The sequence below is a fragment of the Paractinoplanes durhamensis genome (assembly GCF_016862175.1).
In the GTDB taxonomy this organism is placed as follows: Bacteria; Actinomycetota; Actinomycetes; order Mycobacteriales; family Micromonosporaceae; genus Actinoplanes; species Actinoplanes durhamensis.
Genome location: NZ_BOML01000035.1, coordinates 56307 through 111204, shown reverse-complemented (window position 1 = coordinate 111204; position 54898 = coordinate 56307). Strand labels below are relative to the sequence as shown.

General features: G+C 71.2%; 58 protein-coding genes (2 of these 58 only partly in view). 30 read left to right on the top strand and 28 right to left on the bottom strand.

The annotated features are described in order from the left end of the window. The 5 genes in view from Adu01nite_RS21875 to Adu01nite_RS21855 are tightly spaced (at most 60 nt apart) and all read left to right on the top strand, a layout consistent with a single transcriptional unit that may run on beyond the window. Nucleotides 1–855, top strand: partial view of an MSMEG_0567/sll0787 family protein gene (locus tag Adu01nite_RS21875; RefSeq protein WP_203728781.1) — the 3' portion only. It extends 546 nt beyond the left edge of the window; only the last 855 of its 1401 coding nucleotides appear in the window; the start codon falls outside the window, past its left edge; it ends in the stop codon at nucleotides 853–855. Further along, nucleotides 852–1685: a carbon-nitrogen hydrolase family protein gene (locus tag Adu01nite_RS21870; protein WP_239132607.1), complete on the top strand. Its 834-nt coding sequence runs from the start codon at nucleotides 852–854 to the stop codon at nucleotides 1683–1685. The genes Adu01nite_RS21875 and Adu01nite_RS21870 overlap by 4 nt, the downstream gene beginning before the upstream one ends. Further along, complete coding sequence (locus Adu01nite_RS21865; protein WP_239132606.1) at nucleotides 1682–2506, top strand: carbon-nitrogen hydrolase family protein; 825 nt, start codon at nucleotides 1682–1684, stop codon at nucleotides 2504–2506. The genes Adu01nite_RS21870 and Adu01nite_RS21865 overlap by 4 nt, the downstream gene beginning before the upstream one ends. Continuing rightward, nucleotides 2503–3543: an MSMEG_0565 family glycosyltransferase gene (locus Adu01nite_RS21860; RefSeq protein ID WP_203728780.1), complete on the top strand. Its 1041-nt coding sequence runs from the start codon at nucleotides 2503–2505 to the stop codon at nucleotides 3541–3543. Before Adu01nite_RS21865 ends, Adu01nite_RS21860 begins: the two co-directional genes overlap by 4 nt. A gap of 60 nt (nucleotides 3544–3603) precedes the next feature. Then, complete coding sequence (locus Adu01nite_RS21855) at nucleotides 3604–5169, top strand: methyl-accepting chemotaxis protein (protein ID WP_203728779.1); 1566 nt, start codon at nucleotides 3604–3606, stop codon at nucleotides 5167–5169. A gap of 186 nt (nucleotides 5170–5355) precedes the next feature. Here Adu01nite_RS21855 and Adu01nite_RS21850 read toward each other — a convergent pair whose 3' ends face one another. From Adu01nite_RS21850 to Adu01nite_RS21835, 4 genes are all read right to left on the bottom strand, one after another. After that, a complete protein-coding gene (locus Adu01nite_RS21850) occupies nucleotides 5356–5655 on the bottom strand; it encodes a helix-turn-helix domain-containing protein (RefSeq protein ID WP_203728778.1) in 300 nt (99 codons plus the stop codon). A 108-nt stretch (nucleotides 5656–5763) separates the two neighbouring features. Continuing rightward, complete coding sequence (locus Adu01nite_RS21845) at nucleotides 5764–6990, bottom strand: acyltransferase family protein (RefSeq protein ID WP_203728777.1); 1227 nt, start codon at nucleotides 6988–6990, stop codon at nucleotides 5764–5766. Nucleotides 6991–7091: 101 nt separating this feature from the next. Further along, the gene (locus Adu01nite_RS21840; protein ID WP_203728776.1) at nucleotides 7092–7877 is read right to left on the bottom strand and encodes an SDR family NAD(P)-dependent oxidoreductase; all 786 of its coding nucleotides are present in this window, start codon (nucleotides 7875–7877) and stop codon (nucleotides 7092–7094) included. Further along, the gene (locus Adu01nite_RS21835; RefSeq protein ID WP_203728775.1) at nucleotides 7874–8776 is read right to left on the bottom strand and encodes an aldo/keto reductase; all 903 of its coding nucleotides are present in this window, start codon (nucleotides 8774–8776) and stop codon (nucleotides 7874–7876) included. Before Adu01nite_RS21835 ends, Adu01nite_RS21840 begins: the two co-directional genes overlap by 4 nt. Before the next feature lie 72 nt (nucleotides 8777–8848). On the opposite strand from Adu01nite_RS21835, the gene Adu01nite_RS21830 reads away from it, so the two are divergent. Next, nucleotides 8849–9697: a hypothetical protein gene (locus Adu01nite_RS21830; protein ID WP_203728774.1), complete on the top strand. Its 849-nt coding sequence runs from the start codon at nucleotides 8849–8851 to the stop codon at nucleotides 9695–9697. Here the strand turns inward: Adu01nite_RS21830 and Adu01nite_RS21825 are convergent. Continuing rightward, on the bottom strand, nucleotides 9694–9996 hold the full coding sequence (locus Adu01nite_RS21825; RefSeq protein WP_203728773.1) for a hypothetical protein: 303 nt from the start codon (nucleotides 9994–9996) through the stop codon (nucleotides 9694–9696). The two genes, Adu01nite_RS21830 and Adu01nite_RS21825, sit on opposite strands and share 4 nt — an antisense overlap. Nucleotides 9997–10151: 155 nt before the next feature. Here Adu01nite_RS21825 and Adu01nite_RS21820 point away from each other — a divergent pair, with 155 nt between their 5' ends. Beyond that, nucleotides 10152–10664, top strand: coding sequence for a GNAT family N-acetyltransferase (locus Adu01nite_RS21820; protein WP_203728772.1), 513 nt, complete (start codon nucleotides 10152–10154; stop codon nucleotides 10662–10664). Nucleotides 10665–10800: 136 nt separating this feature from the next. Here Adu01nite_RS21820 and Adu01nite_RS21815 read toward each other — a convergent pair whose 3' ends face one another. The 4 genes from Adu01nite_RS21815 to Adu01nite_RS21800 all read right to left on the bottom strand — a co-directional run bounded on the left by Adu01nite_RS21815 (nucleotide 10801) and on the right by Adu01nite_RS21800 (nucleotide 14776). Continuing rightward, nucleotides 10801–11445: a response regulator gene (locus Adu01nite_RS21815; protein WP_203728771.1), complete on the bottom strand. Its 645-nt coding sequence runs from the start codon at nucleotides 11443–11445 to the stop codon at nucleotides 10801–10803. Between the two features lies 1 nt (nucleotide 11446). After that, the gene (locus Adu01nite_RS21810; RefSeq protein WP_203728770.1) at nucleotides 11447–12664 is read right to left on the bottom strand and encodes a sensor histidine kinase; all 1218 of its coding nucleotides are present in this window, start codon (nucleotides 12662–12664) and stop codon (nucleotides 11447–11449) included. Then, entirely contained in the window at nucleotides 12664–13989 is a 1326-nt protein-coding gene (locus tag Adu01nite_RS21805; RefSeq protein WP_203728769.1) for an FtsX-like permease family protein, read from the bottom strand. Before Adu01nite_RS21805 ends, Adu01nite_RS21810 begins: the two co-directional genes overlap by 1 nt. A gap of 67 nt (nucleotides 13990–14056) precedes the next feature. After that, entirely contained in the window at nucleotides 14057–14776 is a 720-nt protein-coding gene (locus Adu01nite_RS21800; RefSeq protein WP_203728768.1) for an ABC transporter ATP-binding protein, read from the bottom strand. Nucleotides 14777–14866: 90 nt separating this feature from the next. On the opposite strand from Adu01nite_RS21800, the gene Adu01nite_RS21795 reads away from it, so the two are divergent. Further along, entirely contained in the window at nucleotides 14867–15790 is a 924-nt protein-coding gene (locus tag Adu01nite_RS21795) for a hypothetical protein (RefSeq protein WP_203728767.1), read from the top strand. Between the two features lie 106 nt (nucleotides 15791–15896). Beyond that, complete coding sequence (locus Adu01nite_RS21790; RefSeq protein WP_203728766.1) at nucleotides 15897–16661, top strand: copper homeostasis protein CutC; 765 nt, start codon at nucleotides 15897–15899, stop codon at nucleotides 16659–16661. Here Adu01nite_RS21790 and Adu01nite_RS21785 read toward each other — a convergent pair. Next, nucleotides 16614–18191 carry a DHA2 family efflux MFS transporter permease subunit gene (locus Adu01nite_RS21785; protein ID WP_203728765.1) on the bottom strand — a complete coding sequence of 526 codons (1578 nt, stop codon included), beginning with the start codon at nucleotides 18189–18191 and terminating at the stop codon, nucleotides 16614–16616. The two genes, Adu01nite_RS21790 and Adu01nite_RS21785, sit on opposite strands and share 48 nt — an antisense overlap. A 168-nt stretch (nucleotides 18192–18359) precedes the next feature. On the opposite strand from Adu01nite_RS21785, the gene Adu01nite_RS21780 reads away from it, so the two are divergent. After that, nucleotides 18360–19979 carry a fatty acyl-AMP ligase gene (locus Adu01nite_RS21780; RefSeq protein WP_203728764.1) on the top strand — a complete coding sequence of 540 codons (1620 nt, stop codon included), beginning with the start codon at nucleotides 18360–18362 and terminating at the stop codon, nucleotides 19977–19979. Here the strand turns inward: Adu01nite_RS21780 and Adu01nite_RS21775 are convergent. Together Adu01nite_RS21775 and Adu01nite_RS21770 are read right to left on the bottom strand one after the other, a co-directional pair. Then, complete coding sequence (locus Adu01nite_RS21775; RefSeq protein WP_203728763.1) at nucleotides 19976–21340, bottom strand: TrpB-like pyridoxal phosphate-dependent enzyme; 1365 nt, start codon at nucleotides 21338–21340, stop codon at nucleotides 19976–19978. The genes Adu01nite_RS21780 and Adu01nite_RS21775 overlap by 4 nt on opposite strands. 40 nt (nucleotides 21341–21380) lie before the next feature. Continuing rightward, entirely contained in the window at nucleotides 21381–22499 is a 1119-nt protein-coding gene (locus Adu01nite_RS21770; protein WP_203728762.1) for an acyl-CoA dehydrogenase family protein, read from the bottom strand. A gap of 74 nt (nucleotides 22500–22573) precedes the next feature. Here Adu01nite_RS21770 and Adu01nite_RS21765 point away from each other — a divergent pair, with 74 nt between their 5' ends. Continuing rightward, nucleotides 22574–24004, top strand: a complete 1431-nt coding sequence (locus Adu01nite_RS21765) for an aldehyde dehydrogenase family protein (RefSeq protein ID WP_203728761.1) — start codon at nucleotides 22574–22576, stop codon at nucleotides 24002–24004. Here the strand turns inward: Adu01nite_RS21765 and Adu01nite_RS21760 are convergent. Beyond that, nucleotides 23955–24608 carry a GntR family transcriptional regulator gene (locus Adu01nite_RS21760; protein ID WP_203728760.1) on the bottom strand — a complete coding sequence of 218 codons (654 nt, stop codon included), beginning with the start codon at nucleotides 24606–24608 and terminating at the stop codon, nucleotides 23955–23957. The two genes, Adu01nite_RS21765 and Adu01nite_RS21760, sit on opposite strands and share 50 nt — an antisense overlap. A 47-nt stretch (nucleotides 24609–24655) precedes the next feature. On the opposite strand from Adu01nite_RS21760, the gene Adu01nite_RS21755 reads away from it, so the two are divergent. From Adu01nite_RS21755 to lepB, 3 genes are read left to right on the top strand one after another with little or no spacing between them, the layout of a single operon-like run. Next, nucleotides 24656–25660: an LLM class F420-dependent oxidoreductase gene (locus Adu01nite_RS21755; protein ID WP_203728759.1), complete on the top strand. Its 1005-nt coding sequence runs from the start codon at nucleotides 24656–24658 to the stop codon at nucleotides 25658–25660. Continuing rightward, a complete protein-coding gene (locus Adu01nite_RS21750) occupies nucleotides 25657–26550 on the top strand; it encodes an oxygenase MpaB family protein (RefSeq protein ID WP_203728758.1) in 894 nt (297 codons plus the stop codon). The genes Adu01nite_RS21755 and Adu01nite_RS21750 overlap by 4 nt, the downstream gene beginning before the upstream one ends. A gap of 31 nt (nucleotides 26551–26581) precedes the next feature. Next, nucleotides 26582–27166 carry a signal peptidase I gene (gene lepB, locus Adu01nite_RS21745; RefSeq protein WP_203728757.1) on the top strand — a complete coding sequence of 195 codons (585 nt, stop codon included), beginning with the start codon at nucleotides 26582–26584 and terminating at the stop codon, nucleotides 27164–27166. A 17-nt stretch (nucleotides 27167–27183) separates the two neighbouring features. Here the strand turns inward: lepB and Adu01nite_RS21740 are convergent, their stop codons facing one another. After that, nucleotides 27184–27417, bottom strand: coding sequence for a hypothetical protein (locus Adu01nite_RS21740; protein ID WP_203728756.1), 234 nt, complete (start codon nucleotides 27415–27417; stop codon nucleotides 27184–27186). Nucleotides 27418–27698: 281 nt separating this feature from the next. Between Adu01nite_RS21740 and Adu01nite_RS21735 the strand changes: the two genes are divergently transcribed. The 6 genes from Adu01nite_RS21735 to Adu01nite_RS21710 all read left to right on the top strand — a co-directional run bounded on the left by Adu01nite_RS21735 (nucleotide 27699) and on the right by Adu01nite_RS21710 (nucleotide 31831). Then, entirely contained in the window at nucleotides 27699–28502 is an 804-nt protein-coding gene (locus Adu01nite_RS21735; protein WP_239132605.1) for a DUF6928 family protein, read from the top strand. Between the two features lie 240 nt (nucleotides 28503–28742). Beyond that, entirely contained in the window at nucleotides 28743–29225 is a 483-nt protein-coding gene (locus tag Adu01nite_RS21730; protein WP_203728755.1) for a hypothetical protein, read from the top strand. 86 nt (nucleotides 29226–29311) lie between these two features. Beyond that, nucleotides 29312–30076: a DsbA family protein gene (locus Adu01nite_RS21725; RefSeq protein WP_203728754.1), complete on the top strand. Its 765-nt coding sequence runs from the start codon at nucleotides 29312–29314 to the stop codon at nucleotides 30074–30076. Next, complete coding sequence (locus Adu01nite_RS21720) at nucleotides 30076–30699, top strand: vitamin K epoxide reductase family protein (RefSeq protein WP_203728753.1); 624 nt, start codon at nucleotides 30076–30078, stop codon at nucleotides 30697–30699. Before Adu01nite_RS21725 ends, Adu01nite_RS21720 begins: the two co-directional genes overlap by 1 nt. A gap of 176 nt (nucleotides 30700–30875) precedes the next feature. Then, the gene (locus tag Adu01nite_RS21715; RefSeq protein WP_203728752.1) at nucleotides 30876–31370 is read left to right on the top strand and encodes a DUF1801 domain-containing protein; all 495 of its coding nucleotides are present in this window, start codon (nucleotides 30876–30878) and stop codon (nucleotides 31368–31370) included. A gap of 98 nt (nucleotides 31371–31468) precedes the next feature. After that, nucleotides 31469–31831, top strand: a complete 363-nt coding sequence (locus Adu01nite_RS21710) for a nuclear transport factor 2 family protein (RefSeq protein ID WP_203728751.1) — start codon at nucleotides 31469–31471, stop codon at nucleotides 31829–31831. 19 nt (nucleotides 31832–31850) lie between these two features. Here Adu01nite_RS21710 and Adu01nite_RS21705 read toward each other — a convergent pair whose 3' ends face one another. From Adu01nite_RS21705 to Adu01nite_RS21680, 6 genes are all read right to left on the bottom strand, one after another. Then, nucleotides 31851–32660 (bottom strand): hypothetical protein, encoded by an 810-nt coding sequence (locus Adu01nite_RS21705; protein WP_203728750.1) that lies wholly within the window; start codon nucleotides 32658–32660, stop codon nucleotides 31851–31853. 80 nt (nucleotides 32661–32740) lie between these two features. After that, the gene (locus Adu01nite_RS21700) at nucleotides 32741–34297 is read right to left on the bottom strand and encodes a DUF6114 domain-containing protein (RefSeq protein ID WP_203728749.1); all 1557 of its coding nucleotides are present in this window, start codon (nucleotides 34295–34297) and stop codon (nucleotides 32741–32743) included. After that, on the bottom strand, nucleotides 34288–34896 hold the full coding sequence (locus tag Adu01nite_RS21695) for a DUF6230 family protein (RefSeq protein WP_203728748.1): 609 nt from the start codon (nucleotides 34894–34896) through the stop codon (nucleotides 34288–34290). The genes Adu01nite_RS21700 and Adu01nite_RS21695 overlap by 10 nt, the downstream gene beginning before the upstream one ends. A gap of 9 nt (nucleotides 34897–34905) precedes the next feature. Next, complete coding sequence (locus Adu01nite_RS21690; RefSeq protein ID WP_203728747.1) at nucleotides 34906–36702, bottom strand: AMP-dependent synthetase/ligase; 1797 nt, start codon at nucleotides 36700–36702, stop codon at nucleotides 34906–34908. Nucleotides 36703–36715: 13 nt separating this feature from the next. Further along, nucleotides 36716–37528, bottom strand: a complete 813-nt coding sequence (locus Adu01nite_RS21685) for an oxygenase MpaB family protein (RefSeq protein WP_203728746.1) — start codon at nucleotides 37526–37528, stop codon at nucleotides 36716–36718. A 97-nt stretch (nucleotides 37529–37625) separates the two neighbouring features. Then, on the bottom strand, nucleotides 37626–38822 hold the full coding sequence (locus tag Adu01nite_RS21680; protein WP_203728745.1) for a TetR/AcrR family transcriptional regulator: 1197 nt from the start codon (nucleotides 38820–38822) through the stop codon (nucleotides 37626–37628). 127 nt (nucleotides 38823–38949) lie between these two features. On the opposite strand from Adu01nite_RS21680, the gene Adu01nite_RS21675 reads away from it, so the two are divergent. The 10 genes from Adu01nite_RS21675 (at nucleotide 38950) to Adu01nite_RS21630 (ending at nucleotide 48540) form a co-directional block, all read left to right on the top strand. After that, complete coding sequence (locus Adu01nite_RS21675) at nucleotides 38950–40167, top strand: acetyl-CoA C-acetyltransferase (protein ID WP_203728744.1); 1218 nt, start codon at nucleotides 38950–38952, stop codon at nucleotides 40165–40167. Further along, nucleotides 40164–42293, top strand: coding sequence for a 3-hydroxyacyl-CoA dehydrogenase NAD-binding domain-containing protein (locus Adu01nite_RS21670; RefSeq protein ID WP_203728743.1), 2130 nt, complete (start codon nucleotides 40164–40166; stop codon nucleotides 42291–42293). Before Adu01nite_RS21675 ends, Adu01nite_RS21670 begins: the two co-directional genes overlap by 4 nt. Before the next feature lie 172 nt (nucleotides 42294–42465). Then, on the top strand, nucleotides 42466–43293 hold the full coding sequence (locus Adu01nite_RS21665; RefSeq protein WP_203728742.1) for a CPBP family intramembrane glutamic endopeptidase: 828 nt from the start codon (nucleotides 42466–42468) through the stop codon (nucleotides 43291–43293). Further along, entirely contained in the window at nucleotides 43290–44429 is a 1140-nt protein-coding gene (locus Adu01nite_RS21660) for a sensor histidine kinase (RefSeq protein WP_203728741.1), read from the top strand. The genes Adu01nite_RS21665 and Adu01nite_RS21660 overlap by 4 nt, the downstream gene beginning before the upstream one ends. After that, nucleotides 44426–45085 carry a response regulator gene (locus Adu01nite_RS21655; RefSeq protein ID WP_203728740.1) on the top strand — a complete coding sequence of 220 codons (660 nt, stop codon included), beginning with the start codon at nucleotides 44426–44428 and terminating at the stop codon, nucleotides 45083–45085. Before Adu01nite_RS21660 ends, Adu01nite_RS21655 begins: the two co-directional genes overlap by 4 nt. 27 nt (nucleotides 45086–45112) lie before the next feature. Beyond that, nucleotides 45113–45349: a hypothetical protein gene (locus Adu01nite_RS21650; protein WP_203728739.1), complete on the top strand. Its 237-nt coding sequence runs from the start codon at nucleotides 45113–45115 to the stop codon at nucleotides 45347–45349. A 10-nt stretch (nucleotides 45350–45359) separates the two neighbouring features. Continuing rightward, nucleotides 45360–46490, top strand: a complete 1131-nt coding sequence (locus tag Adu01nite_RS21645) for an epoxide hydrolase family protein (protein ID WP_203728738.1) — start codon at nucleotides 45360–45362, stop codon at nucleotides 46488–46490. Continuing rightward, nucleotides 46487–47668, top strand: coding sequence for a winged helix DNA-binding domain-containing protein (locus Adu01nite_RS21640; protein WP_239132604.1), 1182 nt, complete (start codon nucleotides 46487–46489; stop codon nucleotides 47666–47668). Before Adu01nite_RS21645 ends, Adu01nite_RS21640 begins: the two co-directional genes overlap by 4 nt. A 246-nt stretch (nucleotides 47669–47914) precedes the next feature. Continuing rightward, complete coding sequence (locus Adu01nite_RS21635) at nucleotides 47915–48220, top strand: hypothetical protein (RefSeq protein WP_203728737.1); 306 nt, start codon at nucleotides 47915–47917, stop codon at nucleotides 48218–48220. Beyond that, entirely contained in the window at nucleotides 48217–48540 is a 324-nt protein-coding gene (locus Adu01nite_RS21630) for a hypothetical protein (RefSeq protein WP_203728736.1), read from the top strand. Before Adu01nite_RS21635 ends, Adu01nite_RS21630 begins: the two co-directional genes overlap by 4 nt. Here Adu01nite_RS21630 and Adu01nite_RS21625 read toward each other — a convergent pair. From Adu01nite_RS21625 to Adu01nite_RS21590, 8 genes are all read right to left on the bottom strand, one after another. Then, on the bottom strand, nucleotides 48533–49630 hold the full coding sequence (locus Adu01nite_RS21625) for an alpha/beta hydrolase family protein (protein WP_203728735.1): 1098 nt from the start codon (nucleotides 49628–49630) through the stop codon (nucleotides 48533–48535). The genes Adu01nite_RS21630 and Adu01nite_RS21625 overlap by 8 nt on opposite strands. After that, entirely contained in the window at nucleotides 49627–49983 is a 357-nt protein-coding gene (locus Adu01nite_RS21620; protein ID WP_379127574.1) for a transcriptional regulator, read from the bottom strand. Before Adu01nite_RS21620 ends, Adu01nite_RS21625 begins: the two co-directional genes overlap by 4 nt. Next, nucleotides 49980–50666, bottom strand: coding sequence for a hypothetical protein (locus tag Adu01nite_RS21615; RefSeq protein ID WP_203728733.1), 687 nt, complete (start codon nucleotides 50664–50666; stop codon nucleotides 49980–49982). The genes Adu01nite_RS21620 and Adu01nite_RS21615 overlap by 4 nt, the downstream gene beginning before the upstream one ends. Before the next feature lie 38 nt (nucleotides 50667–50704). Then, entirely contained in the window at nucleotides 50705–52156 is a 1452-nt protein-coding gene (locus Adu01nite_RS21610) for an ATP-binding cassette domain-containing protein (protein ID WP_203728732.1), read from the bottom strand. Nucleotides 52157–52323: 167 nt separating this feature from the next. After that, a complete protein-coding gene (locus Adu01nite_RS21605) occupies nucleotides 52324–52800 on the bottom strand; it encodes a Crp/Fnr family transcriptional regulator (RefSeq protein WP_203728731.1) in 477 nt (158 codons plus the stop codon). Further along, nucleotides 52788–53198, bottom strand: coding sequence for a hypothetical protein (locus tag Adu01nite_RS21600; RefSeq protein WP_203728730.1), 411 nt, complete (start codon nucleotides 53196–53198; stop codon nucleotides 52788–52790). Before Adu01nite_RS21600 ends, Adu01nite_RS21605 begins: the two co-directional genes overlap by 13 nt. Then, a complete protein-coding gene (locus tag Adu01nite_RS21595) occupies nucleotides 53195–53503 on the bottom strand; it encodes an HPF/RaiA family ribosome-associated protein (protein WP_203728729.1) in 309 nt (102 codons plus the stop codon). The genes Adu01nite_RS21600 and Adu01nite_RS21595 overlap by 4 nt, the downstream gene beginning before the upstream one ends. 87 nt (nucleotides 53504–53590) lie before the next feature. Continuing rightward, nucleotides 53591–54898, bottom strand: partial view of a carbohydrate-binding domain-containing protein gene (locus Adu01nite_RS21590; protein WP_239132603.1) — the 3' portion only. 468 nt of this gene lie beyond the right edge of the window; only the last 1308 of its 1776 coding nucleotides appear in the window; the start codon falls outside the window, past its right edge; it ends in the stop codon at nucleotides 53591–53593.

Below are 54898 nucleotides of genomic sequence, written 5' to 3'. Positions count from 1 at the left end.
AATCCGCTCGGCGACCTCCTCGCCGGTCTCGCCCCGGGCGGCCCCGGCTTCATCGGCGACGACGGTGCGCCGGTGCCCGGCTCCGACCTGATCGCCGCCTGCGACGCGATCCTGCCGTCCATGGTGGAACGCGACCCCGACTGGGCCGGCTGGTGCGCCGTGCTCGTCAACGTCAACGACCTGTCCGCGATGGGGGCGGCGCCGGTCGGCCTGCTCAACGCGGTCGGTGCCCGCGACGCCGCCCATGCGGCCCGGATCCTCGGCGGGCTGCGGCGCGCCTCCGAGGCGTACCGGATCCCGGTGCTCGGCGGCCACACCCAGCTCGGCGTGCCGGCCGCGCTGTCCGCCACCGCCCTCGGCCGCACCGCGCATCCGGTGCCCGGTGGCGGCGGGCGACCCGGCCAGCGGGTCCGGCTCACCGCCGATCTCGGCGGCCGGTGGCGGCCCGGCTACGGCGGCCGGCAGTGGGACTCCACCAGCGACCGCACCGCCGACGAGCTGCAGCGGATGCAGACCTTCGTGGCCCGGGCGAAGCCGTCCGCGGCCAAGGACGTGTCGATGGCCGGGGTCGCCGGGACGCTCGGCATGCTCGCCGAGGCCAGCGGCTGCGGCGCCCTGCTCGACGTGGCCCGGGTGCCACGACCGGCCGAGGCCAGCGCCGGCGACTGGCTCACCTGCTTCCCCGGCTTCGCCATGCTCACCGCCGGCCCCCTCGCGGACGGCGACGCCGGGCCCGCGGTCACCGCCGACTGCGGGGAACTCGTTGCCGGCTCGGGCGTCCGCCTGCGCTGGCCGGATGGGGAGATCACCGGCGCTCTGGACGCCGGTGTCACCGGAATGGGGATGGCATCATGAGCGTCGTCCGGATGGCGGCCGTCGCCGCACCGTTCGATCGGGACCTGGAAGGCGACTTCGCGCGCATCGCGGATCTCATCGGCGAGGCGCGGGCCCAGGGCGTACACCTGCTTGCCCTGCCCGAAGCCTGCCTCGGCGGATATCTAGCGCATCTGGACGGCGGGGCTGACGAACCGCCCGCCCTGCGGGTGGACGGCCCGGAGATCGCCCGGCTGGCCGCGCTGGCCGGGGACATGGTGGTCTGCGCCGGCTACTGCGAGGCCGACGGCGACCGCCGCTACAACAGCGTGGTCGCCGTGCACGACGGCCGGGTGCTCGGCAACCACCGCAAGGTGCATCAGCCGCTGCGGGAGAACGCCAGCTACGACTCCGGCGACTCGTTCGCCGCGTTCGACACCCCGGTCGGCCGGCTCGGCCTGATGATCTGTTACGACAAGGCGTTCCCGGAGTCGGCGCGGGCGCTCGCCCTGGACGGCGCCGAGATCATCGTGGTGGTGTCGGCCTGGCCCGGCAGCCGCACCAACGCGCCCGCCGATCTCGCCGACGACCGTTGGACCCGCCGGTTCGATCTTTTCGACCGGGCCCGCGCGCTGGAGAACCAGGTGGTCTGGCTGTCGGCCAATCAGTCCGGCACATTCGGCTCGATGCGGTTCGTCGGCAGCGCCAAGATCGTCGACCCGGGCGGCGACGTGCTGGCCACCACCGGTACCGTCGCCGGCATGGCAGTGGCCGAAGTGGATGTCACCGAAGCGTTGACCACCGCCCGCCGCTCGATGGGCCACCTGCGCGACCGAAGGCCCGACGCCTACAAAGTTCCGGCGCTCACGTGAGAATTGCCGCCGCCGCCGCGCATTTCGGGCGTGACCTCGACTACGACCTCGGGCGGATCGGCAAGCTCATCGCCGACGCCCGGGCCGCCGGGGCCGGCCTGCTCGTGCTGCCCGACGCGGCGATCGGCGGCTACCTCGCCGACCTGCGCCACCCCGACCCGGCCGCGCTGCCGCCCGCGTTCAAACCGGACGATCCCATCCTGGACCAGGTCGCCGCGATGGCCCGGGAGATGGTGGTCTGCGTCGGCTACTGCGAGGCCGACGGCGACCTGCGCTACAACGCCGCCGTCACGCTCAGCGGCGACGGCGTCCTCGGCCGGCACCGCAAGGTCCACCTGCCCGCCGCCGAGAGCACGGTTTACGCGCCCGGCGACACGTTCGCGGCGTTCGACACTCCGGTCGGCCGGATCGGCATGCTGATCGACTACGACAAGACGTTCCCCGAGTCGGCCCGCACGCTGGCCCTCGACGGCGCGCAGATCGTCGCCTGCCTCTCCGCCTGGCCGGCCAGCATCACCAACGCGGCGCCCAAGCTCAACCAGGACCGCCAGTCGCGCCTGTTCGACCTCTACGACTGCGCCCGCGCCGCCGAGAACCAGATCGTCGTGGTCAGCTCCAACCAGACCGGCGCGGTCGGCGGCATGCGCTTCCTCGGCCAGGCCAAGGTGGTCGGCCCGGCCGGCAACATCCTGGCCCGCACCTGGGCGAAGGCCGGCCTGGCGGTGGCCGAACTGGACGTGGCGGCCGAGATCGCCGCCGCCCGCCGGGTGCTGAGCCACCTGCACGAGCTGCGCCCGGACACCTACCGGAGCGCGCGGTGAGAATCGCTCTGCTCACCTATTCGACCCGTCCGCGCGGCGGGGTGGTGCACACGTTCGCCCTGGCCGAGGCCCTTGCCGAGCGTGGCGCCGACGTCACGATCTGGACGCTCGGTCGCGGCGAGCTTTTCCGCCCGGTGGGCGTACCCATCGAAGTCGTTGAATTTCCCGAAATTTCCGGCGAAGGCGTCGGCGAACGCATCGTGCGATCGATCGCGGTCCTTCGAAAAGCCTTCACCCCGCTTGCGTACGACGTGGTGCACGCCCAGGACTGCATCAGCGCGAACGCCGTGGACCGTTGCGTGCGCACCGTCCACCACCTCGACGAGTTCACGACGCCGGAGCTGGCCGCCTGCCACGAGCGAGCCATCGTCCGGCCGTACGCGCACGTCTGCGTCTCGGCCGCGGTCGCCACCGAGGTCAGGGCGGGCTGGGGGATCGACCCCGTGGTGATCCCGAACGGCGTGGACGCGGCCCGCTTCGCCGCGGCGGTCCCGTCCCGGCGGCACGGGCAGTACTTGCTCTCGGTAGGCGGGATCGAGCCGCGCAAGGGATCGCTGGACCTGCTCCAGGCGTACGCAAAGCTCCGTGATCTTATCCCTGACCTGCGCCTGGTCGTCGCCGGTGGCGAGACGCTCTTCGATTACCGCGATTACCGCGCCCGCTGGGAGGCCCGCGCGGCTTCACTGGGAGTGACGCCCGAGGTGCTCGGGCCGGTGCCGCACGACGAGCTGCCCGGGCTGGTCGCGGGTGCGGCCGCGTTCGCCTTCCCGTCGACCAAGGAGGGCTTCGGGCTGGCCGCGATGGAAGCCCTCGCCGCCGGGGTGCCGGTGGTGGTGCGCGACCTGCCGGTGCTGCGCGAGGTGTTCGGCGCGGCGGTCGGCTACGGCACCGACCCCTCCTCGCTGGTCGAGGCCCTCGTCACGGCGATCAAGGAACCCGACCCGGCCCGCCGCGAGCGCGGCCGGGCCCTCGCCGCCGCGCACACCTGGGACGCGGCCGCCCGCCGGCACCTGGAGTTCTACGCCGCCCTTAGGTGAACAACAGGTGAACTGGATTCGGCGCGGCGCTGTCCGGCCGAACAGATCATCGTGGGGTCAGTGCGCTGGGTGCGGAACCGACGGGTCTCGACCAAGATCATGACGGTGGCGGCGGTGGGCATCGCCGGGACGATCGTGGTCGGGGTGCTCAGCCTGACCGGCATCGGGGACCTGCAGTCCACCCGCAACGCCGAGCTGCGGCAGGGCGTCCCTTACATCACCAGCCTCAACGAGGCCGGGCTGGCCGCCAAGGCCGCCGCCAACGACGAGCGCGGCTATCTGATCGCCGGGGACACCAAGTTCCGGGACGAGGCGCTCGGCCGCCAGGAGACCGTCGACGCCGACCTGGCCAACGCCCGCGCCCTCGGCAACGGGGCCGAGCAGGCCACCATCGACAAGATCCAGACGGCGACGGACGCCTGGTTCGCGGCCCTCGCGACCGAGTTCACCACGTTCGGCGGCAACCGGCAGGCGGCGATCACCGTGGCCATGGGCGCCAATCGGGACCTGCGCAAGACGTACGAGACGCTGCTCGCCGACGAGATCGACCGGGCCAACCAGGCCCTGATCGCCGGCCGGGGCTTCGAGAACACCGTCACCCACACCCGGATCGTGCTCGCCTCCGCGTTCGCGGTCTGCCTGCTCGCCGCGATCGTGCTGGCCCTGATGGTCGCCCGGATGATCGTCCGGCCGCTACGGCGGGTGTCGGCCGTGCTGGAGGCGGTCGCCGACGGTGACCTGACCCGGGACGCCGACGTCGACCAGACCGACGAACTCGGCCAGATGGCCGGCAGCCTGCGCCGGGCCGCGGACTCGCTGCGCACCTCGGTCGGCGACCTCGCCCGGCACGCGGCCGCCCTCGGCGACGCCGCCGAATCGCTCGCCGCCACCAGCGGCCAGAGCAGCACCAGCTCCGAGGCCGGCGCCCGGCAGGCCACCGTGGTGGCCGAGTCGGCCGCCCTGATGTCCGACAACATCCGCACCGTGGCGGCCGGCGCCGAACAGATGGGCGCGTCGATCCGGGAGATCAGCCACGGCGCCACCCAGGCCGCCGGGGTCGCCGCCCGGGCCGTCGACATCACCGCCGCCACCAGCGGCGTGATGGCCAAACTGGGCGACTCCTCCACCGAGATCGGCAACGTGATCAAGGTGATCACCCAGATCGCCGATCAGACCAACCTGCTCGCCCTGAACGCCACCATCGAGGCGGCCCGGGCCGGCGAGTCCGGCAAGGGTTTCGCCGTGGTCGCCACCGAGGTCAAGGACCTGGCCCAGGAGACCGCGAAGGCGACCGAGGACATCAGCCGCCGGGTGGCCGCGATCCAGGCCGACACCGGCGGGGCGATCATCGCGATCGAGCAGATCAGCGAGACGATCGCACAGATCAACGACTTCCAGGCCACCATCGCCTCGGCGGTGGAGGAACAGACCGCGGTGACCAACGAGATGACCCGCAGTGTCTCCGAGGCCGCCTCGGCGGGCGGCCAGGTGGCCACCACGATCAACGAGGTGGCTTCATCGGTCCAGCTGACGAGCGTCGGCGTCAGCGAGGCAACCCAGGCCGCCGGCCGCCTGTCCCGGATGTCCACCGAGCTGGCCCACATCGTCGCCCGCTTCAAGGTGTAGCCGCCCTGCCATACCCGGCAGGCGATCCGGAAGGTGATGGCGGCCGGCCAGGATCGGTAGGCCGTCGTGATCTGTAGTAGAAGCGCCGCGGTGCACCGCCCCGGCAAAAGCGATGCACCGCGACAACCAAGTAGCGATCTGTCCTGCCGGTCATGCCGCCCCGCGCGTGGCCGGCGGGACAGACCCCTACCGCGGGCGGTAGACCACGTCGAACGTGGTCAGCCAGCGGATCTGCTCGCGCGGCGGCACTCCGCAGCCGCGCAGGAAACTGACCAGCGTGTCCCGCCGAGGTGAGCCGGCGGCGGTGATCAGGTTGTGGACCGTGGCCCGGGAGATGGGGGTGCCGGCGTCACGGCTGCGCCGGGCCACGCTGTCGAGGGAACGGCGGCGAGCCGTCATCAGTGCGCGCAAGCGCATCGCGAACTCGACCGGCGTGGCGGCGCCGATGGGATCTGGGGGGACCGTGGTTACGGTTGCTGCGCTCATCAACCTCGCCTCGTAGTGACGGAGCCGAGTCGAGAAGTCGACCGGCCACAGTCGACCTTTGTGCCGTCACAGGCGTGGAACAAGAACGCAGCTGCGAACCAGTTTGGTTCAGACGTTGACCGGGGCCCGCTCCTCGGCCGGCACCGGGGGCTTCGCGTGCACTCCGGGGCGGCGGCCCGGGTACTTCCTGGCCAGCCGCTTGCCGATCCCGACGATCCAGCGGCGGGCCGGCTCCTCGATGTAGCGATGTGCACCCTCCGCAACCAGCAACAGGATGCAGATCGTGAGCACCCAGCCGACGTACGGGTCGATGCCGTGGCCCTTGCTGACCGGGTCGGTCGAGCTGAGCTGCCACACCAGCCACCGATGGGTGATGTAGAGCGCGTAGCTGGCCACACCGAGCGTGACCATCGGGCGGGTCTTGAGGATGCGGGCCATCCACCCACGGTCAGAGGCGAGCGACAGCAGGGCGAGCGTGAACGGCAGCACGAAGAACGGCCCGAACGACCCGGCACCCCAGAAACCGCCCTCGCCGCGGAACATCGCGAGGAGCAGCACGTACGCCAGAACGGCGGCCTGGATCACGTGGTGAGTCAGGTCACTCCAACGGCGTACATAAGGAAGGAGGAAGGAAATCGCCACGCCGCACAGGAAGATCGGCAGTTGGCAGAGCGGGTTGCGGTACATCCAGCGGTGCGCGGAGCCCGGGTCGGCGGCCGGCAGCTCGGCGCGGCCGGTGAGCACGAAGAACGCCAGCAAGCCGAACGACACCAGAGCGGTCGCTCCGATGATCGCGATCAGGGCGCGCGCCCCCCATTTGCGACTGGCCGCGGCGACCAGCGGCACCACGAACGGGAACACCGCGTAGAAGAACAGCTCGGCGCCGATCGACCAGCCCGGGCCGTTGTAGCGCGACTGCGCGGCCAGCAGGTCCCCACCCCAGGTCTGCACGGCGAAGATGTTCTCGAGGAACGCCTTCGGGTACTGCCGGTGGCCGACCGCGGTGTAGAAGAGGGCGCAGTAGATCAGCACGACCCAGTACAACGGCATGACCCGGGCAACCCGGGCGAGGTAGAACTTGAGCGTCCGGCGGCTCTGCCGGAACGTCAGCCCCGGGTAGTTGTAGCCGAGCACCACCCCGGAGAGCATGAAGAACAGCGGCACCCCGATGTAGCCCCAGTGCGCGATCTTCGCGAGCTCCTCGGGCAGGCTCTTCGGCACGCCCAGATGGGAGACGACGACCGCGATGGCGGCTACCGCGCGTAGTCCGGTCAGGGCCTTCAGCTCGGGACGGCGCTCGTGCGGCCCGAATGCAGTCGTCGTGCCGCTCACCATGCTCCTGTGCTTTTGGTGTGAAAAGGATAGGCGCAGCATTAGAACATGACCGGCGGCCCCGGGCACAGCGGGACCGTCGATGTCTACGCAGCGTCAGATCATCACCACGCGGTCCATCCGCCGTCGACGACCAGATTCGCCCCGGTGACGTAGCTGCTGCGCGGAGATGCCAGGTAGAGCACGGAAGTGGCGATCTCGGCCGGGTCGCCGACCCGCCCCAGCGGCGTCTGCGCGCCGAGCCGCGCCAGCAACGCAGGGTCACCGTCGGAGCCGGGGAACGGCCCCGGCGTGATGCAGTTGACCCGTACGCCGGCCGGGCCCAGCTCCACCGCGGCGTACCGGGTCAGCTGCACCAGGCCGGCCTTCACGGCGCCGTAATAGGGCGGGTTCCCGGCCTCCGGGGTGTCGTAGAGCTGCGGTTTCGGGCTGACCAGCCCGTACATCGAGGCCACCGTGATCACCGTGGGTGAGCTGTCGGCGGCCGCGGCCACCAGCAGCTCCCGGGTGCCGTCGAGGAGGCGCTGGAAGGCGCCGAGGGCCAGGTTCGCCGCCTCCATATAGTCGGCAGGGCGGGCCGAGCGCAGCGAGCCACCCCGCCCGACGTGCGCGTTGTGCACGAGCACGTCGACCCGCCCGCCCTCGGCGGTCAGCCGGGCGCCGAGCGCGGCCACGTCCTCGTCGCTGGTCACGTCGCAGCGGGCCGGCCGGCAGTTCGGCCCGAGCTCGCCGGCGAGCGCCTTGAGCCGGCCCTCGTCCCGCCCGATCAGCCAGGTGGTGGCGCCGGCCCCGGCGAGTGCCGCAGCCATCACCCGGCCGAGCCGCCCGGTCGCGCCGGTCACCACGGCGACGCGTCCGCGCAGGCCGAAAAGGTCGTCAATCGTCGTCATCGGGTCCACCGGCTCGGGTCGAGAAGGTCATCGGGCATCTCCGGGAGGGCGGCGAGCACCGACTCCCGCTCACTCTCGGTCAAGGGTTTGCGGCGTACGAGGTCAGCGTTGTCCCGCAACTGCCGCTCCGTCTCCGCCCCGACGACCAGCGAGGTCACCCACGGCAGTGACAGCAGGTAGGCGATGCACAGGTCGGCCCGGGAGTCCCGGCCGAGCTCGGCGGCGAGCCGGTCGAGGGTCGCGACCACCGCGTCCCGCTCGGCGTCGGGAAGGTTCGGCCAGGTCACCGTCGTCCCGGCAACAAGCAGACCTTGGAGGTACGCGCTGCGCACGGTCACCACGAGATCGGGCCGGGGCGCCTCGAACACCCAGCGCCGGTCGAGGATGTTGCATGGCAGCTGGACGTACCCGAGGTCGGGCAGGTCGAGCGCCCGCTGCAGCTCGTCCGGGCTCTGCACGGAGACGCCGATCCGGTCGGCTTCTCCCTCCAGGAAAAAGCGGCGCAGCTCGTCCCAGCCGCCGGCCAGGGCATCGGTGGCCCGGTGGAACAGCAGCGTGACCGGCCCGCTCCGGCCCATTCCGCTCCGGCCCAGCGCGGCCCGGCTCGCGTCGACGCTGGCCCGCACGGCCGCGGCGGTGTCGGCACCCGGCGCGACCTTGGTGATGATCGCGAGCTCGGGCGGCGCTGCGACCCCGATCCGGTTTTCGCTGTCGCCGTAGGCGCGGGCCGTGTCCAGGTGGGTGATGCCCAGGTCGCGGGCCGCGGCCAGGATGCCGGCGGCGGCGTCGTCGTCCGGGGCACCGGTCCGGTTGGCGATGCCGTACGCCATGCCCAGCTGCGCCGTCCCGAGGATCAGCACCGACTGGCGGTAATCGCCCCGCTGCCGGATGTCGATCATTGCCGAACCGCCTGTTCATCGACCTGTTTGCGCAGCTCTGAGCACATAGTTCGCGATGTTATGCTCCGACCGATGCACCACGCGAATTACTACTACGGCCACGCCCACATCCTGTCCCGGTACTGCCGGCTCGAGGATCCCCTCGACCCACCGCGGATCCGGGGCTACCTCCAGCACGGGTGGAACATCGGCGACGGGATGGCCCCCGGCGTGCCGTTCATCGACGGCAGCCCCCTGCTGGTGTGGTCCGAGCAGACCCGCCGCCGCGCGTGGTCACAGGGCCGCCGCGACGCCGTGGTGGTCGGTTCCCCGTTCGCCTACCTCGAAGCGATGGACGCGGCCGACGGGTCGGAGCGCGAGGGCACCATCTTCTACCCCTTCCACGGCTGGGAGGGGCAGCAGGTGATGGGCGACCACCAGCGCCTCATCGACGAGCTGAAGGCCCACGAGACCGGCCCGATCACGGCCTGCCTGTACTGGAACGAGTACAAGGTGCGCGGCATCCGCAAGGTCTACGAGAACGCCGGCTTCCGGGTGATCTGCCACGGCTACCGCGGCTTCTGGTGGCGCGACACCGACCGCGAGTTCCTGGTGCGCCAGCTCGCCGAGCTGCGCCGCCACAAGCGCGTGGTGTCCAACCGGCTGTGCAGCGCGATCTGGTACGGCCTGCTGGCCGGCTGCCAGGCCGCCGTCTACGGCGACCCGATGGTCCTGGCCGACGCCGACCTGACGTTCGGCGGCGAGCCCCGCCTGCACCGCCAGTGGCCCGAGGTCTACGGCTACGACCCCGACCCGATCGCCGGCCGCGAGATCGCGGTGAGCGAGCTGGGCGCCGACATCCTGGCCACCCCCGAGGAGCTCCGCACCTACCTGGGCTGGACCGACGCACCCTGGGCCGGCCTCGCCCCGGTCCCGGCCTAACGGTTCCCGGGCAGGATCAGACCCGACGGGTCGGCCTCCGCGATCTCGCCGGGCAGGATGAGCCTCGGACGCCCGGTGGACAGAAGCAGGCCACCGCCCTCGACCTCGTCATCGCCGTGGGTGCCCCGGCAGACCGCACACAGCGGCACCCGCGCGCCCTCGGGCCGATTGGTGGACGGCCGGTACGGGTGCTCGGGATAGACGACGGGTTCCACCACCCCGCGGGGATTCTGGTGGAAGTGATAGCAGTTGTGCATGACCCCGTTGGGAAACCGCAACGCGATCTCAGCGGTCGGCAACGACACAAGCCGGGCCGAGACGCCGGGGCATCCGACACGGTGTATCTGCGGGGCAGGCGGGTAGTCGCGCATCAATGGCATCCATGGGGCAACGGAGCACCCACGTCCCAGGCAACGGCAACGGCGGGTTCTGCACGAGCGGGTAGCGTCGGGGGATGGTCGAGTTGGTTGCGCCCACTGTTCGGCTTCGGGACGCCTGGCTTGATGCGCATCGGGAGTGGGGGCCGGGGGTGCACGAGGACGGGTTCGCGTTGCGGCCGTCCGATGATGTCGGGTCGCCGGGTGGGTTTGCCGAATGGGTTGCTCGGCTCGAATTCGATGAAGACCCGGCTCAGCAGCATGACGTCGGGCACGTCTACCGATGGATCGTCGAGGACGGGCGGGTGCTCGGCGGGATCGCGCTTCGCTACGAGTTCGACGGGGCCACGCCGCCGATGGGGCACATCGGGTTCGGGGTGCGGCCGTCGGCCCGGCAGCGGGGGCTTGCCTCGTGGGCGCTCGGGGAGATTCTCGGCGCGGCTCGGGCCGTCCGGCTCCAGCGGGTGCTGGTCATGTGCGCCGACGAGAACACCGCGTCGGCCCGGACCATCGAAAGTGGCGGTGGCGTCCTGGAAGCGGTGCGGCAGACGCCGTTCGGGCCGGCCCGCCGCTACTGGATCACGCTGTAAGCATTCACCCGCAGCAGATGAGCGGCCGGCGTGGGCTTCCGTGCGACCATCCGCGGCATGGGGACGCTGGTCTTCGTCACCGTGCCGCTCAGCCTGCTGGTCACCCTGGATGACCGGTTCCGGCCGGTGGCCGAGGTCAGGCGCGCAGGTAGCGGAGCACGGCCAGGACCCGGCGATGATCCGAGCGGTCGTGCGGCAGGTCCAGCTTGGTGAAGATCGCGGTGACGTGTTTCTCCACGCTGCGGTCGGCCAGGTGCAGCGACTCGGCGATGGCCACGTTGGAGCGTCCCTCGGCGAGCAACCCGAGAATCTCGCGCTCGCGGGCGCTCAGCCGGGCCAGCCCGGCGTCGACCGACGGCGCGGCCAGCAGGTGCCGCACCACCTCCGGGTCGAGGGCGGTGCCACCGGCGGCGACCCGGCGCAGCGCCTCCACGAACTCGTCGGTGCTGACGATCCGATCTTTCAGCAGATAACCCACCTTCCCGGCATTTTCCACGAGGAGTTGCCGGGCATAGCTGGTCTCGATCCACTGCGAGAAGACCAGAACACCGATTGATGGGTACGCGGACCGCAGGGTCAACGCCGCCCGGAGTCCCTCGTCGGTGAACGTGGGTGGCATCCGCACATCGACCACGGCCGCCTCCGGCCGTTCCCGCTCGACCGCGTCGAGCAGCGCCGTGGCGTCGCTGACCGCGGCCACCACCTCGATGTCGTGCTCGCCGAGCAGCAACAGCATGCCATCCCGCAGCAGCGGGTTGTCCTCGGCGATGACCACGCGCATGTCAGTACTCCCGGGGCAGGGTCATGGTCACCACGGTCGGTCCGTGGTCCGGCGACTCGATGCGCAACTGACCGTCGAGCGCCTCGGCCCGGCGGGTCAGCCCGGCCAGCCCGGTGCCGCGCTCGCTCGCCGCGGCGCCGCCCCGGCCGTCGTCGCGGACGGTCAGGGTGACCCGGGTGGCGTCGTCGGTCAGGGTGATCGAGACGCGGGTCGCGTGGGCGTGCCGGGCCACGTTGGTGAGCAGTTCGAGGACCGTGAAGTAGAACGCCGATGCGGTGGCGTCCGGCGGGCGGCCGGACAGGGCCACCCGCACCTCGGCCGGCACCGCGCTGCGGCCGGCCAGGGTGGACAGCGCCACTTCGAGGCCGTCGTCGAGGGCCGGGGGATGCATGCCGCGGACGATGTCGCGCAGCTCGGCGAGGGCCTCGGTCACCGTGGTGCGGGTGTGCGCGGCCAGGTCGCGTACGTCAGCCTCGGTGGTTTTGTGCTCTATCCGGGCCAGCGCCACGCCCAGCGTGACCAGCCGTGCCTGCGTGCCGTCGTGCAGATCGCGTTCGACGCGGCGCAGCAGCGCCGCCGCATCGGCCTGCAGGGCCGCCCGGCCCGCCTCCAGCTCGGCGATCCGCCGGGCCGCCCGGGTCGGCTGCAGCAGGCCCCGCACCAGCAGCGAGTCGGCGTACACGATGAGGCGCACGAACCACGGCACCACGAGCAGCAGCACCACCCCACCGGCGGCGGTCCGCCAGGAGATCAGCCAGTTGTCCGGGTCGTTGTCGAGCCAGCGCCAGGCCGGGTAGGTGAGTGCGGCCAGGCCGCTGCCGAGCCCGATCAGGGTGAGATAGGCGCCGGTGTAGACCACGGCGAAACCGAGGAAGCAGTATGCGAGGGCGCGCCACGCGGTGCCGTCGGTGAGCAGGATCCGGCCGGTCGGCGGCACGTCCGGCCAGTCCCAGCCGAGCAGTTTGCGGGCCGGCGCCCGGAAGTAGCGCGGGGTGCGCCGGGCCAGCGCCAGCATGCCGGCGAGCAGCGCCAACCCGAAGATCACCACGGAGAGGGCGGCGGCCGCGATGCCGAGCAGGGCGAGCGCGAACGTGGGCAGCCGCAGGACCGCGCCGCTGAGCACGAACGCGAGCTCCCGCCACCAGCGGCCGGTGACCCAGATCCGGCCGACGTCGGCGGCGCGACCCCACCTCATGACCTCGGCGGCGCGGCCGCGCATCAGCCGACCACCTCGATCGGCGGCCGGCGCAGCATCGCGGCGGCCGGCAGGGCCAGGCCGGCCAGCACCAGCGCCGCCGTGCCCAGCACGCCACCGACCAGGAACGACGGCGGAACATACGGCTGCCAGACGCCCAAGGCGGTGTGCAGCAGCGGAAGCATGGTGGCCGCGGCCACGGCGGACCCGGCCGCCAGCGCGGTGGCGGTCACCACCAGAGCCTCGCAGATCACCACCCGCAGCGTGTGCCCGCGGGTGCCGCCGACCAGCCGGACGACGGCGAGATCCTGCCGCCGGGCCTGCATGACGGTGATCAGCGTGTTGACCGCGGCGACCGCCGCGAAGGCCGCGTAAACCCCGGTCCCGGCGTAGGTGAGCCACCGGTCGGCCGGCGTCATGGCCACCCCGGTGACCTTCTCGGTGGTGCTGCCGATCACGATCGTGAACGCGGCGAACCCGACCGCCAGGGTCAGCGGCACCAGGGCCCCGGACAGCGACCGGCGGCGCGCCACCACATTGTCGGCCGCGATCCGCCCGACCGGCCCGAACAGCCGTGCCACCGGCGCCGCGAGCCGCAGCAGCACCGGCCCGAGCATGCCCATCCCGAAGCACATGGCCAGCATGACGAACAGCCCCGCGTTGTCGGCCGTCTCCGCGCTCGCGTCGCTGATCAGCACCGACAGCGTCACGCCTCCGGCGACGAGCAGAAGACCGATCGGGGTACGGACCCGGCCGCGCCTCGGCACCGCCGCCTCGGTCAGCGCCATGGCCGGCCGCAGCCGGGACGGCCGGATCGCGGCGATCAGCGCCCCGAGCAGCGAGGTGCCGATGGTGGCGGCGAACGTGATCGGCACGACCCCGCCGTGCACCCGGAAGGTCACCTCGGCCGGCACGATGCCGTGGCCGACCAGGCCGCCCACCCAGGCGGAGCCGAACAGCAGCCCGAGCGGCACCCCGACGACCGTGGCCGGGATCGCGACGATCGCGGCCTGCGCGGCGATGGCCCGCCGCACCCGCCGCGGGGTGGCTCCGACCGTGCGGAACAGCGCGAGGTCGCGGCCCTGGTCGGCGATGGCGGTCCCCATCGTCACCCCGACGACCAGGATGGACAGATAGATCGACGCGACCAGGAAGACGATGCCCATGTCGGCGACCCCGTCGGCGGCCATGGTGGCCCGCTGCGCGGCGGTCAGCGGTGCCCCGCTGAGCGAGGCGACCGCGCACAGCCCGGTGGTGACCAGCGCGGCGGCGAGCGCCTGGGTGGCGGCCGGCCCGAGGAACGCCCACGGGTTGCGGCGCAGCGCCTGCCGGACGATGCCGCTGCTCATGCCAGCTCCTCGCTTCGCTCCGAGCTGCCAAGAGCAAATTCCGCACTGAGCTTGCCGCTTCGCTCGCTCATGCCGCCACCGCCGAGACGCCGCGCAGCCGGTCGGCGATCTCCCGGGCGTCCGGGGCCGCGCCGTCGTGCGCGATCACGCCGTCGCGCAGCAGGACGAGCCGGTCGCTCCACGCGGCGGCGGCCGGGTCGTGCGTCACCATCAGCACCGCGGCGCCGTCCCGGTCGGCGGCGGCCCGCAGCAGCCCGAGGATCATCGCGCCGGTGGTCGGATCGAGGGCGCCGGTCGGCTCGTCGGCGAACACCGCGGACGGCGCGGTGACCAGCGCCCGGGCGATCGCGACCCGCTGCCGCTGGCCGCCGGAGAGCTCACCGACCGGCCGTTTGCCGAAGCCGGCCAGCCCGACCTGGGCGAGGACCTCGTCGACGGTCCGGTTCCGCGGCCCGCCGAGGCGGACCGGGAGCGCGACGTTCTGCCGTACGGTCAGCTCGGAAAGAAGGTTGTAGGCCTGGAAGACGAACCCGGCGTGATCGCGCCGCAGGCGGGTGCGCTGTTTCTCGCGCATGCCGGTGATGTCGTGCCCGGCCAGCCGCACCCGCCCGCCGGTGGGCCGGTCGAGCCCGGCGGCGCAGTGCAGCAGCGTGCTCTTGCCGGAGCCGGTGGCGCCCATGACGGCCACGAACTGCCCGGGCGGAACGTCGAGGGACACCTCTCGAAGGGCGAGGACGCCGCGCGGATAGCGCCGGGACACCGAGGCGAGCGAGATGACGGATTCCATGCCTCCACCCTGGTCGCCGGGCATCGCCGACACATCCGGGCAGGCCCACCGGCACAGGTGCGGTTAACCGCACCTTTCTAGACTCCGGTGGTGATCTTCATGGCCCGGTATTCGCGAGGTGTCCTGGTGGCCGGCCTGTCGATCGTGGCGGCGGCCGTTCTCGCCGGCCTGCTCGGCGTGGTGCGGCCGGCCGCGATCACCGTCCTGGTCGTGCTGACCGTGACCCCGGTCGTGCTGCTCCTGGCCACCTTCCTGACGCCGTCGATCCGGCGGCCGCCGGCGGCCTTCGCGGTGGCCGACGGGGCGTTCCGGACACCGCGCACGATCATGTACGCGTTCTGCGGTGTCGCCCATCTCGGCCTGCTCGGGCTCCTGGTCCTGCTCACCGACGACTTCGCCGCGCTGAGCCTCAAGGACAAGGCCACCTACGTGGTCGGCACCGCGTTCTTCGTCATCTATGTGCCGGCGATGTGGCGGGGCGTCGGCCTCACGATCACGGCCGAGGGGATCCGCGCCGACAAGCACTGCGGCACGGTCGTGGTGCCGTGGGCGGCGATCGGGCCGGTACCGCCGATCGGCGAGCGCAACGAGGTCAGGCTGAACTACCGGGATCCGGGCCTGGTCCGGGTCTCCGGCTGGACGCCGAACCGGCGGGAACTGCTCTGCGACGGCACCGACGCCAAGTTCGCCGCCGCGGCCATCGGCTACTACGCGGCCCACCCGGAGGAGCGGGCCGGCATCGGCACCCCGGCCGCGCAGGACGAGCTCCGGGCGGCGCTCGACGCCGTTCCCGCCGAGAAGCCGGCATCGTCGTCGCGGGGCGAAAAGGTGGCGCTCATCGTGATCGGCCTGGTGTTCTTTGTCGTCGCGGTGGCCGGTGACGTCTGGGTCAGCGAGATCCTCGGCGACGAGTCGCTCCTCGGCTGGCTCGTCCACCTGGTCGCCGGGGCGATCGGCTTGGCTGCCGGGTGGTGCGTGATCGACGGGGTGAAAGGCCTGCGGAGGCGCACCTAGTCGCAGCACCGGGACCCGGCCACGCCGATCTTCGGGTGTTACGACAGATTTAACAACCGTCGATGCCTGGTGGGCCGGTCGATCTTGCGTGCGATACTCGCCGGACATGGTTGCCTTTGAACTCGCGGTCCAGGACACGTACGGCCTCGCCGTGGCGGCCCGCCTCGGCGTCGACCGGATCGAACTCTGCTCGGCCCTGCCGCTCGGCGGTGTCACGCCGTCGCTGGCGTTCATCGAGGCGGCCGTCGCCACCCCCGGCATCCCGCCGGTGCACGTGCTGGTCCGGCCGCGCCCGGGCGGCTTCGACTACGCCACCGACGAGATCGCGCTGATCGTCCGGGATGTCCAGCACGCGATCGCGGCCGGTGCCGCGGGCGTGGTGGTCGGCGGGATCCGGTTCGGCACAGTGGACGCCGCCCTGGTCAGCCGGGTGATCGAGGTGGCCGGCGACGCGGAGGTCACGTTCCACCGGGCCTTCGACACGCTGGCCGATCCGCACGGGGCGATCGATGCCCTGGTGAAACTCGGTGTGCGGCGGATTCTGACCTCGGGCGGGGCCGCCAACGCGGCCGAGGCGCTGCCGGAGCTCGCCGGGCTGGTCGCGGCGGCCGGTGGGCGGATCGAGATCATGGCCGGTGGCGGGGTGCGGCCGGAGGTCGTCGGCGATCTGGTCCGGGCCGGGGTGGCGGCGGTGCACGCCTCCGGCAAGGGGACCGTCGCGGACACCGTGGGGGTCACGCTCGGCAGTGCGGCCCAGGGTGGCCAGGCCGGGCGGGAGACGACCGACGAAGTGCAGGTCGGCCGCCTCCTCGCGGCGTTGAGGTCAGTGCATGATCACCGGGGTCGGGACGGCGTCGCCTTCGTCGGCTGATGTCGCCACGGTGGCCGGTTCCTTCTTGCGGGGCAGGAAGGCGATCGGCACGAACGTGGCCAGGACCAGGATGAAGCCCACCCAGAAGGTGCTGGCGAACGAGTCCGCCACGAACGACAGGCCCCGCTGGAGGATGTCCGGCGGGAGCTGCATCTGGGCACCGTGCTGGGCGGCGATCGCCGCCTGCGCCTCGGTGATCGGCTCGCCGGTGGCCGGGTTGGTCGCGCCCGGGATCTCGGCCGAACCGTTCAGGTGGCTGGTCAGGATCACCGACATGATCGCGGTGCCGATCGAGCCGCCGATCTGCTGCAGGATGTTGACCAGCGTGGAACCGCGGGCCACCTCGTGGCTGGTCAGCGTGCGCAGGGCCGAGGTCATGATCGGCATCATGGTGCCGCCCATGCCGAGGCCCATCACGAACAGCGAACCGCACAGCAGCAGGTAGGACGTGTCCGTGCCGACCTGGGTGAAGGTGAAGAACCCGGCGGCGATCAGCGCCATCGCGAACGGCACCGTGCGGCCGACCGGGATGCGGTCGGCGAGTGTGCCGGCGATCGGCATGGTGATCATCGCGCCGATGCCCTGCGGCGCCATCAGCAGGCCGGCGTGCAGCGTGGACTCGCCGCGCACCTGCAGGAAGTAGCTGGGGAACAGCAGGCCGGCGCCCATGAACGCGATGATGAAGACGAACAGCGAGATCGTCGAGACCGCGAGCCGCCGGTTGCGGAAGAGCCGCAGGTCGAGCAGCGGGTGCTTCGGCTTGAACGAGTAGAACACGAAGCCGATCACCAGCAGCGCGCCGATCAGCATGGTCACCCACACCTTGGTGGCGGTGATCGTGCCGGTCTCCGGCAGCGAGGACACGCCGAACAGGAACAGCGCGAGGCCGGGGGAGAGCATCAGCATGCCGACGAAGTCGAACGACTCGGACGGCTTCGGGTCGTCCTTGGGCAGCGCGAGCTGCGCGTAGACCAGGCCGATGATGCCGATCGGCAGGTTGATCAGGAACACCCAGTGCCAGCTGGCCGCCTCGATCAGCCAGCCGCCGAGGATCGGGCCGCCGATCGGGCCGAGCAGCATCGGGATGCCGAGGACCGCCATCAGCCGGCCGATCCGCTCGGGGCCGGCGGCGCGGGTCATGATCGTCATACCGAGTGGCATGAGCATGCCACCGCCCAGGCCCTGCAGCACCCGGTATCCGACGAGCTGCTCGATCGAGCCGGCCGTGGCGCAGAGCACCGAACCGGCGGTGAACAGGAACAGGGCCAGCATGTAGAGCCGTTTGGTGCCGAACCGGTCAGCGGCCCAGCCACTGAGCGGGATCACCGTGGCCAGGGCCAGGGTGTAGCCGGTCAACGTCCAGGCGACCTGGGCGTAGGTGGCGTTGAACTCGGTCTGGAAAGTGGGCAGGGCGACGCTTACGACCGTGATGTCGAGAATCGACATGATCGCACCCAAAACCACCACGCCGGCGATCTTGAGGACGGCGGCGTCCAACTTGGCAGGCTGCGTGGCTGCCGTGTCAGTCACGAGAAACTCCAGGGTCGGTCTGGGGAGTTGAAAGCTGGGATGGGAATGAAGAGCTATTCATCCTGGCACCGCGTCTACCTGCTAGCACGCCCATTTCCGACTCCGGAAGGGTGCCCTTCGCCACTTTCGGGGCCGTAGGGTGGGCGATAGACGGCCTTGGGGGGTGCGATGAGTCGCTTCGTCGACGAGGTGCTCGCAACGGCACGGTCCGCCACGACCGGCATGGTCACCGGCGAGCCCGCGGCCAAGGCCCGGAGCACGTGGCCGGAGCTGCATCAGGTGGCCCGGCGGGTGGCCGGCGCGCTGATCGAGGGCGGTCTGCAACCGGGGCAGGCGGTCGCGGTGCTGGCCGGGCTGCCCGCCGAGATCGCCCCGGTGGCGCAGGGCATCTGGCTGGCCGGCGGCAGCATGACGATGCTGCACCAGCCCACCCCGCGCACCGATCTGCAGGTGTGGCGCGAGGACACGCTGCGCGTCCTCACCATGATCGACGCGCGGCTGGTCGTGGTGGGCGCGCCCTTCGAGCAGGTCATCCCGGTGCTCACCGCGTACGCCATCAAGCATGTGACCGCGAGTGAGCTGACCGCCGGGCCGGCGCATCCGGGGGTGGAAGCCGTCGAAGACGGCGTGGCGTTGCTGCAGCTCACCAGCGGTTCCACCGCCGAGCCGAAGGCCGTGCGGATCACCCACCGCAACCTCTACGCCAACCTCGCGAACTCCCGTGACCATCTCGGATGCGACGAGTCGGGCGTGATGGTGTCGTGGCTGCCGATGTTCCACGACATGGGCATGGTCGGGTGCCTGCTGTTGCCGATGATGACCGGGATGGAGCTGGTGAGCCTGCGACCGGCCGATTTCCTGAGCCGGCCGCTGGTGTGGGCGGAGCTGATCAGCCGCTACCACGGCACGATCACCACCGCGCCGAATTTCGCGTGGGCGGTGCTCAACCGGCAGCTCGCGCGGGTCGAGGACGGTGCGCTCGACCTGTCCAGCCTGCGGGTGGCCGGCAACGGCGCCGAACCGATCGACCCGGCCACGATGCGCGCGTTCGTCGCGACGGCGTCTCGCTTCGGCCTGCACCCCGAGGCGGTGAACTGCTGTTACGGCGCGGCCGAGAGCACCCTCGTCATCTCCATGTCGGAGATGGCCGATCCGATGCTGCTCGACCGCGTCGATGCCGCCGAGTTGGAGCGCGGGCAGGCGGTGCCGGGCGACAGCCGCGAGATTCCCCAGCTCGGCCGGCCCTTCCCGAGCATCGAGGTGCGCGTCGTCGACGACGACGGAAAACCGCTCGGCGAGCGCCAGGTCGGCCGCATCCAGCTGCGCGGGGAATCGGTCACCGACGGGTATGTGACGCCGGACGGTTACGAGAGCGCCCGCGACGCCGACGGGTGGCTCGACATCGGCGACGAGGGCTACCTGGTCGAGGACGGTCAGATCGTGGTGTGCGGCCGTCGTAAAGACGTGATCATCATGGGCGGGCGCAACATCTACCCGACCGACATCGAGCGGGCCGCGGCCGGCGTCGAGGGCGTCCGCGAGGGCAACGTGGTCGCGGTGCGGCTGCTCGCCGGCGACGGGCAGGCCCGGGAGTCGTTCGCGGTGATCGCCGAGTCGAAGCTGGCCGGCGACGACGCCGCCGAGAAGGCCATCGCCAAGCAGGTCACGGCCCGGGTGGTCGCCGAGATCGACGTGCGGCCCGCGCAGGTGCGCGTCCTGCCACCCGGGTCCCTGCCGAAGACCCCGTCCGGGAAACTGCGCCGCGCCGCGGCGCGCGATCTGCTCTAACCCACCTGGGGCAGGCCGGCGATCGCGGCCTCGACCGCCGCCGTGGACAGCTCGTGGTCGACCATGTCGCCGGCCAGGTAGCGGCCGTAGGCGGGCAGGTCGAGGTGGCCGTGGCCGCAGAGTGCGGTGAGGATGACCTTCTCCTCACCGGTCTCCTTGCACCGCAGCGCCTCCTCGATGCAGGCGGCCAGGGCGTGCGTCGGCTCCGGCGCCGGGATGATGCCCTCGGTGCGGGCGAACGTGACACCGGCGTCGAAGCACTCCTTCTGCGTCTTGGCCACCGCCTCCATCAGGCCGAGCTCGTAGATGTGCGAGATCAGCGGCGACATGCCGTGGTAGCGCAGCCCGCCCGCGTGGATCGGGTCGGGGATGAAGTCGTGGCCGAGGGTGTGCATCTTCATCAGTGGGGTCATCCCGGCGGTGTCGCCGAAGTCGTACGCGTAGACGCCCTTGGTCAGCGACGGGCACGAGGCCGGCTCGACCGCGCGGATGATCGGCGACATGGTGCCGGCCAGCTTCTCCCGCAGGAACGGGAAGGCCAGGCCGCCGAAGTTGGAGCCGCCGCCGGTGCAGCCGACGATCACGTCCGGCTTGGCGCCCACCTTGGCCAGCTGGAGCAGCGCCTCCTCACCGATGATCGTCTGGTGCAGCAGCACGTGGTTGAGCACGCTGCCGAGCGCGTAGTTGGTGTCCGCATGCTGCGCGGCGACCTCGACCGCCTCGCTGATCGCGATGCCCAGTGAGCCGGGCGAGTCCGGGTCGGACGCGAGGATCTTGCGGCCCGCCTCGGTCAGCTCGGACGGCGACGGGTGGATGGTGCCGCCGAAGGTCTCGATCATGATCTTCCGGTACGGCTTCTGGTCGTACGATGCTCGGACCTGCCAGATCTCCACGTCCAGGCCGTACTGCGCACCGGCGAACGCCAGGGCCGTGCCCCACTGGCCGGCGCCGGTCTCGGTGGTGAGCCGGCGAATGCCCGCGGCCGCGTTGTAGTAGGCCTGCGGCACCGCGGTGTTCGGCTTGTGCGACCCGGCCGGCGAGACCCCCTCGTACTTGTAATAGATCTTCGCCGGGGTGCCGAGGGCCTTCTCCAGGCGGTGCGCCCGGAACAGCGGCGAGGGACGCCACAGCCGGTAGACGTCGAGCACCTCCTCGGGGATCGGCACGTACCGCTCGGTGGTCACCTCCTGCTCGATGAGCGCCATCGGGAAGAGCGGGGCGAGGTCGTCCGGCCCGACCGGCTGCAGCGTGCCGGGGTGCAGGACGGGCGGTGGCGGCGAGGGCAGGTCCGGCACGATGTTGTACCAGTTGCGCGGCATTTCCGATTCGGACAGAAGGATCTTGGTGTCGGGCGTCGTCATGGTCTGATCATCTACCGCCGAGGTTCAGTACGGCCGGAATCTAGAGCCCGTACGTCTTGCCGATGATGTCCCGCTGGATCTCGCTGGTGCCGCCGTAGACGGTGGAGACCAGGGCGGCGCGCACGTGGCGCTCCATGTCGTACTCGGTGGCGTAGCCGTACCCGCCCATCATCTGCATGCCGGCCAGCGCCATCTCCCGGGCGACCTCGGTGGTCTTCAGCTTGACCATCGAGCTCTCCCGGGGCAGCACCCGCGACGGATCGCGGTCGACCAGCTCGGCGGTGCGGTAGACGAGCAGCTTGCAGCACTCGATCTCGGTGGCCAGGTCGGCGATCCGGTGCCGCAGCGCCTGGAAACTGCCGATCGGGCGGCCGAACTGCTTGCGCTCCCGCACGTACGCCAGGGTGTCGTCGAAGGCCCGCCGGGCGGTGCCGAGCATCAGGCCGGCCAGGATGAGCCGCTCGACGTTGAGGCCGGCCATCAGCTGCTTCCAGCCGTCGCCGACCACGCCGACCACCGCGTCCTCCGGCACCACGCAGTCGGTGAAATAGAGGTCGTTGACCTCCTTGCCGCCCATCGTGTCGATGCCGCTGATCCGCAGCCCGGGCGCGTCCGCCGGGACCAGGAACATGGTCAGTCCGGCGTGCTCGCCGGCCACCCCGCCGGTGCGTGCGACCAGCAGGATCGCGTCGGCGAAGTGGGCGTTGGAGCACCAGGTCTTCTGCCCGTTGAGCACGTAGCCGGCGTCGGTGGCGACCGCCCGGCAGGACAGCGCGGCCACGTCGGAACCGGCCTCCGGCTCGGACATGGCGATCGAGAAGGTGCGGCCGGCCGCGGTGCCGCCGACCACGGTCTTCTGCTGCTCGGGTGAGCCGAAGCGGCTCACCGCGCCGGCCACGATGGACGAGGTGGCGAATCCGCCGATGGGCGCCTGCCCGTACGCGGTCTCCTCGAGGAACAGGCACATGTCGACCATGCCGCTCTCGACGACCTCGAGCCAGCCCAGGTCGGCGATCTTCTGATACAGGCCCTGGTGGTGTTTGTGCAGGCCGTTCCCGGTCAGGGCGTCGCGCTGTGCCCGGGTGCCGGTCTCGCGCTTGCAGAAGTCGGTGACGGCGGCCGCGAACGCGCGCTGCTCGTCGGACAGATCAAGATCCATGTCAATCCCTTCTCGGGGTTGTACTAGGGATTGCCGCGAACGTAGCATATCAAATATCAAATCTGGGAGGTCCCATGGAGGCCATCCGTAAAGCCCGTGAAGCGGCCGGCTGGTGGGCCGGCTTGAGCTTTCGCGAGCGTCGCGCGCACCTGCTGAGCTGGAAACGGATCATCGCCGCCCGCTCCGACGAGCTGGGCGACGTCATACATGCCGAGACCGGCAAGCCTCTCGGCGATGCCCTGCTGGAGATCATGCTGGCCGTCGAGCACCTCGACTGGGCCGCCCGTAACGCCGAGCGGGTCCTGAAACGCCGCCGGGTCCGATCGGGGCTGCTCGCCGCCGATCAGGGCGCCGCGCTCGAATACCGGCCGCTCGGCGTGATCGGCGTGATCGGCCCGTGGAACTACCCCGTCTACACCCCGCTCGGCTCGGTCTCCTACGCCCTGGCCGCCGGCAACGCCGTGGTGTTCAAGCCGAGCGAGCACACGCCGAGGACGGGGGAGTGGCTGGCGGCGGCCTGGGCCGAGGCGGTCCCGTCGCCGGTTCTCCAGGTGCTCACCGGCGACGGCGCGATCGGCGCGCAGCTCGTTGCGGCGGGCGTCGACAAGATCGCGTTCACCGGGTCGGCGGCGACCGGGCGCAAGGTGATGGCGGCCTGCGCGCAGAGCCTCACCCCGGTGGTGATCGAGGGCGGCGGCAAGGACGCGATGATCGTCGCGGCCGACGCGGATCTCGACGCCGCCGCCAAGGCGGCAGCGTTCGGTGGATTCGGCAACGCGGGCCAGACCTGCGCCGGCGTCGAAAGGGTGTATGTCGAACGCAGCGTCTACCCCGAGTTCCTGGCCAAGCTCGCCGCCATCGCCGAAAACCTCCAACCGGGAGACGACGGACCGTACGGACGGATGACCGTCCCCGCCCAGGTCGACATCGTCCGCCGGCACGTCGACGACGCCCTCGCCCGCGGCGGCAAAGCGGTGGTCGGCGGCCCCGAGTCGATCAAGCCGCCGTATGTGTTCCCGGTGGTCCTCGCCGAGGTCCCGGAGGACAGCGCCGCGGTCACCGAGGAGACCTTCGGCCCGACCGTGGTGGTCAACCCGGTGGGCTCGCTCGACGAGGCGGTCAGCCTGGCCAACGCGACGAGCTTCGGGCTGGCTGCGTCGATCTTCTCGAAGGACACCGGCCGGTCGCGGGCCCTCGCCCGCCGCCTCCGCACCGGCGCCGCCTCGATCAACTCGGTGCTCGGCTTCGCGGGGGTGCCGGCGCTGCCCTTCGGTGGCGTCGGTGATTCCGGATTCGGCCGGGTGCACGGCGCCGACGGGCTGCGCGAGTTCAGCCGGGCCCAGTCGGTGACGTGGCGTCGCTTCAGCGCACCGATGGAGGTGATGAGCCTGTCGCGCGATCCGGCGGTGCTGGACCGGGCCGTGAAGTTATTCCGGATTCGCCACGCGCGGGGAGCTACGCCGCGCCCGGCTGATCCCAGATCGCCAGGTCGTCCAGGTGCTTGATCAGGAGGTCGGCGCCGTCCGTGAAGTGCCGTGTCATCACGGCTCGGGCGGCGTCGGCGTCACGCGCGGTGAAGGCGGCCAGCAACGCCTCGTGATCCTGCTTCATGCCGCCGCGCCACCGCGGGTCGGCCGAGTAGAACCGCACCGGGGTGTAACGGGTCGCCGTGTGCAGGAACCAGCTCAGCTTCCGGGCCTGCGCGATCCGGTTGATCGTCCGGTGGAAGGCGAATTCGAGGCGCTCCACGTCCTCGGGCTGCTTCGCCCGCTGCAGGGCCTTGTCGGCGACGGCCAGCTCGTCCATCTGCCCGTCGGTGATCAGCCCGGCGACCCGGGCGGCGAGCTCGCCGGCGATGTCACCCTGCAGCTGGAACAGGTCGTGCACGTCCTGTTTGGAGAGCGGCGAGACGATGTACCCCTTGCGGGGTTGCAGCTCGACCATGTCCTCGCCACGCAGCGTCAGCAGCGCCTCGCGCACCGGCGTGATGCTCACGCCGAGTTGCGCGGCGACCTCTTCCAGCCGGACCCGCGCCCCCGGGCGCAGCTCACCCGACATGATCCGCCCGCGTAGGGCGGCGGCGACTTCGTCGGAGAGCTGAGGGCGCATAGGCGGCACAGTATCAAATATCAAATCAACCATGGAGGTACGGGACGATGCGGCTTGGCACGTCATTGATGTACGCCGGAGATCCGCGCTCCACCGCGGACCAGGTGGCGAGCTGGGAGCAGGCCGGGCTGGACGTCGTCTGGGTCGCCGAGGCGTACGGCTTCGACGCACCCACCATCATGGGCTATCTGGCCGCCCGCACCGAACGGGTGAAGATCGGTTCGTCGATCCTGCCGCTCTACTCGCGCACCCCCGCCCTGCTCGCGCAGACCGCCGCCGGCCTCGACGCGATGTCCGGTGGCCGGGCCATCCTCGGCCTCGGTGCCTCCGGCCCACAGGTCATCGAGGGCTGGCACGGCGTCCGCTACGACAAGCCGGTGGCCCGCACCCGGGAGACCATCGAGATCTGCCGGGCCGCGTGGCGCCGAGAACCGCTCGTCCACGACGGGCTCTACCAGCTGCCCCGGCCCGGCGGCCTCGGCAAACCGCTGAAGCTGCTCACCCACCCGGTCCGCGACCGCATCCCGATCTACGTGGCCGCGCTGGGCGAGGCCAACGTGCGGATGACCGCCGAGGTCGCCGACGGCTGGATCCCCTTCATGTACGTACCCGAGAAGGCCGCTGACGTCTGGGGATCGGCGCTGGCCGCGCGGAGCCCTTCGTTGCCGCCCCTGGAAGTCGTCGCCGGTGGTCTACTGGCGATCGGCGACGACGTCACCGACCTGCGCGACCTCGGCCGGCCGATGATCGCCCTCTACGTCGGCGGGATGGGCGCCCGCGGCCGCAACTTCTATCACGACCTGGTCAGCCGATACGGGTACGCCGCCGAAGCCGACAAGATCCAGGAGTTGTACCTGTCCGGCCGCAAGGCGGAGGCGGCCGCGGCCGTCCCCGCCGAGCTGCTCGAACGCACCAGCCTGATCGGACCGGAGTCGTACGTGCGGGACCGGATCGCCGCCTACCGCGAATCGGGCGTCACCGTCCTCAACGTGACGCCGATCGGCGACGACTCCATTTCGCTGATCGCCCGGGTCAAGGAGATGCTGACATGACACGCCGTTACGACCTGTTGCAGCGCATCGCCGGGCTGGACCCGGTCCAAGACCACCTGGAGATCTACCAGATCTCGGCCGGCCAGGAATTCCCCTGGGATTACACCCGGGCGCTGGAATTCGCGCTGTTCCGCACCTATTGCGTGCCGAGCATCTCGAAGCTGCTGGCCGCCACCGGCGAATTCGAGAAGCGCCCACAGAAACGCTACGACGACACCGCGCTGCTGATGGCCGAGATCGCCGCCCACGGCTACGACTCACCGCGCGGCCGGGAGGCCCTCAAGGTCGTCAACCGAGCCCACGGCCGCTACGCGATCAGCAACGACGACATGCTGTATGTCCTGTCGACGTTCATCTACGACCCGATCGAGTGGCTGTCCCATTACGGCTGGCGGCCGTTGCATCGCCACGAGAAGCTCGCCGCGTTCCATTACTACAGCGAGGTCGGCCGCCGGATGGGCATCCGCGACGTGCCGCCGTCCTTCGAGGAATTCGCCGCCTTCAAGCAGTCCTACGAGGCCGAGCACTTCGTCTACACCGACACCAACCGGAAGGTCGGCGAATACACGGTCGGCCTTTTCGCCGCCTGGTTCCCGGGTTTCCTGCGTCCGGCGGTACGCCTGGCCGTGCGCGGCATGCTCGACGAGCCGATGCTGCGCGCCTTCGGCTTCACCCCCGCCCCGGGTTGGGTCGGCGCGTCCGGGCGGGCCGGCCTGAAGGCCCGCGCGGCCGGCATCCGCTTCCTGCCACCGCGCCGCAAGTCGGTGCTGGGAGTGTCCAAACACAACCGCACCTACCCCGGTTACCCACAGGGCTACCGCCCGTCCGACCTGGGTGCTCCGGAGCCGTCGCCCGACCTGCCGGCCGAGCATCTGCGCCGCGGTGCTTGACCGGCTACGCGGCCCACTCCTGGCGGCAGGCTTGGTCTTGCTGATCGGCGCGGCCGGCGTGTTCCTGCTGCGCTACCGCGTCTACCAGGTGCCGACGACGTCGATGACCCCGGCGATCGAGCCCGGCAACCGCATCGTGGTCGACACCTGGTCCCGCACGACCCACCGCGGCGACATGGTGCTGGTCACCGGCGAGGGCACCGACTTGGTGAAGCGCGTGGCGGCAACCGGCGGCGAGGTGGCCGCATGCTGCGACCCGTCCGGCCACCTGCAGATGGACGGCGTCCCGCTGGCTTTGACCCCATCAGGAGACGAGCCTTTTTCGGTACGCGTCCCCGCCGGCCACCTGTTCCTGCTGGGCGACAACTTGACCGCGTCGGTCGACTCCCGGGCAACGGGCACGGTCCCGTCGTCCGACGTCCTGGGCCGGGTGGTGGCCCTGGCCTACCCGGCCCGGCTGTTCCCCGACCGAGCCGCCGGCACGCTGCGCCTGGTAGTCCTGGCGGGGCTGCTGGGTTTGTCATCAGTGCTGCTGGCGGCGTTGCTGACGCCGTTGGCCCGAGGTCATTCAAACCAGGATCCTAGGACGCCGGGCAAGCCGCGCCCGACATCATGATCAGCTAGCGGGTGGCATTACTGGCCGGCGAGCTCTGCGTCTTTTTCGATCCTTTCGCGCACCTCTGCCCAGGTTCCCGAATAGCCGGAAGCGGAATCGAGAACAACGCCGCCGTCGGCATCGAATGCCGTAATTTGCGCTTTCCACAAGGTCTGTGCGGTGTCTGATCGGCATTCGACCATGACTCGGTTACCCGTGGCGACGACGAACTCGCCTGCAATTGTTGCGGGGCCCCAACTTCCGTTCAACACCCGGAACCTCCCGTGGGTTTGATGCACTGACTCCAGCATGTCCGAGATCAACGATCTCCGAGAGTCCTCTTCGGAGAGATCACCCAAAGGCGTTGTTCCTGAAGGCCGATCGCCTGTTGGGAGAAGCACCGGCAGGGCCGGCCACTGCGTCCGATGCCGAGGGTCAGTAGCCGGAACTACCGCTGGTCGCGCATCGTCGGCCGTTGGGTTGTTCTCGGCCGACGGCGGTCGTCATGGCCGGTTAGCATCTTGGCGGCTCGACTGTGGAGGGTGAGGTTCGGATGGGTGCGAAGACGGCATTGCTGGCGTTCGTCGACGGTGATCTGCCGGCGGTGCTCAGGGCGGCCGGTCGGTCGCAGGCGACCGGGAGCGGGCCGATGGCGGGAGAGGGCGTGCGGCCCGATGCCGGTGAGGCCGAAGCTGTCGTGCAGCGGCTGTCGCCCGGATATGAGGTGACGCCGATCCGTGGTGGGACCCTCTTCGAGGAGTGCTATCCACCCGACGACGTCGCCTTCGCTGCCGTGCTGCCCGGTGCCGTCCTGCTGTGCGACAGGCGGCTCGTCGCGGAGACTCCGTCCGAGTTGCCGGAACAGGTGCTCGCGGAGGCGGCCGGCCGGCGGATCCTGTTGCATTCGATGCACTCGGTCGTTGACGCGCTCACGTTCGCCGTGTGGGAAGACGGGCAGCTGATCCGCTCGCTGAGCGTGTCACCGGACACCGGGATCGTGGAGGACATCGGCGAGCCTTATCCGTTCGAGCGCCCGTACTGGGCCGGCGAGCACCCGGTCACCCCGATGTCTCCCGATCAGGGGCCGTATCCGTTGCCGTTTCATCCACTGGATCTCGGCGAGGAGGCGCTGCGCGCCTTGTTCGGCTTCGTGATCGAAGGCCGCCGGGAGCCCGACGATATCGACGCCGACACGATCCCTCTGTACGGCTTCAGCGTTGCCGATCCGAGTGGTCGCGAGCAGGAAGAACGCGAGGCCCTCATGCGGGAGCTGATGAGTCGCATGGCGCCGCCGCGCATGTACCGCATGGGTTCCGACGGCACCATGCACGAGGCAGGGGTAGAGGACCTGTTCTGATCGGGCACAGGACGACGGCGGCCGACACCGCGATGCTCACCCAGTAGCTGTCCGCGGGCGATGACCCCGATTCGGGTGGGCGGGTGGGCGGGACCTTGGTCACCTCGGCAGCGCCATAGGTCCTGACTGCCTCGTCGAGCAATCGCATCTCGGCCTGTGCGGTTTAGCCTCGGCGCAGGCCCGCGTTCGCCGGGCGGACAGAGGAGAACATCAATGGCTGGGGCGGCGGGCAGGCGGCTGATGGCCGTGTTCGCCGTGGCGATCGCGGTGTTGCTGAATGTGGCTACCCGGGTGGTGGAGCACACGCCGGCGCTGTCCGTGCGGCGGTGCGTGTCGCCCGATGCTCCGCTCGCCTGGCTCGGCGTTCACCTGCGGGTGCTGCGGGAGGGTCCCGGCTGCGGCGCGGGGCAGCTCGCCTGGCATCCCGGCTCGGGGCACACCACCGAGCTCGTGCTCATGGTCACCGTTCCGGCGCTGCTGGCCAACCTCGGCCTGGTGCTGGGCGCGGTGGGGGTCTGGGCCGCCCTTCGCGCGGTGCCGTCCCGGGCCGCGGCGGTGTTCGGCCGGCTGTGCCGGCGGCTTCCCGGGGTCGGCCCGGTTCTTCCCACCCTGCGCCCGCTCGGCACCGGCCGTTGGCCGGCGATGCGGGTGCCGCGCGCGTGGCAGCTCGACCGTTCTCCCGTATGCCGGCGTGGGCCGCCGATGTCAGAAGCGACGCGCTGACCGATTTTCTGCCCACCCAAGCCTGCCAGCACCGTGATGCCGCCTGCGCGGATCCGGTGCTGCGATACGCGAAACGAGACCCCATCATGAGCAAACACGATCGGCTCCGGGCCAAGGCCCGTGAGGTCCGCTTGGCCCAGGAACGAGCCGAACGGCGCCGCAAGCGGATCCGGATCGCCATCGGCGCCGGATCACTGGTGATCGTCGGCCTGCTGGTCGCGATCTTCGCCGTGGTGTACACCTCGGCGAGCCATGACCGGACCACGGCGAGCGGAGTCCTGGTCACGCCGGCGAACCTGGCCGCGAGCGGCGCGATCCCGGTGGGACAGACGTCCGCCCCGGTGACCGTGGAGATCTACCTGGACTACATGTGCCCGGCGTGCGGGAAGTTCGAGCAGGCCAACGCCACCGAGCTGGACCGGCTGCTGGCGGCCGGCACCATCAAACTCGAGCTGCACCCGATGAACTTCCTCGACAGCCGGTCCAAGGGCACCAACTACTCGACCCGGACGGCGAACGCCGTGGCCACCACCGCCGATCAGGCCGCCGACAAGGTGTGGGTGCTGAGCAAGGCGCTGTACGCGAACCAGCCGGAGGAGGGCACGTCCGGCCTGACCGATCAGCAGATCGCCGACCTCGCCACGACGGCCGGGGTTCCGCAGGCGACGGTGGACGCGTTCAAGAACCGGACGTTCGACACGTGGGTGACCAACTCCAATGACGCGGCGTTCAAGGCCGGTGTCCAGGGCACCCCCACCATCAAGATCAACGGCACTCATTTCGAGGGTGACGTGTACAACGCCGGGCCGCTGACCCAGGCCATCGAGCAGGCGGCCGGAGGGGCAAGCTGATGGCCACGGGCCTTCTGGGCCGGATGCACCGGCTCCGGCACGCCAGCGGCTGGATCTTCGGCACGATGCTGTTCTCGTCATGCCTGAGCCTGATCGCGTCGTTCGTGCTGTCGAAGGAGGCGATCACGCTGGCCGCCGACCCGAACGCGAACCTCTCCTGCAACATCAACGCGGTGATCAGCTGCGGGACGGTCGGCAGCGCCTGGCAGTCGCACCTGCTCGGCTTCCCCAACGCGTTCCTGGGGCTGATCGCCGAACCGGTGGTGATCACGGTGGCGGCAGCGAGCCTGGCCGGGGTGCGATTCCCGCGGGGTTTCATGTACGCCGCCCAGATCGTCTACACCCTCGGCCTGATCTTCGCGTACTGGCTGTTCTACCAGTCGATGTTCCACATCGGCGCGCTGTGCCCGTGGTGCCTGCTGGTGACGCTGTCGACCACCCTGGTGTTCTCGACGCTGACCCACATCAACATCCGCGACGGGAACCTGTTCCTGCCGGCCCGGCTGTCGTCCGCGCTGCGTACCGGGATCGGTTTCAACCTGGACCTCCTCATCGTGGTGATCTGGCTGCTGATGATCGTCCTGGCGATCGTTCTCAAGTACGGCGACCGGCTGTTCGGCTGACCGCGCCTGCGGGTCGTGGAGGGCGGGGTGCGCCTCCACGACCCGGGCGCGAGCGAAGACGGCGCGTCCGCAGGCCCGCCGCCGATCAGGTCCCTGGCAGTCAGTCGCCGGACCTTCGGTCAGGAATCGAGAAGCGCCCTCGCCGCCGTCGTCGTTAGCGTGAGTCGCACACGATCATGACCGCGTGGCGCAGAGGAGAAGCAACGGTGACCGACAAGCAGGACGTTGCGGGTGGGTTCTCGAAGCAGGAGCGGGCCGCGATGAAGGAGCGTGCCGCGGAGCTGAAGGAGGACGCCAAGCGAGCCAAGGGAGCGGGCAAGGCGTCCGCCGAGGAGGCGGACGTGCTGGCGAAGATCGCGCAGATGCCCGTCGGCGATCGTGCGATGGCCGAGCGGCTGCACGCGATCGTGGCGAACGTGGCACCGGGCCTCTCCCCGAAGCTCTACTACGGCCAGCCCGGGTACGCCAAGGGCGGGAAGGTCGTGGTGTTCTTCCGCAGCGGGCAGATGGACAAGCAGCGGTACTCGACGTTCGGCGTGAGTGTGCAGGCGTCCCTCGACGAGCCGAGCGGATTTTGGCCGACCTCCTTCGCGCTGGCCGAGCCGACCGCGAAGGCGTGGGAACAGCTCAGCGACATCGTCCGGCGCGCGGCCGGGACGGAGCAGCGATGAGCGGGCGGACGGCTACCTTGGGCGGCTCGGCGATTCGTGGGGTCTTTCGAGCGCATCGAGGCGGCCCGTGCAGGTACGCGGTCGGCCACAATCCTTCCATGACCTTCGACGCCTTCGAGCTCCAGCAGGCCTTCATCGACGCCGAGTTCCAAGCCGACACCGGCGCGCTGCAGACCTTGTTGGCGGACGACTTCCGCTCCATCGGCGATCAGGGCTACATGCTGGACAAGGCTCAGTGGCTCGGCAAGTTCGCTGACTTCTCCTACACCGGACTGCAAAGCAGCGACGTCGAGGTGAACCGCTACGACCGGGCGGCGATCGTGCGGTACATCCAGCGCAGCAGCTCCGTCTGGTGCGGTCAGGAGATGGTGTTGACCAGCCGTGTCAGCCAGACGTGGATCGAGCAGGCGGCCGGCTGGCGACTCGCGGGCATGCAGTTCAGCACCCTTGACGACGATTGAGCGCGAACCCGCCAACGCGTCAGTCGAGACCCCAGTCGGCCGGGTTCGCGGTCAGGCTGCGGCGTACCGCGTCTCGGATCGCCGAGGCATCGCCATCACCGGTATCGCTGACGCGCCAATAAACGGGGTTGAGCACGGTTTCGGCGGAACCGGAGTCTCGGTCCGCGGTCGCAAGCCGGCGGACCAGGTCGGCAATGTCTTCGAGCTCGAGGTAGGCAGCGGCCGCGGCTGCCGCTTGCAGCTCCGAGCCGGAGTACTCGTCCAGCACCCAGCCGAAACCGCCGCTCATCGTGGCGTTGTGGAAGGCCCAGAGATGCGCCAAATGCCGGAGCCCGACCGGCGCATCGGCGTCGGACCCGCCGTCAAATTTCACGCGCATGTAGAGGTCGCCGGCGCGTTCGGTCATCGCCTCGACAATGTCGCGTAGGAGGTAGTCGCCGCGGTCCACCACCCAGTGCGGCACCGGCCGCCAGTGATATGCCGCACGAAGTCGTTCGCCGTCGCCGGCCATGCGCAGGACGTCCAGCCCATACGCTCTCGGCAGCACCGCGGCCAGCGGCACCGTGCCGGGGATGCACGCCGTGGTGACTCCGGCTTCACCGGTCGCATCCGACGCGACAAGGTCGTGCCAGCGCCCGCCGTCGCGCAGCTCGACCCGGCAACGCTCACCGTCGATGATCCACACCCGCAGGCCCGGCCCGGCCGAACCGGCCTCGTGCGAGAACACCGCACCGGCGGCGGGGTCCACCGTCGTATAGGCGGTAGCGAGGTCCGCCGCATCGATGGCACGAAGCCCGCCGGACGCGTTGTAGGTCCGCAACTGGATCACGCCGCAGGGTAGCCCGCAACGACTCCCATAAGGGACGCGCGTCCGGGCCGGGCGTCCGCCAGCTACCGGCCCGGACGGCGTCAGTCCTGGCCTGCTCCGTTGATGTCGGCGGAGAGGCTGCTTCCGCGGACCGTGCCGGCCCGGATGAACACCTGGCCGGCTTTTACGCCGTCGCCGGAGAAGAGCGGCAGGCTGATCTCCAGCGGCAGCCAGGTGGGGATCAGGTCGGCGGTGATCTCGATCGGCAGGAGCGGGATGTTCAGGTACGGCACGGTGATCTTGCCGCCCAGGTGGGTGGCGTAGATGTCGACGTCGTCGATGTCCAGGTCGATGCCGAGGTCGAGCTTCGGGCCCGGGTCGGTGGTGCCGATCCGGTAGTTGTCCGCCTTCAGGTTGTCGGCGTGGAAGATCAGCGCCTTCACCGAGCCGCCGTCGCCGGTCGGCAGGTTGACCGTGCCCTTGAAGGTGAAGCCCTTCGCGAACAGGCGGTCCGCGCTGACCGTGGGCACGTTCGGGCCGTACTTGATCTCGGTGATCTTGCCGGGCGCGGCCATCGCCGGCGCGGGGGTGAGGCCGGCGCCCGCGCTGGGTGTGACGCCCGGAGTGGGGGTCACGGTGGGCGCGCCGGAGCCGCCGGTGCTGGGATCGGCGGAGCCGGACGTCGAGGGATCGCCGGGGCCGGACGGCCCGCCGGGCGTCGGGCCGGGCGTCGGCTTCGGGCCGGACGAGTCCGGCGGCGTCGGGGTCGGGCTGGGCGGGATCGTGCCGCCGGCCGTCGGCGAGGGCGTGGCCGAGGGGTTGGGGCAGATCAGCCACAGCCACTCCGGGATCCACCACGGCCGGGTCGCACCGGGTACCGGCACGCAGGTCGGCACGGCCGCCGGTGCCGCGGCCGCCGCCGCGTCCGGAGCTTCGCCCGGCACGGAGTTCCGCGCCTCGGCCGGCACGGAGTTCCGCGCCTCGGCCGGCATTGCGACCGCGGCAAGCATGACCGGGATCAGGACGAACGCGTGGCTCCGCCGGAACCAGTCGGACCACAACGGCCACTGCGACCGGTTCGGGTCCGGGCCCGGCGACTCGCGACGGTCGGCGGCATGGCGTGGCCCGTCGACGGCTGCCGTCGTCGTGGTGGTGGACCTGGGCGGTCCCGAAGCCGCATACAGCGCCTCGGTGATGCGCGTGGCCGACTCGTCGTCGATGTCGTCGTCGGGGAGTTCGACGACGATCGGGCGGGGGCGGTGTGGGTGCCAGCCGAAGGACATCGCGGAGCCCAGCAGGGCCAGCAGGGCGCCGAAACCCAGGCCGCCCAGGTTGCTGGTCACTACCGAGACCAGGGCGCAGATCGTGCTGAGCACGGCGATGAAGGCTCGCTGGGCGGGCGCGAACCAGAAGAACAGGCCGGCTGCCACCAGGATGGCGCCGATCGCGAAGCCGGAAATGGCCGCGGTTCCTACGTGGATCATGATGGGGAGCGGGGCCAGCGGGACCGACAGGATGGTGGCGCCGCCGGCGATCGTGGCGATGCCGCCCCAGAACGGGCGGGTTCGGCGCCAGGTTCGGAAAGCTCGGCGCGGCCGGCGGGCGGGAAGCCGCTCGTCCAGCCGCGCCGCGGCGTCGGTGAAGGCGGTCAGAAACATTCGTGCACGCCGGCGGTGACGCTGACGTCCAGGCCGCCGGAGAGCTTGACCGTGCCCCCGTTGGCCGACCACGCGGTGCTGCGGACGTCCTCGGTGCTCAGCGAACCGGCCTGCACCCCGAACCGGCCCTTCGGTCCGGTCACCCCGGGCACCCGGTTGAGGGTGGAGGCGTCCCGGCCGGCCTCGACGTCCGTGACCACGCCGTTGCCGCCGAGGAGGGCGTCGGCGTCGGCGACCACGTTCGTACCCGTGATCGGCTCGGTTTTTCCGCCCAGGACCTTCAGGGAGATCTTGCCGACCACCGGGACGGTGACCACCGCCGAGGTGCAGACGTCGCGCATGCTGGCCTTGCCCACGCCGGCCAGCATCACCGGGTGGTGGGCGCCGTCGACGCCGGCCGCGGTGTCCAGGTAGGCCGCCACGTCGGTGCCCTCGACCTTGGCCGCGCTGACCTTGAAGGACTGGCCGGAGACGCCGAACGACGCGGCCAGGGCGCCCTCGGCGATCGCGACGGTGAGGCCGCCCAGGGCGACCAGGGCGGGGATGAGAAGGACGGCCGAGCGGCCCCAGTGGGTCCGGCCCTCGTTGGCTGACGGCACGACGCGCTCCTAGGAGTAAAGCGAACTGATGGTGTCCGCGTACCGCTCCTGCACGACCCGGCGGCGCAGTTTCAGGGTCGGGGTGAGTTCGCCGCTCTCCGGCGTCCATGCGGTGGGCAGCACGCGGAAGGTTTTGACCTGTTCGGGGCGGGCGAGTTTCTCGTTGGCGGCGGACACCGCGGCGGTGATCTCGGCCAGCAGGTCGGGGTGGGTGGCCAGGTCGGCGACCCTGGTCTGGTCGAGGCCGTTGGCGCGGCCCCACATCGGCAGGAATTCGTCGTCCAGGACGATCAGTGCGGTGACGTACGGGCGGCGGTCGCCGATCGCCACCGCCTGGGCGATCAGCGGGTGGGCGCGCAGCAGGTTCTCGATCTGGGCGGGGGAGATGTTCTTCCCGCTCGACGTGATGATCAGTTCCTTCTTGCGGTCGGTGATGGTGAGGTATCCGTCGGCGTCGATCGTGCCGACGTCGCCGGTGGCGAGCCAGCCGTCGGCGTCGACGATCGGTTCCACGCCGCCGTCGGGGCGGAGATAGCCGGCGGCGACGAGCGGTCCGCGTACGCAGATCTCGCCGTCATCCTCGAGTTTGATCTCCATGCCGGGGTTGGTTCGCCCGACCGTGCCGGTCCGGAAGTGATCGGGGGTGTTGATGGTGGCGGTGCCGGTGGTCTCGGTCATGCCCCACACCTCGAGCACGTCGACACCGATGCCGGCCAGGTAGAGCAGCACGTCGACCGGGATCGGCGCGGCGCCGCTGCCGGCCCACAGCATGTTGTCGAGGCCGAGCTTGGCGCGCAGCGGCCGCAGCACCTGGGCGTCGAGGGTGGCGTGTTTGATCAGCAGTTCGGTCGGGACGGGTTGTTCGGCGGCGCGCAGCCGGTAGACCTCGAGGGCGACCGCGCCGGCCATCTCGACGGCGGCCTTGACGGGCGGCTCGGCGGCGGTGAGCTGCGCCTGGATGCCGGCGACCATCTTCTCCCAGATGCGCGGCACCCCGAAGAACGAGACCGGCCGGACGGTGACCAGGCCGGCGAGGAGCTTGGCCGGGTCGGGGCAGATGGTGACGTGCCCGGCCCGGTAGATCGGGTTGTAGATGCCGAGCATCCGTTCGGCGATGTGCGCGAGCGGCAGGTAGGCCAGCGACGGCGTGTGGTCGGGCGTGGTCACGGTCGCTTCGAGCACCACCGACTGGTAGATCACGTTGCCGTGGGTGAGCACGACACCTTTCGGGTCCCCGGTGGTGCCGGACGTGTAGAGCAGGGTGACCGGCTGCTCCGGTCGTACCTCCTGCCAGGTCTTTTCGAAGGCTTCGGGGTCGGCCTCGTGCGCGGCCTTGCCGCGCGCCTCGACCTCGTCCAGCGACGAGCCGACCACCAGGATCTGCGGTGGTTGCGCCAGGCCGTCGACGATTGCTTCCCATCGCGTACGGGCGGAATCGTCCTCGACCACCACGATCTTCGCCCCGCTGTGCCGGGCGAGGTAGCGCAGCTGGTCGGTGGACAGGGTGGCGTAGACGGTGGACGGCACCGCGCCCAGGTGCACGGCGGCGAGGTCGGTGATCCAGTGTTCGGGGCGGCCGGACATCATGATCAGCAGCCGGTCGCCGGAGCCCAGGCCGAGCTCGGCGAGGCCGCGGGACACCGCGGCGATCCGGTCGCGGAGCTGCCGCCAGGTGAGGGTGCCGTCGCGGCCGAGGACGCTCAGCGCGGGCAGGTCACCGAATTCGGTGGCGTTGCGGTGGAGCAGAACGGGAACGGTCAGCCCACGGGCGGTGTCGGCACACCGCTGGGCGACGGAGGGAACCATGTGTCGTCCTCCTTCAGCCGTCGGCCGCGAGCGGGTTGCGGCGCCGGGCGAATCGCTGGCGAAGATCGTTGAGGTAGTAGTCCTTCAAACCCGCCCGCAGCCTGAGCGGCAGGTGGGGGTAGACGACGGCGGAGGCGCGGAAGCTTCCGTCGAGGATGCGCTGTTGTCGCGGCGTCCACGGGTAGCCGTAGCCGGCCCGGATCGGGGCGGGCAGCAGGCCGATCGTGGTGAAGCGGTTGACCGGGATGCCGGGGCGCAGGGCGAGCGGCAGGTTCCTCGGCCACATCAGGGCGTCGCCGATCGCCTTGCCCTCGGGGCTGACCCGCAACGTGCCGACCATGTCGGCCCAGTAGCGCTCGAACGTGGCCCGGCCGGCCGGCCAGGCCTCCTCGGGGCAGCCGATCGAGGTGGCGAGCACGCTGTACTGCCGGTAGCAGTCGTCGAGCTCGGCGCCGCTGAGCGGCCGGAACACCTTCTGGTAGAGCACGACGGCGGTCTCGTAGAGCGTGGCGTTGACCCAGACCTGCAGGTCGGGGTCGTTGGCGTAGTAACCGGGGCCGGTGACCTTGCGGTGCATGGCCTCGACGGCGCGGCTGATCGTCCGCGCCTCCTCGCGGGTGCCGAAGAGCACCCCGTAGACGTAGCTCATCGTGGTGCGCAGGCGGTCGAGTGGGCGCTCGGCGAAGTTGCTGTGGTCGTACACCCCCTGGGCGACCCCGGGGTGTGCGACCTGCAGCAGCGTCGCCCGTCCGCCACCGGCGAGCAACAGCCCTTCGCGGGCCACCCGCCGGATGACCGCGGCGTCGTCGAACAGGCCGTCATCCATGCGAAGAACGTAAACGACGATTAACTTGTTGGGAACAGTCCCGAGCTCATGACGCGATTTTCCGCAGCATCTGCCAGGTAAATTTGGCGAACTCGGATTAACTTAGCGGGACCAGCACGGCGCGCATGAGCTGCACCAGGTGGCGGTCCATGCCGGTGCGGCGGTCGAAGTGCACCCAGCGGCTCAGGTCGGTGACCAGGTTGACGGCGGCGTGCACCCGGACCCGCGCCGTCGGGGCGGACTCCAGTCGCGTCGCGGTGACCAGCCGGACCCACTCCTCGACGTGCAGCCGCTGCACCTTGCGCAGCTCGTGCCGGTCGGACTCGGGCAGGTTGTTGTTCTCCGCGAGGTAGACCGACACCAGGTCGCTGCGTTCGAAGGTCAGGTCGACGTACGACTCGATCATGCGGCCGAGCGCGTCGAAATTGTCCTTGGCGCCGGTGAGGGCGGCGGCGGTCGCCTCGGTGACGCGTTCCGACGCGCGGTAGAACGCGGCGGCGAGGATGTCGCCCTTGCCGGGGAAGTAGCGGTAGACGCTGGACGCGTTGATGCCCGCGGCCGCGCCGATGTCCTCGATGCTGACCGCGTGGTAGCCGTGCTTACGGAAGAGCTGGATCGACTCGGCGAGCAGGATCTCCCGGCGGGAGCCGACGTGCACCTTGGCCGGCCGGGGCCTTTCGGGAAGCGGGGCGAGCGGGGTGGGTGGCTCGGCGCTCAGCACGGCGTGGGCGGCCCCCTGCAGCGTCCACTCGGCGCGGCCCTTCGGGATCGCGGCGCGGTGGGTGCTGATGCTGCCGAGCACGCTGAGCGCGGCCCGGGCCAGGGCGTTCGCGTCGGCCGCGGACAGCTCGGGGCGGGCGGCGGACAGCGGCCGGACCACCCGTTGCAGCAGGACGCCGAGATCGCGCAGGAACTCGGCGCGGTGCTCGGGCGTCAGATAGCGCCACTCCCACTGGTAGAGGCCGCCGGTGTTGCGGTGCGCGACGGACACCCGGGCGAGCGCGTCGACCAGCTCGCCGACCTCGACCGCCGGGTTCTCGTGCGGCGGCAACTCGGTGGCGGCCAGTGTCGTGGCGACCAGGCTGCGCGTAGCGTGGACGAGGATCGCGTACTTGTTCTCGAAGTGCCGGTAGACGGCCGGGGCGCTGATCCCGACCGCCGCGGCGATCTCCTCGAGGCCGACGCCGTGATAGCCGCGCGCACAGAACAGCTCGGCCGCGACCTGAGCGATCTGGGCCTTGCGGTCCTTCGGCCGTTTCCGGCCGCCGGGGACGTCGACGGTTGAGCTGCGCACCGCGACAGCGTACCCCTCCGGTTATTCATGATTCGTTTGTGACCTTCGTTGATTCGCTTGACACAGAGGCGAAACACGCGAAAAAGTTAATCAGGATTCGCACCGCTGAGGCGATAGGAGAGCAGCTGTGGCAACCGAGGCGTTCCTCTACGACGCCCTGCGCACACCCCGGGGGAGGGGTAAGCGAAACGGCTCGTTGCACGGCACGAAGCCGGTGTCGCTGGTCGTGGGCCTGATCGACGAACTTCGCCGGCGCCGGCCCGGGCTCGACCCGGCCGAGATCGACGACGTGGTGCTCGGCGTCGTCTCCCCGGTCGGCGAGCAGGGCGCCGACATCGCCAAGACCGCGGCGCTCGCCGCCGGGCTGCCCGACACGGTGGCCGGCGTGCAGCTCAACCGTTTCTGCGCGTCCGGGCTGGAAGCGGTCAACATGGCCGCGATGAAGGTCCGCTCCGGCTGGGAGGACCTGGTCCTCGCCGGCGGCGTCGAGTCGATGTCGCGGGTGCCGATGGGCTCCGACGGCGGCGCCTGGGCGCTCGACCCGGAGACCAACCTGACCACCGGCTTCGTCCCGCAGGGCGTCGGCGCCGACCTGATCGCCACCATGGACGGCTACTCCCGCACCGACGTCGACGCGTGGGCGGTGCGCTCGCAGCAGCGGGCCGCGGCAGCCTGGGCCAACGGCTGGTTCGCCGGCTCGGTCGTGCCGGTCCGCGACCGCAACGGCCTGCTCGTGCTCGACCGCGACGAGCACATCCGCGCCGACACCACCGTCGAGTCGCTCGCCGCGCTCCCGGCGTCCTTCGCCAAGGTCGGCGACCAGGGCGGCTTCGACGCGGTGGCGCTGCAGAAATACCACTGGGTCGAGCGGATCGAGCACGTCCACCACGCCGGCAACTCCTCCGGCATCGTCGACGGCGCCGCCCTCTGCGTGATCGGCTCGGCCGACGCGGGTGTGCGCAACGGGCTCACCCCGCGCGCCCGGATCGTGGCCACCGCGGTCAGCGGCGCCGACCCGACCATCATGCTGACCGGCCCGGCGCCGGCCACCCGCAAGGCGCTGACCAAGGCCGGGCTGACCGTCGACGACCTCGACCTGGTCGAGATCAACGAGGCGTTCGCGGCCGTGGTGCTGCACTACATCGACGACATGAAGCTCGACCCGGACATCGTCAACGTCAACGGCGGCGCGATCGCGATGGGCCACCCGCTCGGCGCCACCGGCGCGATGATCCTCGGCACCCTCGTCGACGAGCTGGAACGGCGCGGCGGCCGCTACGGCCTGGCCACCCTGTGCATCGGCGGCGGCATGGGCATCGCCACGGTCATCGAGAGGCTCTCATGATCCACTTCGACCGGGCGGCCGACGGCATCGTCACCCTCACCCTCGACGACCCGTCGCGCGGCGCCAACACGATGAACCAGGCCTACGTCGCGGCGATGGACACGACCCTGGCCCGCCTCGAGGCCGAGCGCGACGACATCACCGGCGTGATCATCACCTCGGCCAAGAACTCGTGGTTCGCCGGCGGCGACCTCGACTCGCTCCGGGAGATCGGGCCCGACCAGGCGCAGCAGGCCTTCGACCAGTCCAACCGGGTCAAGGCGCAGCTGCGCCGGCTGGAGACGCTGGGCCGGCCGGTGGTCGCCGCCCTCAACGGCTCCGCCCTCGGCGGCGGCCTCGAGTTGGCGCTGGCCTGCCACCGCCGGATCGCGCTGGACAACCCGCGGCTGGAGGTCGGCCTGCCCGAGGTCACCCTCGGCCTGCTGCCGGCCGGCGGCGGCGTGGTCCGCACCGTCCGGCTGCTCGGCCTGGCCACCGCGCTCACCCAGCTGCTGCTCACCGGCGTACGCCACCGGGTCGCCGCCGGTAAGGCGCTCGGCCTGATCGACGAGGTCGTCGCCACCCCGGAGGAACTGCTCGCCGCGGCGCGAACCTGGATTCGCGACAACCCGGACGCCGTGCAGCCGTGGGACACCAAGGGCTACAAGATTCCCGGCGGGTCGCCGTCCACCCCGGCGCTGGCCGCGCAGCTGCCGGCCTTCCCGGCCAACCTGCGCAAGCAGCTCAAGAACGCGCCCTACCCGGCGCCGCGCAACATCATGTGCGCGGCGGTCGAGGGTGCCCAGGTCGATGTGGACACCGCGTTCGTCATCGAGAGCCGGTACTTCGCCGACCTGGCCACCGGCCAGACCGTGAAAAACATGATCAAGGCGTTCTTCTACGACCTGAACGAGGTCAACCGGCGGGACGTGGGGGCGGTCCCGCCGGTCAGCAAGGTGGCAGTGCTCGGGGCGGGCATGATGGGCGCGGCCATCGCGTACGTCTGTGCCCGCTCCGGCCTCGATGTCGTGCTGCGCGATGTGACCGCGGAATCGGCGGCGCGCGGAAAGGCGTACAGCGAAAAGCTCGTCGCCAAGGACGTCGGCCGCGGCAAGATCACCGAGCGCAAGGGGCAGGAGTTCCTGGCCCGCATCGTGCCGACCGCCGAGGTGTCCGACCTGGCGGGCGCCGACCTGGTGATCGAGGCGGTGTTCGAGGACGTCGGCCTCAAGCACAAGGTGTTCGCCGAGATCGAGGACGTCGTCGCGCCGAACGCGCTGCTCTGCTCGAACACGTCCACCCTGCCGATCACCCTGCTCGCCGACGGGGTGAAGCGCCAGGCCGACTTCATCGGACTGCACTTCTTCTCACCGGTCGACAAGATGCCGCTGGTCGAGGTCATCCCGGGCGAGAAGACCAGCGACGAGACCCGGCGCCGCGCCCTCGACGTGGTCCAGAAGCTGCGCAAGACCCCGATCGTCGTCAACGACAGCCGCGGCTTCTTCACCAGCCGGGTGATCGGCACGTTCACCAACGAGGGCATCGCCATGCTCGCCGAGGGGGTGCCGCCGGCCAGCATCGAACAGGCCAGCAGCCAGGCCGGATACCCCGCGCCGGTGCTCGCGCTGATGGACGAACTCACCCTCACGCTGCCGCGCAGGATCCGCGAGGAGACCCGCGCCGCCGCCGGCGACACCTGGGTGGCGCACCCCGCCGACGCGGTCGTCGACCGCATGATCGACGAATTCGGTCGCCCTGGCCGATCTTCCGGCAAGGGCTTTTACGAGTACGCCGAGGGAAAGCGAACCCGCCTCTGGCCCGGCCTGTCCGCGTTCGCCGGCCCGTCGCCGTCCGCAGTGCCTTTTGAAGACCTCAAGGAGCGGCTGCTGTTCAGCGAGGCCCTGGAGAGCGTGAAGTGCCTCGACGAGGGCGTGCTCACGTCGGTCGCCGAGGCGAACATCGGCTCGATCCTCGGCATCGGCTATCCGGGCTGGACCGGCGGCGTCCTGCAGTACATCAACGGCTACCCGGGCGGCCTGCCCGGCTTCGTGTCCCGCGCCCGCCGGCTCGCCGAGCGTTATGGCGACCGCTTCACCCCGCCGCCGCTGCTGCTGGCCAAGGCCGCCGACGGAACACTCTTCGTCTGACCCGTAGCGCCGGGGGTGGCTCGCCGCATGCGGGCCACCCCCGGCCGTGCCGGCTGTCCCCCGTGCGAGCTACCCGCAAGTGTCCACCGTGCGGGGACGAATTCGAGGTTCTCGATAAATAGCGTTCTCACCAGCCCCGGAACGCAACACGGGAACTCACGAAGGAGTCGTCATGCGACTGGTCAAGCAGCTCGTGGTGGTCGCGGTGGTGGCCATGGCCGGCAGCCTGCTCGTCGGCGCGGTCAACTGGAACCCGATCCTGACCCTCGTCCTGGGGCCGGCGTCGGCGGTGGCCGCGCTCGCCGCGTACCGGTGGATCGTGCGCCGCACCGAGCACCGCGAGGTGGTCGAACTGGCCCGGCCCGGCGCCGGCCGCGCCATCGGGCGGGGTGTGCTGATCGGCGTCGGGCTGTTCGCCGCGGTGATCCTCAACATCGCGCTGCTCGGCGGTTACCGGGTCGGCGGCTGGGGGAGTTTCGGCGGCACCGTGGCGCTGCTCGGGTTCATGACCGCGGCCGCGGTGACCGAGGAGCTGTTCTTCCGGGGCATCCTGTTCCGGATCGTCGAGGGGCGCTTCGGCACCTGGTGGGCGCTCGGCCTGACCGGCCTGCTGTTCGGCCTATCGCACCTGTTCAACCCGCACGCCAGCCTGTGGGGCGCGATCGCCATCGCGATCGAGGCCGGCGGGATGCTGGCCGCCGCGTACGCCGCCACCCGCACCCTGTGGGTGCCGATCGGGCTGCACTTCGGCTGGAACTTCGCCGAGGCCGGCCTGTTCGGCACCGCGGTCTCCGGCAGCGACACCCCCGCGGGCCTGGTGCACGGCGTGATGTCCGGCCCGGCCGCGCTGACCGGCGGCTCGTTCGGCCCTGAGGGCAGCCTCTACTCGGTGCTCGCCGGCCTGCTCACCACGGTGGTGTTCATGTGGCTGGCCCGCCGCCGCGGCCACATCGTCGCCCGCCGTCGCGGCACCGAGCCGGCCGCTACGCTCGTTCCGTGATCGACGTCCGGCGCATCCCGGACCGCTGGCAGGCACTCCCTGTCGCGGTCCGGGATCTCCCGCTTGCGCTGCTGATGGTGGTCGCGGCGCTGCTGCCGCCGCTGCGGGGGCACGGCACCCAGGTCGGCGAGCTGCCGGACCGGCCCTTCGACGGGTGGGTCGCCGTGGTCCTCGCCCTCGAATGCCTGCCGCTGATCGGCCGCCGCCGCCGGCCCGCCGCCTGCCTCGCCCTGGTGTCGGCCGGGTTCGCCGCCGACCAGGTGCTCCGCTACCACACGGCCGGCGGCACCGCCCTGGCCATCGCGCTGATCAGCGCCGGCGCGCACCTGCAACGGCACCGGCGCCTGGTCGCGGTCGCGGCTTCCACGGCGTACATCCCGCTGGCCTTTGCCCTTGATCGGCTCGGGTCGACCGAAGGGGTGTCCGGGTTCGCGACGTTCTACCTGTTCCTGGCGTTCGCGTGGGGGATCGGGGTGTGGCTGCGGCAGACCCGGGCCGCCGAGGCCGAACGGCGGCAGCACGTCGCCGAGGCCACCCGGGTCGCCGAACGCACCCGGATCGCCCGCGAACTGCACGACGTCGTCACCCACCACGTGACCGCGATGGTCGTGCAGGCCGAGGCGGCCCGCTACCTGACCGCCGCCCCCGAACGCCTCGATGAGTCGCTGACCGCGGTCAGCGAGACCGGCCGGCTCGCCCTCACCGACCTGCGGCACCTGCTCGACCTGCTCAACCCCGGCTCGGACGCCACCCGCGCGCCGACCGCCGGCGACCTGAGCACGCTGGTCGAGCAGACCCGGCGGTCCGGCCAGCCGGTCGAGCTCACCGAGGAGGGCGGCCCGGCGCTGAAGGCCGGCAGCGCCGAGATGGTGGCCTACCGGGTGGTGCAGGAAGCCCTCACGAACGCCCTGAAGTACGCGCACGGCAGCCACACCGGCGTGCACGTGCGCCGCGCCCCGAAGGAGATCACCGTGGAGGTCTGCACCGACGGGTCCGGCCCGCCGGTCACGGAGGTCGGCGGCAGCGGCCGCGGCCTGACCGGGCTGCGCGACCGGGTCGAGTTGCTCGGCGGCGAGTTCACCGCCGGCCGGCAGCCCGGCGGTGGCTTCGCGGTGCGTGCCCGGATCCCGTCGTGACCGCGCCGACCCGGGTGCTGGTCTGCGACGACCAGGCGCTGATCCGGATGGGTTTCGCCACCATCATCGACGCGCAACCCGACCTCGAGGTGGTCGGCGAGTGCGGCGACGGCCGGGCCGCGGTCGACCTGGCCGCCCGGCTGCACCCCGACGTGGTGGTGATGGACGTCCGGATGCCGATCCTCGACGGCATCGAGGCGACCCGCCTGCTGTCCGGCGCCGGCGTCGCCGACCCGGCGAAGGTCCTGGTGGTCACCACCTTCAACCTTGACGAGTACGTCTACGAGGCGCTGCGCGCCGGCGCCAGCGGTTTCCTGCTCAAGGACGCCCCGCCCGCCCAGCTGCTGCACGGCATCCGCACCGTCGCGGCCGGCGCCGCCCTGCTCGCCCCCGAGGTGACCCGCCAGCTGGTCGGCCGCTACGCCGCCCGGATCCGCCCGGCCGACGGCGACCCCGGCAACGTCCCGCTGACCACCCGCGAACTGGAGGTGCTGCGCCTGATCGCCGACGGCCTGTCCAACAGCGAGATAGCCGCCACCTTGGTGATCAGCCACGAGACGGTCAAGACGTACGTCTCCCGCATCCTGACGAAGCTCGACCTGCGCGACCGCGTCCAGGCGGTGGTCTACGCGTATCGCCGCGGCCTGGTGACCTGAACGCCACTCGTCGTACGGGGGTTGGCGATGCTCAACGAGCGCCTGCGACTGCTGCGCCTCCTGCCGCGCGGCGGCCGGGGGCTGACGGTCGCGCTCGTGGCACTCCAGCTTGTCCGGTCCGTGCTGCCGGCCGGGCCGGCCGTCGCGGTCGGCCGGTTGACCGCGGCCCTGTTCGGTCAAGGAAGCGGGCAGGTCGCGGCGGTGATGGCGGCGGGCGGCTCGTACGCCGAGCTCTACCGGTTGCCGGAACGCGCCTATCAGTAGGGTCAGGACCATGCCGGTTCCGTTCCAGCTCAGCACCCCGCCCGCGGTCCTCGACGACCTTCGCGCCCGGCTGCGCGCCACCCGCTGGCCCGACCAGCCGGAGGACGCCGGCTGGTCGCTCGGCACCGACGTCGGCTACCTGCGCGAGCTGGTCGCCTACTGGGCGGACGGGTTCGACTGGCCGGCCCGCGAGAAGGAACTGGCCCGCTTCCCGCACTTCCGGCTCACCCTCGGCGGCCTCGGCATCCACTTCGTGCACGCCCGCGCGGCCGGCCCGGCCCTCCCGCTGATCCTCAGCCACGGCTGGCCCGACTCGTTCTGGCGCTACACGAAGGTCATCGACCTGCTCACCGACCCCGGCGCGCACGGCGCCGACCCGGCCGACGCGTTCGACGTGATCGTCCCCGACATGCCCGGCTACGGCTATTCGGACCGCCCGGCCGGCGCCGCCCTCGACTCGATCGCCGTCGCCGGGCTGTGGGCCGAGCTGATGGCGGTGCTGGGTTACCAGCGGTTCGGCGCGGCCGGCGGCGACATCGGCAGCCACGTGAGCCGCTACCTGGCGCTCGACCACCCCGACCGGGTGGTGGCCGTGCACCGCACCGACGCCGGCCTGCCCGCCCCCGGCACCGACCCCGCCGAGCTGACCGTTGCGGAGCGGGAGTGGCTGGCCGGCGCGGCGGGCTGGGGCGCGGCCGAGGGTGCGTACGCCGCGATGCACCGCACCAAGCCGCAGACCGCCGCGGTCGGCCTCACCGACTCGCCGGCCGGCCTGGCCGCCTGGATCGTCGAGAAGATGCGGTCGTGGAGCGACGGCTCCTTCTTCACCGAGGACCAGGTCCTCACCAACGTGATGATCTACTGGCTGACCGGCACGATCGGGTCGTCGATGCGAATGTACCGGGCCAACGCCGCGATCCCGCCCGCCCAACTGGCCCGCCGGGTCGAGGTCCCGTCCGGGTTCGCGCTGTTCCCCGCCGACATCGTCCGCCCGCCGCGGGCCTGGCTCGACCGCACCGCCAACACCGTCCGGGTCACCGAGCCCGCACGCGGCGGCCACTTCGCGGCCTTCGAGGAGCCCGAGCTGTACGCCGCGGAACTGCGCGAGTTCTTCCGCCCGTACCGCGGCGCCGCGAGATGACCGCCCCGCTGCGCCGGGTCTCCGACGCCGAACGCCGCGCCCGGCTCGCCGTCCGGCATGCCCTCGCCCCCGGCTTCCGGGTCGCGTCCCCGGAGGCCGCGACCCGCGCGATGACCGTGCTGCACGCGACCGAGCCCGCCACCGTCTACCTGTCCACCTGGGCCCGGGTCGACGGCGTCAAGCCGGCCGACCTCGACCGGGCCCTCTACGACGACCGCAGCCTGGTGAAACAGCTGGCCATGCGCCGCACCCTGTTCGTCTTCCCGCGCGACCTGCTCCCCGCGGTGTGGCCCAGCGCCTCCGCCCGGGTGGCCGGCACCGAACGGGCCCGGATGGCGAAGGGCGCGGTCCTGGCCGGCCTCACCACCGACGGCGACAGATGGCTGGACCAGGCCCGGGCCGAGGTGCTGGCCGCCCTGGAGTCCTTCCCGGACGGCCTGCCGGCCGCCGAGATCCGCCGGGCGGTCCCGATGCTCGACGTAAAGGTGGCGGTCGGGGCCGGCAACGTCTGGGGCGCCGCCCGGGTGGTCACCCACCTGGGCCTGACCGCCGACCTCGTGCGCGGCACCAACACCGGCGGCTGGCACGTGTCCCGCCCCCGCTGGACCCGGATGGGCGACTGGCTCGGCGCGGTGCCCCCATCGCTGGACGCGGCCGACGGCTACCGCGAGATCATCCGCCGCTGGCTCTACAGCTTCGGCCCCGGCACCGAGGACGACCTGGTCTGGTGGCTCGGCTCCACCAAGGCGGTGGTGCGGGCCGCCCTGGCCGCACTCGGCGCGGTGCCGGTGACCCTCGACCACGGCGCCACCGGCTGGCTGCTGCCCGACGACGTCGCCGAGGTCGCCGACCCCGGGCCGTGGGCGGCGCTGCTGCCGGTGCTCGACCCGACCGTGATGGGCTGGCAGGGCCGCGACTTCTACCTGGGCCCGCACCGCGACCCGCTCTTCGACCGCACCGGCAACGCCGGCACCACCGCCTGGGTGAACGGCCGGGTGGTCGGCTGCTGGGTGCAGGACCAGGCCGGCGTCGTCGAGTTGCGCCTGCTGGAGAAGGTCGCGGCGGCCGAGCGCCGAGCGCTCGACGCCGAGGCGTCGCGATTGACCGGCTGGCTGGGCGGCTTCCGGGTCTCCAGCGTGTACGCCTCGGCCGCGATGAAGCTTGCGTCGCAAAGCTGACCGGCAGCCGCCCGCAGATTCCGCCGCCACCTGGCGGCCGCCAGCTGCTGCCGCACTCGGCACGCTGGTTTCTGCGGCCTAGATCAACACCATTTCCAGGATGTCGGGGCCTTCCAGCCCTGTTGAGGCCCCAACATCCTGAAAGTTGTGTTGATCATGAAGGCTTCACCCGCCCCGCGCGGCGCCGCCAGGCTGACCCGCCGACGCCTGCCCATACTGTGGTCAACGGCGTGGATCGGAGACGGAATGGCAGGTCAGGGCGGGCCGGCGAGTACCGAGGGCGGGCGTTTTGTCGTCATCGACGGGCGCCGCTGGCGGGCCACTGATCCCGCCATTCCGGAGGATGTTGCCGCGGTGCTGCGGCGGGTGCTGATGGCCGCCCGGCGCGACGTCGGTGTGAAGCTGCGGGCGGGGGAGGACCCGGCGCCGGCCCGGGCCCGGGTGCAGGCCGCCAAGGTCGCCCTCGGTGAGCGTGGCACCCCGTGGTGGGAGCAGGCCATCGAGGAGCGCCGCGAGCGCTGGGAGCAGGGCCTGCCCGACCCCCTACAGTGAAACGCCATGGGGATGTACGCCTCGGCCCGCGGCTGGCTGGAGATCGACTTCAAGCAGCGGGCCGCCGCGGAGGAGATCATCGGCCGGCACCACCACGACCTCTACTCGAGCGGCTGGGCTTCCCATCAGCGCTGTATCTCTTCTACGGCGGCGACATCCGCGAAGGCGCGCTGCCCTGGCTCCGCGCCCAGATCACCGAGCTGGCCGCGATGCCGCCGGCCGACGACGGCGACCGCCCCGCCGGCCAGCTCCTGATCACCGACGAGCGCGGCGACGAGGCGACCTGGCACGTGCGGGACGGATCGCTGATCGTCAGCTGACGAATCGCATCTCCGGGAAAGCGCGGCTCGGGCCATCCAGCAGGGGCTGTCGCTGGTGGCGCAGGTGCAGGTCGAAGAAGGCCAGCGGGTATGCCTGCTGGATGCGCACCGCCCGGGCCGGGGCCAGGGTGCCGATCCAGTCGGCCAGGTCCTCGTCGCTCATCCCGGTGATCGCCGCCAGCTGCGGCAGCAGCCACTGGTGGTCGCAATAGGCGCCGTGCAGGCCGCCCTCGGCGTGGATCTCGCGCCGCCAGCCGTGCAGCAGCGGCCAGAACTCGGCGACGCCGGAGTCCTCGGTGGTTCGGGTGAACTCCGCGGTCAGCAGCATGAACGGCCGGTCGATCTCGGTGGCAAAGGGGACGGACTGCATCGGGCCGTCGAGGCTGAGCCCGGCCAGCACCCGCCGGTCGGAGTTCATCACCAGGGCGGTCGCGGTCGCGCCTTTCGACCAGCCGTACATGCCGATCCGGCGCGGGTCGATCATGACGCCCAGGCCGGCGGCCAGGTCCTCGATGCGGTCGAGGACGAACAGGATGTCGTGGGCGTGGTCCCAGGGCGTGACCGACACGTCGTCGTCGGGCACGGTGAGCCGGCCGTCGGGGAACTCGCTGTATGAGTCGTCCGGATGGTCCACGGTGACCACCACGTAGCCGTGGCTGGCGAGTTCCTGCACCACGATGGTGGTCTCCGACCGGTGCCCGCCGGCGCCGTGCGAGAACACGACCACCGGTCGCCGGCCGGTGCCGACGAGTGCCGGCGCCCCCTCGTGGCCGGCGGTCAGTGGCGCGGCGACATCGATGTCGATGTCGGCGGAGGCGAGCAGCTCCCGCAACGGCGCGGCGGTCAGCCACGGCGTCACCGGGAACCGCCCGACGTTGCGGGCCGGATACCAGACGCTGACCATCATTTCGCGATGGCGGGCCCGGTCGATCAGGTGGAGCGGCACGGTGTCGACCGGATGCGGCCCGGTCGGGGCCGGCAGGGTGAGCCGGGCGGCGGCCTGCGCCGCGGCCGGCCATCCACTGCCGAGCGGTACGGCGACCCCGGTCGCGAGCGCGGCGGTGAGCAGACGTCGGCGGGTCAGAGTCATCGGTCCTCCGTCGGGTCGGCGGTCTCTACCCGGGCGATCAGCTGTTTGAGTCGCCCGATCTCCTCGATGAGTGCGGTGTTGCCGGCCGCGGTCAGGGTGATCCAGGTGCGGCCGCGCTTGCCCTCGTAGCCCTTCTCGATCTCGATCAGGCCCGCTTCCTCCAACACGCTCAAGTGCTTGGAAAGGTTGCCGGCGGTCAGCTCCAGTTGCGTACGCAAATAGCCGAACTCGACCCGGCGGGCCTCGTGCGTGATGGTGAGAATCCCCAGCCGGACCCGTTGGTGGACGACCTCGTCGAGACCGTTGACCGGGTGCGCGGCGTCTGAGCTCTCGGTGGGAGTCACGGCCGTCACCGTTGCCGTCGCCGGAAGCCGAGAGCGCCCAGCAGCAGCACCACACCGACGATGAGCTGCGGCACCGCCATCTGCGCCCGGAGCCCGCCCCAGTGCACCAGCCGGGTGCCGTCGCTCATCGGCAGCACCAGCAGCACCAGCACCAGGTAGCCGACGGTGAACAGCAGCAGCGCGACGTTGCGTTCGAGCCAGGCCAGCACCAGCAGGGTCACGCCGATCATGCCCCACGGCATGACCAGGCGATCCAGCACATACCACCAGTAGGGGAGCGGGCCCTCCGGGTACGGATGGTTCGAGAAATACACCGCCAGCGCCACCCAGGCACCGGGGAACACGACGGTGGTCACGGCGCCGGTGATCGCATACGGCCAGACGCGGCTGCCCAGCCCCCGCGCCCGGGCGGCCCGCACGTGGAGGAAGGCGATCGCCGCGTAGGCCAGGAGCATCGCCCACGGCCAGTAATAGAGCATGCCCCGCCGCGCATACGCACAACTGCCGTCGGGCGCGCAGTCCAGCTTCATGCCGAACCAGTCGAACGGGATCGCGACGAGCGTCGCCGCGGCCAGCACCAGCAGCGCACTCCAGGTCATCCGCTGGTCGAGCCGCACCCGATGGGCGAGGGTGCGCATGTCGGCCAGCAGCCGGCGGGGATCGCCGGCTGCTGGCGCCGATTCAGTGGTCATGCCAATAGGTTTCCACAGCAAACCTATTGGTGCAAGCGTCAGATTCGCAGCATCGGCCACCCCGACAGGTCGGCGAGCATCTGGCGGTCGTGGGTGGCGACCACCACCGCGGCGGTCGTGCTGAGCAGAGCCCTGGTCAGGTCGTCGACGAGCGATGCGGACAGGTGATTGGTGGGTTCGTCGAGGATCAGCAGGTTCGGGTGCGACGCCAGCAACGCGGTCAGGTGCCGGCGCCGCCGCTGGCCCGGCGACAACCGGTCGGCCGGGTCGGTTTCCTGGGCCAGGTAACCGATCCGGGCCTCGGACAGGTGCTTGATCTCGCCGGTGGACACGTCGAGCTCCCGGGCCAGCGCGGCCAGCAGCGTCGATTTGCCGGCCCCGTTCGGTCCGGTCACCAGCAGGCGGCTGCCGCCGGCCAGATCCAGGGAAACGGCCCGGCTCAGACGGCCGGTCACGGTCACCTCAGAGCAATTGACGAGGGGTACGCCGGGTCGAGTGCCCGGGTCCGGCCAAAGGAAAGGTTTCGGCGGTACGGGCACCGTGATCCGATGCTCGTCGAGGTCATCCTGGCGGCGGCGCAGGGCCTGGACGACCCCCGGTGCCCGGCTCTGTCGCTGGTGCCGGCCGGTGCCCTTGTCGGGACGCCACCCGGTGCTGAGCCGGTCCCGGGCCTCGGTGACGGCCACCCGGAGGCGCTCGTGTTCGGCCTGCTGCGCCTCGTACGTGGCAAGCCAGCTCGCCCACAGCCGGGCGCGACCCTCCTGCCAGCCGGGGTAGCCGCCGGCGTGCAGCCGGGGCCGGCCGTCCTCGCTCGGGTCGAGGTCGAGGAACTCGGTGGCGACGTCGCGCAGCAGGGCGCGGTCGTGCGTCACCACCGCCAGGCCGCCGGGGTGCTGCCGCAGCCGGGCGGTCAGGAAGGCCAGGCCGGCCGCGTCGAGGTGGTTGGTCGGCTCGTCCAGCAGCAGGATGTCGTGGTGGGCGCCGAGCACGCAGGCCAGGCGTACCCGGTAACGCTGACCCACCGACAGCGTGGCCAGCGGCCGGTCCCGGTCGGTGCAGGCGTCGAGGCCGGCCAGCGCGACGTCGAGACGGCGCTCGGCGTCCCAGGCGTCCAGCCCGGTGGCGGCCTCCAGCGCCGCGGCGTACGCCTCCTCGGCCCCGGAAACGCCGTCGACCAGCTGAGTGGTGGCCTCGTCGAGGGCGTGCAGCGCCTGCACGGACGGCCGGATCGCGCCGGCGATCAGGGTGCCCACCGTCTCGGCCGGCCCGGCCGGCAGCTCCTGCTGGATCACGCCGATCGTGCCGGCGCGCTGCACGGTGCCCTGGTCGGGCTCGCGCAGCCCGGCCAGCACGTGCAGGAGGGTGGTCTTGCCGCGGCCGTTCTCGCCGACGATCGCCAGCCGGGAACCGGTGGAGACGGTCACGCTGACGTCGGACAGGACGATGCGGTCGCCCAGGGCGACGCGGACGTGCTCAGCTTTCACAAACATGGGGTTTCTGCTCTCGGCTCGTCATGGGAGCCGGGCAGCGTCGATCACCGCCCGGCCGGAACGCCAGGACGGCGGAACAGATCAGAAGAGTGGTCCGGCCGCCGTCAGCGGCTGGACCACGGCTTCAGCAGAGCGATGCCCACATGCATGCGAAGCAGAATATCCGGTCAGGGACTCACCGTGGGGTAGGCGTACAGCTCGACCAGGCGGTGCCGGGACGCCTGCAGGCGTTCGGCGGTCACCCGCAGGATGCGGGTGGTCAGCTCGCGGCCGAACTCGGGATCCTCGTTGATCAGGTTGCGGACCGCGGCCGCGTCGAACTCGACCGCCCGGATGTCCTCGGCGACGACCGCGCCGAACTGCCAGCGGTACGGGACGTTCAGCCAGGACCAGCCGATCAGCGTACGCGGCCCGACCTTCTCGATCACGATGTCGCCGCGGCCCGGCACGTAGAAGTCGATCGCCACCTCGCCCTTGTGCAGCAGCCAGAACCGGTCGGCGGTGCCATCCTCGCGGAACAGGCGGTGGCCGGCTCCGTAGTAGACGGGATGACCGCACGCGGCGAGCCGGTGAATCCAGTCACCCGGCAGGTCGGCGACGAAGTCGTGCACGGCCAGCAGGTCGAAGACACTCAGCGACGGCATGGCTCTCTCCTGTTCGGTAACGCTGCGAGCCTGTTCGGAACCGCTGCCAGGAGCAGCAGGGCGAGCCCGGCTGCCGCGTACAGCCATTGCAGCCAGGACGTCTGCGGGAGATAGGCGATCTCCAGGGCGATCCAGACGACCAGGCCGAGGCCGTCCAGCAGGACGGCGGCGCGCGACCACCGGAGACCGCGCAGCACACCCCAGGTGACCAGCAGCGACCCGGCGCCGAAGCCGAGCGCCAGGACCAGGCCGGGGATCGTCCATCCGGAGATCAGTGGCACGTTGTCGAGCCACGACGAAGGTGGGGTGGCGCCCACCAGGATCGCCACCCCGCCCCCGACGGCGGTGACGCCGAGGAACGAGAGGACCCCGGCGGTCACCGCCTTTCGCGCCGTCATCGCCGTGAGGGGCGGCGACGTATCCGGCGCAGTCGCGACCGCAGCCTGTCCTGCATCAGGTCGGTCGCTTCCTGGAACGTCTCGCCGACCGCGTGCACGTGAACACCGGCGCCGTTCACGTCGACGTGCGCGTCCACGCGGTCGCCGGGGGCTTCCGCTTCGAGGGTCAGCTCCGCGCGCAAGACCGGCGCGGGCGCGTGGTGCAGCGCGGCGGTCAGCTTGCCGACGGCGTACTCAGCTGCGTCCGTCGGAACCGTGCCGTGGGTGTGCACCTGAGGGTGAATGACCAGCTCGTCGCGTTCCATGGCCCCTCCTTGCGAGATCGCCCGGCCCGTTTCCGGGCTCACTTCGATGATCGCTGCCAGAAGTGGGCCTCAATAGGGCCGAAGGACTCACCGTCCCCGGCCGAAACCGCCGCCGGCCGGGGCCTCGCCGGCCGTCACCGTGGTCAGCTTCGTCGCCGAGCCGAGTTTGCCGCCGGCGGCCAGGCCACCGGTGCTGCTGCCGGACGCGGTGCCGCCGGAGTACACGTCGTACGTCGAACCGGACTTGATCGACGACGACGAGTAGACGATGTTCTGGATGTCCTTGCTGGTCACGAACGTGGCCAGGATCTTGCCGTCGCTGTCGGTGATCTGCAGGGTGGTGCCGGCCGGGACGGTCGCGTCGAGCGTGGCCGACAGCCAGCCCTGGGTCGAGTCGGTGCCGGGCGCGACCGCCATGCCGGACGAGCCGGCCGCGACCAGCACGCCACCGCTGATGGTGAAGCTGCCGTTGACGTCGAGCGCGCCGTTGCCGCCGTTGGTCGGGCCGTTCACGACGACGGTGCCGCCGCTGATCGTGGCCGTACCGTTCGAGTCGAGGCCGTCCCCCTCGGCGTTGATGATCAGCGTCCCGCCGGCGATGGTGGCGGTGAAGTCACCGACCTCCTCGCCGCCGCCACCGGGGCCTTGGTTTCCGCCGCCCTGATCCGAGGAGGAGGTGGAACCGCCGGCCGCGTTCAGGCCGTCGTCGCTGGACGTGATCGACGTGGTGCCGCCGTTGACCAGGATGTCGGCGGCCTCGATGCCCTCGTTCGACTTGGTCACGGTGACCGTGCCGTCGTCGATCTGCAGGGTCTGGTCGGCGTGCACGCCGTCGTCGCCGCCGGCCGCGGTCAGCTTCACCCCGCTGAGCCGGACCACGCCGTCGCTGTGCACCGCGTCGTCGGCGGCGTCCACGGTGGCCGTGCCGCCCTCCAGGACGGTGATCACCCCGGACTTGAGGCCCTTGGTGGACGTGTCGTCGGTGGGCGAGTTGCCGCTGCCGCCGCCCGCGGTGACCTCGACGGTCCCGCCGGTCAGCACCAGGTCGGTGGCGGCGTCGGCGCCGTCCCCGCCCGCGGTGACCTTGATCGTGCCGCCGGAGATCGCGATGTACCCGGCGTCGGCGTCGTCCTCGTTGTCGGCCTTGAGCCCGTCGCCGCCGGCCGAGACCGTGATCGACCCGCCGGTGATCACGAGGTAGTCCTTGCCGCGCAGCCCGTCGTCCTTGGCCACCACGGTGATCGTGCCGGCCGTGACGAGCAGGCCGTCCTTGCTGCTGATCGCGTCGTTGCCGCGGCCGTTGACGGTCAGCGCGCCGGCCCCGGAGATGGTCAGGTCGCCCGCGCTGAACAGGGCCGCGTTCACGTCGGCGTCCTCGGCGTACGACGTGGCGTC

Bases quoted from the DNA above. Each gene is read 5' to 3' on its own strand.
- Adu01nite_RS21870 (WP_239132607.1), top strand. From the start codon at position 852: ATGAGCGTCGTCCGGATGGCGGCCGTCGCCGCACCGTTCGATCGGGAC.
- Adu01nite_RS21850 (WP_203728778.1), bottom strand. From the start codon at position 5,655: ATGAGCGCAGCAACCGTAACCACGGTCCCCCCAGATCCCATCGGCGCC.
- Adu01nite_RS21845 (WP_203728777.1), bottom strand. From the start codon at position 6,990: ATGGTGAGCGGCACGACGACTGCATTCGGGCCGCACGAGCGCCGTCCC.
- Adu01nite_RS21840 (WP_203728776.1), bottom strand. From the start codon at position 7,877: ATGACGACGATTGACGACCTTTTCGGCCTGCGCGGACGCGTCGCCGTG.
- Adu01nite_RS21835 (WP_203728775.1), bottom strand. From the start codon at position 8,776: ATGATCGACATCCGGCAGCGGGGCGATTACCGCCAGTCGGTGCTGATC.
- Adu01nite_RS21830 (WP_203728774.1), top strand. From the start codon at position 8,849: ATGCACCACGCGAATTACTACTACGGCCACGCCCACATCCTGTCCCGG.
- Adu01nite_RS21820 (WP_203728772.1), top strand. From the start codon at position 10,152: ATGGTCGAGTTGGTTGCGCCCACTGTTCGGCTTCGGGACGCCTGGCTT.
- Adu01nite_RS21815 (WP_203728771.1), bottom strand. From the start codon at position 11,445: ATGCGCGTGGTCATCGCCGAGGACAACCCGCTGCTGCGGGATGGCATG.
- Adu01nite_RS21810 (WP_203728770.1), bottom strand. From the start codon at position 12,664: ATGCGCGGCCGCGCCGCCGAGGTCATGAGGTGGGGTCGCGCCGCCGAC.
- Adu01nite_RS21805 (WP_203728769.1), bottom strand. From the start codon at position 13,989: ATGAGCAGCGGCATCGTCCGGCAGGCGCTGCGCCGCAACCCGTGGGCG.
- Adu01nite_RS21800 (WP_203728768.1), bottom strand. From the start codon at position 14,776: ATGGAATCCGTCATCTCGCTCGCCTCGGTGTCCCGGCGCTATCCGCGC.
- Adu01nite_RS21790 (WP_203728766.1), top strand. From the start codon at position 15,897: ATGGTTGCCTTTGAACTCGCGGTCCAGGACACGTACGGCCTCGCCGTG.
- Adu01nite_RS21780 (WP_203728764.1), top strand. From the start codon at position 18,360: ATGAGTCGCTTCGTCGACGAGGTGCTCGCAACGGCACGGTCCGCCACG.
- Adu01nite_RS21775 (WP_203728763.1), bottom strand. From the start codon at position 21,340: ATGACGACGCCCGACACCAAGATCCTTCTGTCCGAATCGGAAATGCCG.
- Adu01nite_RS21770 (WP_203728762.1), bottom strand. From the start codon at position 22,499: ATGGATCTTGATCTGTCCGACGAGCAGCGCGCGTTCGCGGCCGCCGTC.
- Adu01nite_RS21765 (WP_203728761.1), top strand. From the start codon at position 22,574: ATGGAGGCCATCCGTAAAGCCCGTGAAGCGGCCGGCTGGTGGGCCGGC.
- Adu01nite_RS21760 (WP_203728760.1), bottom strand. From the start codon at position 24,608: ATGCGCCCTCAGCTCTCCGACGAAGTCGCCGCCGCCCTACGCGGGCGG.
- Adu01nite_RS21755 (WP_203728759.1), top strand. From the start codon at position 24,656: ATGCGGCTTGGCACGTCATTGATGTACGCCGGAGATCCGCGCTCCACC.
- Adu01nite_RS21750 (WP_203728758.1), top strand. From the start codon at position 25,657: ATGACACGCCGTTACGACCTGTTGCAGCGCATCGCCGGGCTGGACCCG.
- Adu01nite_RS21735 (WP_239132605.1), top strand. From the start codon at position 27,699: ATGGGTGCGAAGACGGCATTGCTGGCGTTCGTCGACGGTGATCTGCCG.
- Adu01nite_RS21730 (WP_203728755.1), top strand. From the start codon at position 28,743: ATGGCCGTGTTCGCCGTGGCGATCGCGGTGTTGCTGAATGTGGCTACC.
- Adu01nite_RS21725 (WP_203728754.1), top strand. From the start codon at position 29,312: ATGAGCAAACACGATCGGCTCCGGGCCAAGGCCCGTGAGGTCCGCTTG.
- Adu01nite_RS21720 (WP_203728753.1), top strand. From the start codon at position 30,076: ATGGCCACGGGCCTTCTGGGCCGGATGCACCGGCTCCGGCACGCCAGC.
- Adu01nite_RS21715 (WP_203728752.1), top strand. From the start codon at position 30,876: ATGACCGCGTGGCGCAGAGGAGAAGCAACGGTGACCGACAAGCAGGAC.
- Adu01nite_RS21710 (WP_203728751.1), top strand. From the start codon at position 31,469: ATGACCTTCGACGCCTTCGAGCTCCAGCAGGCCTTCATCGACGCCGAG.
- Adu01nite_RS21700 (WP_203728749.1), bottom strand. From the start codon at position 34,297: ATGTTTCTGACCGCCTTCACCGACGCCGCGGCGCGGCTGGACGAGCGG.
- Adu01nite_RS21690 (WP_203728747.1), bottom strand. From the start codon at position 36,702: ATGGTTCCCTCCGTCGCCCAGCGGTGTGCCGACACCGCCCGTGGGCTG.
- Adu01nite_RS21685 (WP_203728746.1), bottom strand. From the start codon at position 37,528: ATGGATGACGGCCTGTTCGACGACGCCGCGGTCATCCGGCGGGTGGCC.
- Adu01nite_RS21670 (WP_203728743.1), top strand. From the start codon at position 40,164: ATGATCCACTTCGACCGGGCGGCCGACGGCATCGTCACCCTCACCCTC.
- Adu01nite_RS21665 (WP_203728742.1), top strand. From the start codon at position 42,466: ATGCGACTGGTCAAGCAGCTCGTGGTGGTCGCGGTGGTGGCCATGGCC.
- Adu01nite_RS21650 (WP_203728739.1), top strand. From the start codon at position 45,113: ATGCTCAACGAGCGCCTGCGACTGCTGCGCCTCCTGCCGCGCGGCGGC.
- Adu01nite_RS21645 (WP_203728738.1), top strand. From the start codon at position 45,360: ATGCCGGTTCCGTTCCAGCTCAGCACCCCGCCCGCGGTCCTCGACGAC.
- Adu01nite_RS21640 (WP_239132604.1), top strand. From the start codon at position 46,487: ATGACCGCCCCGCTGCGCCGGGTCTCCGACGCCGAACGCCGCGCCCGG.
- Adu01nite_RS21635 (WP_203728737.1), top strand. From the start codon at position 47,915: ATGGCAGGTCAGGGCGGGCCGGCGAGTACCGAGGGCGGGCGTTTTGTC.
- Adu01nite_RS21625 (WP_203728735.1), bottom strand. From the start codon at position 49,630: ATGACTCTGACCCGCCGACGTCTGCTCACCGCCGCGCTCGCGACCGGG.
- Adu01nite_RS21615 (WP_203728733.1), bottom strand. From the start codon at position 50,666: ATGACCACTGAATCGGCGCCAGCAGCCGGCGATCCCCGCCGGCTGCTG.
- Adu01nite_RS21610 (WP_203728732.1), bottom strand. From the start codon at position 52,156: ATGTTTGTGAAAGCTGAGCACGTCCGCGTCGCCCTGGGCGACCGCATC.
- Adu01nite_RS21605 (WP_203728731.1), bottom strand. From the start codon at position 52,800: ATGCCGTCGCTGAGTGTCTTCGACCTGCTGGCCGTGCACGACTTCGTC.
- Adu01nite_RS21600 (WP_203728730.1), bottom strand. From the start codon at position 53,198: ATGACGGCGCGAAAGGCGGTGACCGCCGGGGTCCTCTCGTTCCTCGGC.
- Adu01nite_RS21595 (WP_203728729.1), bottom strand. From the start codon at position 53,503: ATGGAACGCGACGAGCTGGTCATTCACCCTCAGGTGCACACCCACGGC.